The 57,671-nt window shown below is 74.7% G+C and carries 50 protein-coding genes; 42 read left to right on the top strand and 8 right to left on the bottom strand.

Annotated features, from left to right (window positions below; genetic code table 11):
- Positions 1-97: 97 nt before the first annotated feature.
- On the top strand, positions 98-1,597 hold the full coding sequence (locus ABZ234_RS23175; protein WP_355013422.1) for a serine hydrolase domain-containing protein: 1,500 nt from the start codon (positions 98-100) through the stop codon (positions 1,595-1,597).
- Here ABZ234_RS23175 and ABZ234_RS23170 read toward each other — a convergent pair.
- Both ABZ234_RS23170 and ABZ234_RS23165 read right to left on the bottom strand, forming a co-directional pair.
- Positions 1,578-2,867 carry a DUF1015 domain-containing protein gene (locus tag ABZ234_RS23170; protein ID WP_355013421.1) on the bottom strand — a complete coding sequence of 430 codons (1,290 nt, stop codon included), beginning with the start codon at positions 2,865-2,867 and terminating at the stop codon, positions 1,578-1,580. The two genes, ABZ234_RS23175 and ABZ234_RS23170, sit on opposite strands and share 20 nt — an antisense overlap.
- 52 nt (positions 2,868-2,919) lie before the next feature.
- Complete coding sequence (locus tag ABZ234_RS23165; protein WP_355013420.1) at positions 2,920-3,270, bottom strand: SCP2 sterol-binding domain-containing protein; 351 nt, start codon at positions 3,268-3,270, stop codon at positions 2,920-2,922.
- Between the two features lie 195 nt (positions 3,271-3,465).
- Here ABZ234_RS23165 and ABZ234_RS23160 point away from each other — a divergent pair, with 195 nt between their 5' ends.
- The 14 genes from ABZ234_RS23160 to ABZ234_RS23095 all read left to right on the top strand — a co-directional run bounded on the left by ABZ234_RS23160 (position 3,466) and on the right by ABZ234_RS23095 (position 20,316).
- Complete coding sequence (locus ABZ234_RS23160; RefSeq protein ID WP_355013419.1) at positions 3,466-4,197, top strand: membrane fusogenic activity family protein; 732 nt, start codon at positions 3,466-3,468, stop codon at positions 4,195-4,197.
- Positions 4,198-4,227: 30 nt separating this feature from the next.
- A complete protein-coding gene (locus ABZ234_RS23155; RefSeq protein WP_267948969.1) occupies positions 4,228-4,407 on the top strand; it encodes a hypothetical protein in 180 nt (59 codons plus the stop codon).
- Between the two features lie 21 nt (positions 4,408-4,428).
- Positions 4,429-5,229, top strand: a complete 801-nt coding sequence (locus tag ABZ234_RS23150) for a TlyA family RNA methyltransferase (protein ID WP_355013418.1) — start codon at positions 4,429-4,431, stop codon at positions 5,227-5,229.
- Between the two features lie 111 nt (positions 5,230-5,340).
- Positions 5,341-6,267, top strand: a complete 927-nt coding sequence (locus ABZ234_RS23145) for an NAD kinase (protein ID WP_355013417.1) — start codon at positions 5,341-5,343, stop codon at positions 6,265-6,267.
- Positions 6,268-6,342: 75 nt separating this feature from the next.
- Positions 6,343-8,052: a DNA repair protein RecN gene (gene recN, locus ABZ234_RS23140; protein WP_344184672.1), complete on the top strand. Its 1,710-nt coding sequence runs from the start codon at positions 6,343-6,345 to the stop codon at positions 8,050-8,052.
- Between the two features lie 207 nt (positions 8,053-8,259).
- A complete protein-coding gene (steA, locus tag ABZ234_RS23135) occupies positions 8,260-9,432 on the top strand; it encodes a putative cytokinetic ring protein SteA (RefSeq protein ID WP_355013431.1) in 1,173 nt (390 codons plus the stop codon).
- Positions 9,429-10,532 (top strand): copper transporter, encoded by a 1,104-nt coding sequence (locus tag ABZ234_RS23130; protein WP_355013416.1) that lies wholly within the window; start codon positions 9,429-9,431, stop codon positions 10,530-10,532. The genes steA and ABZ234_RS23130 overlap by 4 nt, the downstream gene beginning before the upstream one ends.
- An 86-nt stretch (positions 10,533-10,618) precedes the next feature.
- Positions 10,619-11,599 (top strand): hypothetical protein, encoded by a 981-nt coding sequence (locus ABZ234_RS23125; protein ID WP_355013430.1) that lies wholly within the window; start codon positions 10,619-10,621, stop codon positions 11,597-11,599.
- A gap of 10 nt (positions 11,600-11,609) precedes the next feature.
- Positions 11,610-13,232, top strand: coding sequence for a lipid II flippase MurJ (locus ABZ234_RS23120; protein ID WP_355013429.1), 1,623 nt, complete (start codon positions 11,610-11,612; stop codon positions 13,230-13,232).
- Positions 13,229-14,311 (top strand): glycosyltransferase family 4 protein, encoded by a 1,083-nt coding sequence (locus tag ABZ234_RS23115; protein ID WP_267948974.1) that lies wholly within the window; start codon positions 13,229-13,231, stop codon positions 14,309-14,311. The genes ABZ234_RS23120 and ABZ234_RS23115 overlap by 4 nt, the downstream gene beginning before the upstream one ends.
- Positions 14,312-14,686: 375 nt before the next feature.
- Positions 14,687-15,706, top strand: coding sequence for a TerC family protein (locus ABZ234_RS23110; RefSeq protein WP_344186040.1), 1,020 nt, complete (start codon positions 14,687-14,689; stop codon positions 15,704-15,706).
- Between the two features lie 322 nt (positions 15,707-16,028).
- Positions 16,029-18,863, top strand: a complete 2,835-nt coding sequence (gene uvrA / locus ABZ234_RS23105) for an excinuclease ABC subunit UvrA (protein ID WP_344186041.1) — start codon at positions 16,029-16,031, stop codon at positions 18,861-18,863.
- 231 nt (positions 18,864-19,094) lie between these two features.
- Entirely contained in the window at positions 19,095-19,796 is a 702-nt protein-coding gene (locus ABZ234_RS23100) for an RDD family protein (RefSeq protein ID WP_355013415.1), read from the top strand.
- Between the two features lie 133 nt (positions 19,797-19,929).
- Positions 19,930-20,316, top strand: a complete 387-nt coding sequence (locus ABZ234_RS23095) for a Rieske (2Fe-2S) protein (protein ID WP_267948978.1) — start codon at positions 19,930-19,932, stop codon at positions 20,314-20,316.
- Positions 20,317-20,409: 93 nt separating this feature from the next.
- Here the strand turns inward: ABZ234_RS23095 and ABZ234_RS23090 are convergent, their stop codons facing one another.
- Entirely contained in the window at positions 20,410-21,543 is a 1,134-nt protein-coding gene (locus tag ABZ234_RS23090; protein WP_355013414.1) for a mechanosensitive ion channel domain-containing protein, read from the bottom strand.
- Positions 21,544-21,774: 231 nt separating this feature from the next.
- Here ABZ234_RS23090 and uvrC point away from each other — a divergent pair, with 231 nt between their 5' ends.
- The 10 genes from uvrC (at position 21,775) to ABZ234_RS23040 (ending at position 32,044) form a co-directional block, all read left to right on the top strand.
- Positions 21,775-23,802: an excinuclease ABC subunit UvrC gene (uvrC, locus tag ABZ234_RS23085; protein ID WP_355013413.1), complete on the top strand. Its 2,028-nt coding sequence runs from the start codon at positions 21,775-21,777 to the stop codon at positions 23,800-23,802.
- Positions 23,799-24,683: an RNase adapter RapZ gene (rapZ, locus tag ABZ234_RS23080; RefSeq protein ID WP_267948981.1), complete on the top strand. Its 885-nt coding sequence runs from the start codon at positions 23,799-23,801 to the stop codon at positions 24,681-24,683. The genes uvrC and rapZ overlap by 4 nt, the downstream gene beginning before the upstream one ends.
- 286 nt (positions 24,684-24,969) lie before the next feature.
- Entirely contained in the window at positions 24,970-25,944 is a 975-nt protein-coding gene (yvcK, locus tag ABZ234_RS23075) for a uridine diphosphate-N-acetylglucosamine-binding protein YvcK (RefSeq protein WP_355013412.1), read from the top strand.
- A gap of 36 nt (positions 25,945-25,980) precedes the next feature.
- Complete coding sequence (locus ABZ234_RS23070) at positions 25,981-26,373, top strand: DUF488 family protein (RefSeq protein ID WP_355013411.1); 393 nt, start codon at positions 25,981-25,983, stop codon at positions 26,371-26,373.
- Positions 26,374-26,574: 201 nt separating this feature from the next.
- Entirely contained in the window at positions 26,575-27,555 is a 981-nt protein-coding gene (gene whiA, locus ABZ234_RS23065; RefSeq protein ID WP_267948984.1) for a DNA-binding protein WhiA, read from the top strand.
- A 331-nt stretch (positions 27,556-27,886) separates the two neighbouring features.
- Entirely contained in the window at positions 27,887-28,891 is a 1,005-nt protein-coding gene (gene gap / locus ABZ234_RS23060; protein WP_267948985.1) for a type I glyceraldehyde-3-phosphate dehydrogenase, read from the top strand.
- A 136-nt stretch (positions 28,892-29,027) separates the two neighbouring features.
- A complete protein-coding gene (locus ABZ234_RS23055) occupies positions 29,028-30,212 on the top strand; it encodes a phosphoglycerate kinase (RefSeq protein ID WP_267948986.1) in 1,185 nt (394 codons plus the stop codon).
- Positions 30,213-30,284: 72 nt separating this feature from the next.
- Positions 30,285-31,061, top strand: coding sequence for a triose-phosphate isomerase (tpiA, locus tag ABZ234_RS23050; RefSeq protein WP_355013410.1), 777 nt, complete (start codon positions 30,285-30,287; stop codon positions 31,059-31,061).
- 290 nt (positions 31,062-31,351) lie between these two features.
- Entirely contained in the window at positions 31,352-31,588 is a 237-nt protein-coding gene (gene secG, locus ABZ234_RS23045; RefSeq protein WP_267948988.1) for a preprotein translocase subunit SecG, read from the top strand.
- An 81-nt stretch (positions 31,589-31,669) separates the two neighbouring features.
- Positions 31,670-32,044, top strand: coding sequence for an RNA polymerase-binding protein RbpA (locus tag ABZ234_RS23040; protein ID WP_267948989.1), 375 nt, complete (start codon positions 31,670-31,672; stop codon positions 32,042-32,044).
- A gap of 374 nt (positions 32,045-32,418) precedes the next feature.
- On the opposite strand, the gene ABZ234_RS23035 is transcribed toward ABZ234_RS23040, so the two are convergent.
- Positions 32,419-32,676: a hypothetical protein gene (locus tag ABZ234_RS23035; protein WP_267948990.1), complete on the bottom strand. Its 258-nt coding sequence runs from the start codon at positions 32,674-32,676 to the stop codon at positions 32,419-32,421.
- A 133-nt stretch (positions 32,677-32,809) separates the two neighbouring features.
- Here ABZ234_RS23035 and ABZ234_RS23030 point away from each other — a divergent pair, with 133 nt between their 5' ends.
- Positions 32,810-33,490, top strand: a complete 681-nt coding sequence (locus ABZ234_RS23030; RefSeq protein WP_267948991.1) for a hypothetical protein — start codon at positions 32,810-32,812, stop codon at positions 33,488-33,490.
- On the opposite strand, the gene ABZ234_RS23025 is transcribed toward ABZ234_RS23030, so the two are convergent.
- Positions 33,482-34,243, bottom strand: a complete 762-nt coding sequence (locus ABZ234_RS23025) for an IclR family transcriptional regulator (protein WP_355013409.1) — start codon at positions 34,241-34,243, stop codon at positions 33,482-33,484. The genes ABZ234_RS23030 and ABZ234_RS23025 overlap by 9 nt on opposite strands.
- Before the next feature lie 288 nt (positions 34,244-34,531).
- Here ABZ234_RS23025 and ABZ234_RS23020 point away from each other — a divergent pair, with 288 nt between their 5' ends.
- The 7 genes from ABZ234_RS23020 to ABZ234_RS22990 all read left to right on the top strand — a co-directional run bounded on the left by ABZ234_RS23020 (position 34,532) and on the right by ABZ234_RS22990 (position 43,900).
- Complete coding sequence (locus ABZ234_RS23020) at positions 34,532-35,287, top strand: TioE family transcriptional regulator (protein WP_355013408.1); 756 nt, start codon at positions 34,532-34,534, stop codon at positions 35,285-35,287.
- Between the two features lie 139 nt (positions 35,288-35,426).
- On the top strand, positions 35,427-36,974 hold the full coding sequence (hutH, locus tag ABZ234_RS23015) for a histidine ammonia-lyase (RefSeq protein ID WP_355013407.1): 1,548 nt from the start codon (positions 35,427-35,429) through the stop codon (positions 36,972-36,974).
- Positions 36,975-37,030: 56 nt separating this feature from the next.
- Complete coding sequence (gene hutU, locus ABZ234_RS23010; protein ID WP_267948995.1) at positions 37,031-38,689, top strand: urocanate hydratase; 1,659 nt, start codon at positions 37,031-37,033, stop codon at positions 38,687-38,689.
- A complete protein-coding gene (locus ABZ234_RS23005) occupies positions 38,686-39,927 on the top strand; it encodes an allantoate amidohydrolase (protein WP_355013406.1) in 1,242 nt (413 codons plus the stop codon). Before hutU ends, ABZ234_RS23005 begins: the two co-directional genes overlap by 4 nt.
- Before the next feature lie 68 nt (positions 39,928-39,995).
- On the top strand, positions 39,996-41,399 hold the full coding sequence (locus ABZ234_RS23000; RefSeq protein WP_355013405.1) for a formimidoylglutamate deiminase: 1,404 nt from the start codon (positions 39,996-39,998) through the stop codon (positions 41,397-41,399).
- Positions 41,399-42,604, top strand: coding sequence for an imidazolonepropionase (gene hutI / locus ABZ234_RS22995; protein ID WP_355013404.1), 1,206 nt, complete (start codon positions 41,399-41,401; stop codon positions 42,602-42,604). Before ABZ234_RS23000 ends, hutI begins: the two co-directional genes overlap by 1 nt.
- A gap of 198 nt (positions 42,605-42,802) precedes the next feature.
- Complete coding sequence (locus ABZ234_RS22990) at positions 42,803-43,900, top strand: GNAT family N-acetyltransferase (RefSeq protein WP_355013403.1); 1,098 nt, start codon at positions 42,803-42,805, stop codon at positions 43,898-43,900.
- Positions 43,901-44,070: 170 nt separating this feature from the next.
- On the opposite strand, the gene ABZ234_RS22985 is transcribed toward ABZ234_RS22990, so the two are convergent.
- Positions 44,071-44,346 carry a hypothetical protein gene (locus tag ABZ234_RS22985; protein ID WP_267949000.1) on the bottom strand — a complete coding sequence of 92 codons (276 nt, stop codon included), beginning with the start codon at positions 44,344-44,346 and terminating at the stop codon, positions 44,071-44,073.
- A 529-nt stretch (positions 44,347-44,875) separates the two neighbouring features.
- On the opposite strand from ABZ234_RS22985, the gene ABZ234_RS22980 reads away from it, so the two are divergent.
- Positions 44,876-45,307, top strand: a complete 432-nt coding sequence (locus tag ABZ234_RS22980; protein ID WP_355013402.1) for a DUF485 domain-containing protein — start codon at positions 44,876-44,878, stop codon at positions 45,305-45,307.
- Positions 45,307-47,100, top strand: coding sequence for a cation acetate symporter (locus ABZ234_RS22975; protein WP_355013401.1), 1,794 nt, complete (start codon positions 45,307-45,309; stop codon positions 47,098-47,100). The genes ABZ234_RS22980 and ABZ234_RS22975 overlap by 1 nt, the downstream gene beginning before the upstream one ends.
- Positions 47,101-47,112: 12 nt before the next feature.
- Here ABZ234_RS22975 and ABZ234_RS22970 read toward each other — a convergent pair whose 3' ends face one another.
- The gene (locus tag ABZ234_RS22970; RefSeq protein WP_355013400.1) at positions 47,113-48,138 is read right to left on the bottom strand and encodes a hypothetical protein; all 1,026 of its coding nucleotides are present in this window, start codon (positions 48,136-48,138) and stop codon (positions 47,113-47,115) included.
- 195 nt (positions 48,139-48,333) lie between these two features.
- On the opposite strand from ABZ234_RS22970, the gene ABZ234_RS22965 reads away from it, so the two are divergent.
- Positions 48,334-48,993, top strand: coding sequence for a DUF1697 domain-containing protein (locus ABZ234_RS22965; RefSeq protein WP_355013399.1), 660 nt, complete (start codon positions 48,334-48,336; stop codon positions 48,991-48,993).
- A complete protein-coding gene (cas6, locus tag ABZ234_RS22960; RefSeq protein WP_344183241.1) occupies positions 48,953-49,912 on the top strand; it encodes a CRISPR system precrRNA processing endoribonuclease RAMP protein Cas6 in 960 nt (319 codons plus the stop codon). Before ABZ234_RS22965 ends, cas6 begins: the two co-directional genes overlap by 41 nt.
- Positions 49,913-50,175: 263 nt before the next feature.
- Here the strand turns inward: cas6 and ABZ234_RS22955 are convergent, their stop codons facing one another.
- On the bottom strand, positions 50,176-50,355 hold the full coding sequence (locus tag ABZ234_RS22955) for a hypothetical protein (RefSeq protein WP_344183239.1): 180 nt from the start codon (positions 50,353-50,355) through the stop codon (positions 50,176-50,178).
- A 430-nt stretch (positions 50,356-50,785) separates the two neighbouring features.
- Between ABZ234_RS22955 and ABZ234_RS22950 the strand changes: the two genes are divergently transcribed.
- The 5 genes from ABZ234_RS22950 to ABZ234_RS22930 all read left to right on the top strand — a co-directional run.
- Positions 50,786-52,618, top strand: a complete 1,833-nt coding sequence (locus tag ABZ234_RS22950) for a hypothetical protein (RefSeq protein ID WP_355013428.1) — start codon at positions 50,786-50,788, stop codon at positions 52,616-52,618.
- The gene (locus tag ABZ234_RS22945; RefSeq protein ID WP_355013398.1) at positions 52,615-53,295 is read left to right on the top strand and encodes a hypothetical protein; all 681 of its coding nucleotides are present in this window, start codon (positions 52,615-52,617) and stop codon (positions 53,293-53,295) included. The genes ABZ234_RS22950 and ABZ234_RS22945 overlap by 4 nt, the downstream gene beginning before the upstream one ends.
- An 82-nt stretch (positions 53,296-53,377) precedes the next feature.
- Positions 53,378-55,318 carry a hypothetical protein gene (locus tag ABZ234_RS22940; protein WP_355013397.1) on the top strand — a complete coding sequence of 647 codons (1,941 nt, stop codon included), beginning with the start codon at positions 53,378-53,380 and terminating at the stop codon, positions 55,316-55,318.
- Positions 55,315-56,949 (top strand): RAMP superfamily CRISPR-associated protein, encoded by a 1,635-nt coding sequence (locus tag ABZ234_RS22935; protein ID WP_355013396.1) that lies wholly within the window; start codon positions 55,315-55,317, stop codon positions 56,947-56,949. Before ABZ234_RS22940 ends, ABZ234_RS22935 begins: the two co-directional genes overlap by 4 nt.
- Positions 56,950-57,007: 58 nt before the next feature.
- A partial coding sequence (locus ABZ234_RS22930) for a formate dehydrogenase accessory sulfurtransferase FdhD (RefSeq protein WP_355013395.1) occupies positions 57,008-57,671 on the top strand: 664 nt, incomplete at its 3' end.

Raw genomic sequence — 57,671 nt, 5'->3', positions numbered from 1 at the left:
AGGGGGCCGGCCCCACCGGGCGGGGGCGGAGAACCCCAGGCCGGTACTGCGGTCGGCTCCGTGGCGCCGGAGGCGCGCCGGCGAACACCATGGACCCATGTTCAGACTTCCCGCGGCGCTGCTCGCCGCCTCCGTCCTCCTCCTCGCCGGGAATCCGGCCGCCGCGGACACGGCGGACCCCGGGGGAGGGGGGCTGACCCCCGGCGCCGTGGACGCCTACCTGGACGACTACCTGGCGTCCTCGCCGCTGCCCGGCGCCGCGGTTGCCGTCACCCGGGGCGCCGACGTGGTCCACGTCGCGGGGTACGGCACCGACTCCGGGGGCCGGCCGATCACTGCCGACACCCCGATGGGCGTGGCTTCCGTCAGCAAGGCGTTCACCGCCCTGGCGGTCATGCAGCTCGTGGAGGAGGGGGAGGTCGGGCTCGACGACCGTGTGGCCGAGCGGCTGCCCGGGTTCACCCTCGCCGACCCGCGCGGCGCGGAGATCACCGTCCGCCAGCTGCTCACCCACACCTCCGGGATGTCCGACACCGCCTTCCGCGAGAAGAGCGAACCCGCCCCCGACGCCCTCTCCGGCGCGGTCGCCCGGCTGGCGGGCGCCGGTCTGGCCGCGGAGCCGGGCACGGAGATGCACTACCACAACCCCAACTACCACGTGGCGGCACGCCTGGTGGAGGCCGTCAGCGGCCTGCCCTTCGGCGAGTTCCTCGAGCAGCGCACGTTCGCGCCCCTGGGCATGGACGACACGGTCACCGTCGACACCGTCGGAGAGGTCTTCGAGGCCGGGGTGGCCAGGGGGCACGTCGGTGTCCTGGGGAACGCCGTCCCCGCCGTCGAACCCGCGAGCTACGTCAACGGCGCCGGGGGCATGGTCACCACCGCCGCGGACATGGCCCGGTGGCTCGTCGCGCAGAACAGCGGGGGCCGGGGCGCGGACGGCGCGCGCATCCTCTCGGAGGAGGGCGTCGCCGCCACCCACGCCCCGCTGGGGGGAGGCACCGGAGGGGAGCGCAAGGCGCTGGGCTGGGACGTCGGAGAGACACCCGCCGGTGCGCCGATGCTCTCGCACGGCGGCATCCAGTTCACCTACACCGCCCACCAGGCGCTCCTGCCGGAGAGCGGCCACGGGATCGCGGTGATGGCCAACACCGGACTGGGCGTCGCCGACGCCTCGGCGCTGCTCCACGGACTGGTCGCCCTGGCCGACGGTGGCGAGCCGACGCCCCCCGCCGGACCGTTCCTGCTGGCGGTGGACGCGGTCCTGGCGGGCCTGGCCGTGTCGGCGTGCTTCCTGGCCGTCCGGGGCGTGCGCGGAGCCGGGAGGTGGGCCGCCGCGGCGAGGGAGCGGGCCCGGTGGCGCACCGCGCTCCGGCTGGTACCGGGCCTCGCCGTGGTCTGCGCCGCGGTGGTCCCGCACCGGCTGGTGGCGCTGCTCGCCCAGGGCCGGGACCTCACATGGCTCCAGAGCCTCTACACCGCGCCCACGGCCGTGGTGCTCCTGGTGACCGCCGCGCTGGCCTTCGCCGCGGTGTACGCGGCGCGGGCGGCCGCGCTGGCCCGCCCGCGCCGGACGCTCAGTCCAGAACCCTCATGACCAGCCCGGTGCGCGGCTTGGGGCCGAACGAGGTGGACTTGCGCGGGGTCAGCTCGCCGCGGTCGGCCACCGCGTACACCTGGCCCACGCCCAGCGCGGGCACGACGACGGCGGTCCCCTTCTCGTGGTGGGCGGCGGCGACCGCCTCGGCGGGGTCGTCGTGCACCATCCGCACCAGGTCCTCCGGGAACTCCCACAGCGGCATGAGCACCTCGTGCAGGACCGCGGTGGGAAGGCGGCGCCACGCGGGGGACCGCTCCGGCATGGCCCGCTCCAGCACACCCTCGTCGAAGCCGTGCGCCAGGTGGGCGTCCCCGTCGGGCGACACCAGCAGCAGGACGGGGGACTCCGACCCGGCCCGGGCCGCCACCCCGGCCAGGACCTCCGGCGAGGCCGTGCCGAGCGGTTCCACGGTGGCCGCCTCCCGGGCCTTCCGGACCGCCGTGTCGGTGTCCAGGCCGGGCAGCACACGGTGGATGGCCCCCAGGCGGGGAGGGTGGGTGTCGCTGTCGACCAGCAGGGCCAGCCCGTAGCCCCATCCCGGGTCGGGGTACTCCCGGTGGAGGCGGCGGTAGGCGGCGTAGCGGTGGTGCCCGTCGGCGATCAGCGCGGAGCGGCCGGCCAGGTCGACTGCCACACGCCGAAGCTCACCGGGGTCGGTGAGGGCCCAGAGGCGGTGCTCGGAGCCGTCGCGGGTGCGTGCGGACACCAGCGGGGCCAGCGCCGCCGCGGCCTCGGTCGCGGCGGTCGCGGCCCCGCCGCCGCCCCGGTAGACCAGGAAGATCGGTTCGAGGTTGGCCCGGGCCAGGCCCATGAGGGCGAACCGGTCGCGCACCGGCGGGTCGGCCACGTCCTCGTGCGGGCGCACCGCCGACCCGGCGCCGTCCTCGGGCAGCCGCAGGTTGCCCACCAGGCCGCGCTGGCGCCGGCCGTCCGCCGTGACCTGCTCGTACACGTACAGGGCGGGTTCGCCGTCCAGGGCGAGGACCCCGTCGCCGATCCAGCTGTGCAGGAGGTCGGCGGCGGCGCGGTAGCGGTGCGGCACGGCGCTGTCCGGGTCCTGCCTGCCCAGTTCGTAGGGCAGGGTGACGCGGGCCGCGTTGTGGGGGTCGGACCGCTGGAGCTTCCGCGCCTCCTCGGCGTCGGGGATGTCGTAGGGCGGCGTCAGGAGTCGTGCGAGGTCGAAGTCCCCGTCGATGAACCGGTCCACGTCCGGGTCCGCGTAGCGCAGACCGCGGAAGGGGGCCAGTTCGAGAGCGTGGCGTGGCATCCCAGCAACGTACCCGCCGTGCGGGGGCCGTCGTGTCCGCCCGCGCGCCGGCTCAGAGGAGGCGCCGCAAGCGCAGGAGGTCGCCGACGCTCGCGTCCACCCTGACCCTGCGGCCCAGGAGGGCGCGGGCGGCGTCCAGGCGGTCCTCGGACAGGGCCACCAGGTCGTCGCTGTCGACGGTGACCCGCACCTGCGGTTCCGGGGCCGCGCGGTCGGCGGGCCGGTGGGTGAGGCCGGTCAGGCCCCCGACCGTCAGGCGCATGTCGAAGGCGGTCCCCAGGTCCGGGACCACCACGCTGACGGAGCGCTCGCGGATGTGCTTGCGCCGCTTCTCCTCGGGCTCGGAGAGGATGCGCCGGTTGATCTTCTCGATTCCCGCGAGACAGGCGTCGATGCTGCTCATGGCGACATCATGCCCTACCGCGGTGTGCCGGGAATCCTTCTGGGTCCACCGTGACGAATGGGATGACCTGCCGCGAACGCGTGTCAACGGCGGCCCCGCAGGGGTAGCGTGGGAAGCACCCCCCGCTGCGCAGTGGCCCCTGCTTCCCGGGCCCTTCCCCATTCTCCCGCGGTCCCATCAAGGAGCACCTGAATCATGGTCGTCGACGCGGTACGCACCTATCTCGATGCCGCCAATGGCCTCACCGAACTCTCGCGCAAGCAGGCCGTCGCCGCCGCCAAGACCCTGCTGCGGGCGAACGGCGCCGGAGGCCCCGCCCTCCCCGGGGCGGGAGAGGGCGACACCCCGCCTCCGCGGGTGGGGCAGAGCATCCAGGCGCTGGCGGGCGAGCTCATCGAGACCAGCCAGGCGAACAGGTCGGCCCTCGCCGACCTGGTCCGCGCGGAGGTCGGGCGCCAGCTGGAGCGGATGGACGTGGTCCCGCGCGGTGAGCACGAGCGGCTGGTGCGCCGGGTCGCCGAGCTGGAGCGGCGGCTGGCCGCCCGCCACGCGGTGGAGAGGGCCCTGGCCCCCGAGGCGGCGGGGGCGGCCTCCCCGGTGGCTCCGGCCACCGGTCCCGCCGGACAGGACGCGGACGCGGTCGCCGCCCGCGGACCCGCCGCCCCGCCGGAGACGCGAGGGGCTGCCGGAGGCGGGGCCCCGGAGGTCCGGGAGGTGCCCGGAGGCGAGGCTCCCGAGGGTTCCTCCGACGCCGCGGCCGACGACCGGGACGGGGCCGGGGACCCCGCCGGGGAGGGGGAGGAGGCCGCGCCCGCGGAGGCCGGAGCGGCCGGGACCAAGGCCAGAACCCGGGCCCCTGCCAAGACGGCGCGGGCGCGCTCCACCGCCAAGCGCACCCCCAAGGGCAAGGGCCCCGCGAAGAAGTAGAGTCGGTCGAACGCGATCACCGGGAGAACCATGGACCCCAAGGAACAGGCCGAGGCCGTGGCCGAGCAGACCCTCAGCGGCACCCGGGAGCGCCTGGAATCACTGGGCTCCCGACCCACGTCCGAGCACGTCGCGGTCTTCGACGCCCTGCACCGGGAGCTGTCCGGTGTGCTCGGGGCGCTCGACCAGAACGCGAACACCCCCCGATAACTCTCGGTATCGTAGGTGACCATGGCAAAACGTACTCGGCTCGACGCGGAACTGGTCCGCCGCGGGCACGCACGCTCCCGGGGCCACGCCGCCGAGATCATCGACGGCGGGTTCGTCAAGGTGGCCGGGGTCGTGGCCTCCAAGGCCGCGACCCAGGTGGGCCAGGACCAGCCCATCGTGGTCAGGGCCCCCTCCGACGAACCCCCGTACGTCTCCCGGGGCGCCCACAAGCTCATCGGCGCCCTCGACGCCTTCGCCCTGGACGTCACCGACCGCCGCGCGCTGGACGCCGGCGCCTCCACCGGCGGCTTCACCGACGTGCTGCTCCGCCGTATGGCGGCCCACGTCACAGCGGTCGACGTCGGCTACGGGCAGCTCGCCTGGTCGTTGCGCAGCAACGACCGGGTGCGGGTGATGGAGCGGGTCAACGTCCGCGAGCTCACCCCGGAGCAGATCGGTGAACCGCGCCCGGACCTGGTCGTCGGCGACCTGTCGTTCATCTCCCTGAAACTGGTCCTGGGCCCGCTGAAGGACTGCGTGGCGGCCGGCGCGGACTTCGTGCTCATGGTCAAGCCGCAGTTCGAGGTCGGCAGGAACAAGGTCGGCGCGGGGGGAGTGGTCCGCGAGCCCGCGCTGCGCGCCGAGGCGGTCTCCGACGTCGCCGCCCACGCCCTCTCCCTGGGTCTGGGCGTCGTCGGCGTGACCGCGAGCCCGCTCCCCGGGCCCTCCGGAAACGTCGAGTACTTCCTGTGGCTGCGGGCGGGGGCCCCGGCCCTGGACCCGGCCGACCTGGCCCGGGCCGTCGAGGAGGGGCCGAGCTGACGGGCATGGCACCGTGTCTCAGGTGTCCGGTAACGTGACCCGGCCGGGTCAGCGAAGCTCCCGGCCAGTACTCGGGCTCCCCTGTCGGGGAGCGAACGTAAGGGGACGGCGATGACCAGCGGACGCAGTGTTCTCCTGCTGGCCCACACCGGTCGGCCCGCGGCGGTGCGCAGCGCGCAACTGGTCCACGAGAGCCTCAGCCGCGCCGGCCTGACCGTGCGCATGCTCAAGGCCGAGGTCGAGGAGCTGGCCGCGGTGGGCTGTGTGCTCTCCCCGATCGAGGCCGTCGAATCCGCGGACGCGGCCGAGGGGGTGGAGCTGGTCATGGTCCTGGGCGGCGACGGCACCCTGTTGCGGGCCGCCGAGATGGCCCGCCCCGCCGGGGCGCCGCTCCTCGGGGTGAACCTGGGCCACGTGGGCTTCCTCGCCGAGGCCGAGCGCGAGGACCTGGGCGCCACCGTGCGCAGCGTCGTCAACCGCGACTACGACGTCGAGGAGCGCATGACCCTGGAGGTCGCGGTCTTCAACGGGGGGCGCAACAACGGGACCCCGTCGGTGCGCTCATGGGCGCTCAACGACGCCACGCTGGAGAAGGGTGAGTCCCGGCGCATCCTGGAGGCCGTCCTGGAGATCGACGGCCGCCCGCTCTCCCGCTGGGCCTGCGACGGGGTGGTGTGCGCCACCCCGACGGGGTCCACGGCGCACGCCTTCTCCGCGGGCGGGCCGGTGGTGTGGCCCGACGTGGAGGCCCTCCTGGTCGTGCCGCTCAGCGCGCACGCCCTGTTCGCCCGGCCCCTGGTCGTGGGGCCGCACGCCACCATCGCCTTCGAGGTGCTTCCGGACACGGCGCCGGGGGTGCTCTGGTGTGATGGACGGCGTATGGTCGAATTGCCCGCGGGGGCACGAATCGAGATCACCCGTGCCGATACGCCGGTCCGGCTGGCCCGGTTGCACCGGGCCCCGTTCACCGACCGCCTGGTGGCCAAGTTCGGCCTTCCGGTCGCGGGTTGGCGCGGGCGGGTCGAGCACGGTCACTGAACGCGGAGTGCGTTCCGGCGCGGCGTTCGCACGAGCGCGCGCGATGAAGTGGAGCCAACCACAGGAGAGGGATCGGTGCTCGAAGAAGTCCGTATCCAGGGACTCGGGGTCATTGACGACGCCGTTTTGGAGTTGTCACCGGGGCTGACCGTCGTCACGGGTGAGACCGGCGCGGGAAAGACCATGGTCGTCACCGGGCTCGGGCTGCTCTTCGGCGGGCGGGCCGACCCCCAGCGCGTACGGCCCGGCGCCGACCGGGCGGTGGTGGAGGGGCGGCTGACCGTCCCCGCCGGCGGCCGTGTGGCCGACCGCGTGCTGGAGGCGGGGGGCGACATCGACGACGACGTCCTCATCCTCACCCGGGCGGTGTCCGCGGAGGGCCGGTCGCGCGCCACGATGGGCGGGCGCTCGGCCCCCGTCAGCCTGCTCGCCTACCTCGCCGACGACCTGGTGGCGGTCCACGGGCAGTCGGACCAGCAGCGGCTCCTGCGCGCCGACCGGCAGCGCTCCTCACTGGACCGCTTCGCCGGCGAGCAGCTGGCGAAGGCCGCCAAGCAGTACACCCTGGCCTACCGCCGCCACCGGGAGGTGACCGCGGAGCTCGAGGAGCTGGTCGAGCGGGCGCGCGAGCGCGCCCAGGAGGCCGACATGCTCCGCTTCGGGGTGGAGGAGATCGCCGCGGCCGAGCCCCTGCCCGGCGAGGACGCCGAACTCCTGGCAGAGGAGACGCGCCTGGCGCACGCCGACGGCCTGCGCATGGCGGCGACCACCGCCCACGAGGCCCTGGCGGGGGACCCCGCCTCCGACGTGGAGGTCGACGTGGCCGCGCTGCTCTCCGCGGCCCGCCAGGCGGTGGCCTCCGTCCGCGAGCACGACGCGGAGCTGGCCGCCATCGGCGACCGGCTGGACGAGGCGTCCTACATCCTCACCGACGCGGCCACCGAGCTGGCGTCCTACGCCGAGTCCGTGGACGCCGACCCCGGCCGCCTGGCCCAGGTGCAGGAGCGCCGCGCGCTCCTGACCTCCCTGTCCCGCAAGTACGGCGGGACCACGGACGAGGTTCTGGGCTGGGCCTCGGAGGCGGCCAAGCGGCTGGCGGACCTGGACAACGACGACGAGCGCATCGAGGCCCTGCGCGCCGAGGCCGCCGAGCTGTACGAGGGGCTGGACCGGTGCGCCGCGGAGCTGACGCGCGTCCGCACCGAGGCGGCCGACCGCTTCGGCGCGGCCGTCACCGAGGAGCTGACCGCCCTGGCCATGCCGCACGCCCGCGTGAGCGTGCGGATCACCACGGGCGAGGAGTTCGGCCCGTACGGACGCGACGAGGTCGAGGTCCTGCTGGCCCCGCACCCCAGTTCACCGCCGCTGGCGCTCAACAAGGGCGCCTCCGGCGGTGAGCTCTCCCGGGTGATGCTGGCCATCGAGGTGGTGTTCGCGGGGGCCGACCCGGTGCCGACGTTCGTCTTCGACGAGGTCGACGCGGGGGTGGGCGGCAAGGCCGCGGTGGAGATCGGCCGCCGCCTGGCCAAGCTCGCGCAGCGCTCCCAGGTCATCGTCGTCACCCACCTCCCGCAGGTCGCGGCGTTCGCGGACGCGCACCTGGTGGTGGAGAAGTCGACCGAGGGCCTGGTCACGGAGAGCGGAGTGGTGCGGTTGGACCGCGCGGGCCGGGTCCGCGAGCTGTCGCGGATGCTCGCCGGCCTGGAGGACTCCGAGCTGGGCCGAGCCCACGCCGAGGAGCTGCTCACCAACGCCGCTCCGGAGCGCGCCTACCCCGCCGCCTGAGCGGGAGCCCCGGGACCCGCGGGGCGGATGTGTGAGACGGACCCGTTCCCGGGTAGGGCGGTGGCAGGCCGCCGTCGACGTCCCCGTTGGGGTGGTGACGGCGGTCCTGCCCGAACACGCCGATCTCCCAGGTGTTATGACTTACCGTAGTCGCGTTCTGACAGTATGCCAGCGATGAAGGTAACGGATGCGCTCAGCGCCACAGTCATGCGGTTCCGCCGCTCCCGGGCGGACGCTCCCACAGGGCTGGTCGCGCCCGTCCGCTCGGACCGCCGCACCAAGAACCTGACCAAACGCCTCCGCCCCGGCGACATCGCCGTCATCGACCACGTCGACCTGGACCGGGTCAGCGCCGAGGCGCTGGTCGGCTGCGGGGTCTCGGCGGTGCTCAACGTCGCCAAGAGCATCAGCGGCCGCTATCCCAACCAGGGGCCGGAGATGATCGTCACGGCGGGCATCCCCCTCGTCGACGACGTCGACCCCGAGGTCTTCACCCGGGTCCGCGACGGCGAGCGGCTCCGGCTGGAGGGCGCCACCCTGTACCGCGGCGACGAGGCGCTCGCCCGCGGGACCCTCCAGGACACGGGGACCGTCAGCGCCGCCATGGCCGAGGCCCGCGCCGGGCTCGCCACGCAGCTGGAGGCGTTCGCGGCCAACACCATGGCCTACCTCCAGCACGAGCGGGACCTGCTCCTGGACGGCATCGGCATCCCCGACATCGAGACCGACATGGAGGGGCGCCACGTCCTCATCGTGGTCCGCGGCTACCACTACCGCGAGGACATCGCCGCCCTGCGCCCCTACATCCGCGAGTTCAGACCCGTCATCATCGCCGTGGACGGCGGCGCGGACGCGGTCATGGAGGGCGGCTACCGGCCCGACATCATCGTCGGCGACTTCGACTCGGTGTCGGACCAGGCCCTGGCGAGCGGCGCCGAACTCGTCGTGCACGCCTACCGGGACGGCCGGGCCCCCGGCCTCCCACGGCTCACCGACCTCGGCTACGACGCGGTGGTCTTCCCGGCGACCGGCACCAGCGAGGACGTGGCGATGATGCTGGCCGACGGTTCGGGCGCCGCCCTCATCGTGGCGGTGGGCACGCACGCCACCCTGGAGGAGTTCCTCGACAAGGGCCGTTCGGGCATGGCCAGCACCTTCCTGACCAGGCTCAGGGTGGGCGGGAAGCTCGTCGACGCCAAGGGCGTCAGCCGCCTGTACCGCTCGCGCATCTCGCCCTGGGCGCTGCTCGGGCTGGTCGCCGCCTGTCTGCTCACCATCGTGGTCGCCGCCTACAGCTCACCGGCGGGACAGGTCTACCTCACCTTTCTCGCGGCGCGCTGGGACGTGTTCTCCTACTGGCTGACGGGACTGCTGACGTGATCGATTTCCGCTACCACCTGGTGTCCATAGTCGCGGTGTTCCTCGCACTCACCGTGGGGCTGGTCCTGGGGACCACCATGCTCCAGGACCCCCTGCTGAACACACTCCAGTCCGAGACCGCGGACCTGCGCGGCCAGAGCGAGGACCTGCGCTCCGAGCGCGACGTCGCGGACAAGGTCAACGCCGGAGCCGACGAGATGGCCGAGGCCGTGTCCTCGGACATGCTCGACGGCCGCCTCACAGGCCTGGGCGTGGTCGTGGTGACGGCCCCGGGGGCGAACCCCGAGGTGGCCGACGGGCTCGCCGCGCGGGTCGAGGAGGCGGGCGGCGAGGTCGTCGGCCGGGTCGCGGTCACCGACGCCCTCGTGGACGCGGGCAACGCCACCTTCGTCGACGAGCTGTCGATCCAGGTCTCCCAGGACCCCGACGGCCTGACCGGAGGACCCTACGACAAGGCGGGCACGGAGCTCGGGCGCGCCCTGGCTTCCGTCGGCGGGGCGGGGTCCGGCGACGGGGACGCGGAGGGCGCCGGACGGGCGACGGAGGACCCGCGGGACGCGGAGGAGACCCCCGGAGGGGGTGGCTCCCACGACGCCGAGGCCGTCCTGGACGCCTTCTCCGAGGGCGGTCTGGTCCAGGTCGAGGGCGATCCGGCCGTGTCCGCCGACGCCCTGGTCGTCCTCGCGCCGGCGGCGGGGTCCTCCGACGGGGCCGACCGGGAGGCCGTCAACGCGGTGCTCACCACCGTCACCACCGCCCTGCACCGTGAGGTCGGCGCCGCCGTCCTCGCCGGCGACGTGCCGTCCTCCCGCGGTGACGGGATGCTCGCCCAGGCCCGTGCGGCCGAGCCGGAGTTCGCCACCGCGGACGTGACCGGGCGCCCCATGGGCGACATCATCGCCGTTCTGGCCCTGGCCGAGAACCTGGAGGGGGGCGCCGGGGCGTACGGGATCGGTGAGGGGGTCCGGGGGTTCCTGCCCGACCCGCTGCCCGCCGCCCGCGAGGCGGACGACGCGGCGTCCGGCGCCGCGGAGGAGGCGGCGACCGGCGGGAGGGGCGGCGCCGACGAGTCCCGCCGCACCGTCAGGGAGGGGGAGTGACACCCGTGCCCTCCCACGCCGTGCGCACGGCCGCGGTCGCGCCTGTCGGCGGCGGGCGCCGTCCCGTCCCGCGGCCCCTCCGCTCCCTGGCACAGGGCCTGGCGGGCGCCGTGGTCGGCGCGGCCGCCGCCCGGGCCGCCTACGCCGTGCTCACCCTGCCCGAACGCGCCTGCGCCCCTGCCGGGACGGGGGCGCAGGGCGCGACCGGCACGGCTCCCGGCGACCCCCGGGCGGAGGGCTCCGCGGGGGCGCCCGGGGCGGACGTCCCCTCCGCCTGGCTGCGCCGCAACTTCCGGGGCCGCGTCGTCACCCTCCAGGAGGGACCGGCCCTGGCCTCGGGGGTGTGCGCCGCCAGCCTCCTCGTCCCCGGGCCGGCGCCGCGGGTGCGCGCCGCGTCCGCGCTCGCCGCGGCGGGGGCCGCCGCGTTCGGGGCCTACGACGACCTCTCGGGCAACGGCCAGGCCCGCGGCCTGCGCGGACACCTGGCCGCGCTCGCGCGCGGAGAGGTCACCACCGGCCTGGTCAAGATGGTCGGCATCGGCGCCACCGGGGTCGCCGCCGCCTCCCTGCTGCGCCGCGGGCCGGTGGACACCCTGGTGGACGGCGCACTCATCGCGGCCGGCGCCAACCTGGTCAACCTGTTCGACCTGCGCCCCGGCCGCGCCGCCAAGTTCGCCCTCCTCGCCGCGGCGCCGGCCCTGGCCTCGCCCGCGGCGCCCCTGCTCGGCCCGGTGGTGGGCGCCTGTTCCGCGCTGCTCCCCGACGAGCTGGCCGAGCGCTCCATGCTGGGCGACGCGGGGGCCAACGCCCTGGGCGCGGCCCTCGGGGCCGCCGCCGTCGCGCAGGCGCCGCGCCCGGTGCGCCTGGCGCTGTTCGGCGCGGTGGCCGCCCTGACCCTGGCCAGCGAGGTGACCAGTTTCTCCCGTGTCATCGACCGCGTCCCGGCCCTGCGCCGCCTCGACCAGTGGGGCAGGAGCCCCGTCCGCAGGACGGCCGCCGGAGGGGCGGAGGACGACGGGCGTGCCGGTGCTCCGGGCGAAGGGCGCCCGGTGGGGAGGTGCGCGTGAGGTGTCCGCGGTGTCCCGCGCCGTCCACGGCGTGACGAGCGGTGTCGGCGCGGCGGCGGTGCTCATCGCGGTGGCCACCGTGGGGGCGCGCCTGGCGGGGTTCGGCCGCACGGTGGTCTTCTCGCAGACCGTCGGCGACACCTGCCTGGGCACCGCGTACGTCACCGCGAACCAGATCCCCGCCGTCCTGTTCGAGATCGTCATCGGCGGGGCGCTCACGGCCGTGGTCGTCCCCGTCATGGCCTCGGCCGCCGCCCGCGGCGACCACGACCAGGTGCGCCGCACCGCGTCCGCGCTCATCACCTGGGTGCTGCTCCTGTCCGTCCCGCTGTCCGTCCTGCTCGCCCTCGCGGCGCCCCCGGTGATGGCGCTGATGCTCGGAGCCGGAGCCGGCTGCGACGGGGAGGCGCTGCTCGCCCTGTCCTCCCGCATGCTCGTGGTCTTCGCACCCCAGATCGTCTTCTACGGGCTGGCCTCGGTCCTGTACGGCGTCCTCCAGGCACACCGCAGGTTCCTGGCGCCCGCACTGGCGCCGCTGCTGTCCAGCCTCGTGGTGATCGCCGCCTGCCTGGCCTTCGTGCCGCTGGGCGGCGGCCACCGCCAGGACGTCGCGGGCCTGCCGGTCGCGGCGGAGCTCACCCTGTCGCTCGGCACCACCGCGGGGGCGGCGGCCCTGTTCCTGACGGTGCTCGGCCCCGCCGCGCGGCTGAGGACGGGGCCCCGGCCGCGCCTGACGTTCCCCGCCGGGGTGGGGGAGCGGGTGCGCTCCCTGGCGGCGGCGTCACTGCTGCCGCTGGTGGCCATGCAGGTGTGCCTCCTGCTGTCGGTGGCGCTGGCCAACTGGGGCGGGGGCGCGGGGGCGGCCGTGCTCTACACCTACGCGTGGGCCCTGTTCACCCTCCCGTACGGGGTGATCGCGGTCCCCATCGCGACGAGCGCCTTCACCGCCCTCGCCGTGGCCCACGCCGAACACGACCGGGAGGGGTTCGCCGCGCTCGCCGCCGGAGGCGCCCGCGCCTGTGTGGTGGCCACAGCCGGGGTGGGCACCGCGCTGGCGGCCGCCGCCGCCCCGGTGGCCGGGGTCTTCGCCCAGCAGGATCCGCAGACCCTCGAGCGCGCCCTGCTGGCCTACGCTCCGGGTGTGGTGGGCTTCGGCCTGGTCGCCCTGCTCAGCCGCGCCCTGTACGCGTCCCACCACGGACGTTCCGCCGCCGCGGCCCAGGTGGTGGGATGGCTCGTGGTGACGGTGTGCGCCGCGGTTCTGGTGTGGCTGCTCCCCCCGGGATGGTCGATCGCCGGACTGGGCGCGGCCAGCACGGTCGGCCTGACCCTGGCCGCCGTACTGCTCTGCGCGGGCGTGGCGCGCGCGCACGGCCGCGGCGCCCTGGCGGGTGTGGCGCGCTCGGTGCTGGCCGCCGCCCTCGGCGGCGGCGCCGGATGGGTGGCGGGCCGTGCGGTCGCCGGGCTCCTGCCCGCCGACGGGGTGTGGCAGTCGGCGGGGGCGGCCGCCTCGGCGGGCGCCGCGGGGCTGGTGGTCTACGCGGCGGTCGCGGCCCTGGCGGACCGCGCCGCCGTGCGGGCCGTCGCCGACCGGGCCAGGACCGTACTCGAACGCAGGAGGGGGAAGCGGTGAACGGCAGGATCGCGCTGGTCGTCGGTACCAGCACAGGAGGCGTCGGCCGCCACGTCCGCTCACTGGGCGCGGGACTGCGCGCCCGCGGGTACCGGGTGGCGGTGCTCGGCCCGGCCGAGGCCGAGCAGGAGTTCGGGTTCACCTCGGAGGGCCTGCGCTTCTCCCCGGTGCCCATCGGCCCCGCGCCCTCGGCGGGGGACCCCGGCGCGGTGCTGCTCCTGCGCTCGCTGACGCGCGGCGCGGACGTGGTCCACGCGCACGGGATGCGCGCCGGGGCCCTCTGCGCGCTGGCGGGCGCCCGGCCGCTGGTGGTGACGGCGCACAACGCGCCGCCGCCGGTCGGGGGCCTCCTGGCCCTGGCCTACCCCCTCCTGGAGCGGATCGTGGCCCACCGCGCGGACGCGGTGCTGGGGGTGTCCGGCGACCTGGTGCGGCGGATGCGCGCGCTCGGGGCGCGGGAGGCCCGCCTCGCGGTGGTGGCCGCGCCGGAGACGGGGACGCCGCTGAACGGGCGCGAGGCCACGCGCGCCGACCTGGCGGTCCTTCCCGAGCGTCCCCTGCTGCTGACCATCGGCCGGCTCGCGGAACAGAAGGGGCTGCACATGCTCCTGGACGCGGCGCCCTCCATCGCCGACCGCAGCCCGGAGCCGGTGATCGCGATCGCCGGGGACGGCCCCCTCTGGGGCCGCCTGCACGACACGGCGGCCGAGATGGACGCCGACGTGCGCATGCTCGGCCACCGCTCGGACGTGGCCGACCTCCTCGCCGCCGCGGACGTGTTCTGTCTCACCAGCCGGTGGGAGGGGCCGTCGCTGGTGATCATGGAGGCGTTGCGGGCGGGGCTCCCCGTGGTCTCCACCCGGGTCGGGGGGATCCCCGACCTGTACGCGGGGACGGTGCTGATGGTGCCGCCGGGGGACACGGAGGCGTTCGCGGCAGCGGTGGGGCGGGTCCTGGACGACCCCGTGCTGGCCGCGGACCTGCGGACCCGTGCACGGGAGACCGCGCGGACGCTGCCGAGCGAGGAGGACGCGGTGGAGGCCGCCGCCGCCGTCTACAAGTCGGTGCTCCGCCGCTGATCCGCGGGGCGCCGGGGGCGGGGGCGGTGCGCGGCAGGATTCCCCGGGCCGGGGGACGGGGACCCCTACCCGGGGGCCTGACCCATGTGTCCCGGAGGAGCGATGAATACCACCGCCGCCGCCTCTTCCCGGGAGAGGCCGGAGATGCCATCCTGATCCGTGGGTCCGAAGGTGTGTCACGGAGTGCGCACGACCGGTACCCTTGGTTTCACGTGAGGGGAGTATCCCTGTCGCGGCGGTGTCGTCATCACGGAGTACAGAGTCGTTCTCCCGGTGCCGTCGGTTCACGTCCTCAGGACGTGAGCGGGAGAGACCTCCGGTAGTTCGACGTGCGTGCACACTGCTCGCGCGCACCAACCGGAGGAGAATCCGTCTGTGGACGTTCCCATGTGGGTGTGGGCTGCGACGATCGGTGGAATGATCGCCATCCTGGTGATCGACCTGGCCATCGTCGACCACCCCTGGAGCAAGAACAAGGGTCCCCAGGAGTTCGGGATCAAGCAGGCCGCCTGGTGGGCGGCCTTCTACATCGGCATCGCCATCCTCTTCGGTCTCGGGGTCTGGTACTTCGGCGGCGGTTCGGCCGGCGCGGAGTACTTCGCGGGCTTCGTCACCGAGAAGAGCCTGAGCATCGACAACCTCTTCGTGTTCTACCTCATCCTGAGCTCCTTCGCGGTGCCCAGGAAGTACCAGCACGAGGTCCTGCTCGTCGGCATCGTCATCGCGATCGTCATGCGCGGCATCTTCATCGCCCTCGGCGCCCAGGTGATCAACGCCTGGAGCGAGGTGTTCTACCTCTTCGGCGCCTTCCTGATCTACACCGGTTACAAGATCGTCCGTGACCACATGAAGGGCGACGAGGAGGAGAAGGACTTCACGCAGACCCCCGTGGTCCGCCTGGTCAAGCGCTTCTGGCCGGTCAGCAGCGACTACCACGGCGCCAAGCTGACCGTGAAGCTCGACGGCAAGCGCCATGTCACCCCGATGCTCCTGGTCATCCTCGCGATCGGCGTCATCGACCTGGTCTTCGCGGTCGACTCCATCCCGGCGATCTTCGGCCTGACCCAGGACACCTACATCGTCTTCACCGCCAACGCCTTCGCCCTGCTGGGCCTGCGCCAGCTGTACTTCCTGCTGGCCGGCCTGATGGACCGCCTGGCCTACATCAGCTGGGGCCTGTCGGCGATCATGGTCTTCATCGGCGTGAAGATGATCTTCCACGCGCTGCACGAGAACGGCATCCACATCATCGACATCGGCATCGGCACCTCGCTGACCGTGATCCTCGGCATCATGACGATCACCATCGTCGGAAGCCTCGTCAAGTCCAGGATCGACGAGCGCAACAAGCCCGCCGTCGAGGAGGAGAAGGACGTTCCGGTCGACAGGTCCTGATCTCGGGCGGGCGGCCCGCGGACATCCTGCGGAACGGCCTTTTTCGAACAGCTGTTCGTCTATAGTGGTGGTGTCCTGGCGCGCGAGCGCCAGGGCGCCACCACTTCTCCGTAGTGGAAGAAACCGACGTCGGCGATCGTTAGTCTTGACGGACGGGGAAGGCCGGAGGCCTCCCCGTATCCCCTCACCGGCCCGATTCCGAGGCCGAGGCGGTCGCCTGAGGCCGTTCGCCCGCCACGCCGCGAAGCCACACACGGGTCGCCCGCCGTCATCGGACGCGGTCCGCGCCCCGGTGCGCCTATGCCGAAGGATGTCTCACTCGATGGTCGAACAACTGGTAGTCCGGGGAGCCCGAGAGCACAACCTCAAGGACGTCTCGCTGGACCTGCCGCGTGACTCCATGATCGTGTTCACCGGCCTGTCGGGGTCGGGGAAGTCGTCGCTGGCCTTCGACACGATCTTCGCCGAGGGGCAGCGCCGCTACGTCGAGTCCCTCTCGGCCTACGCGCGCCAGTTCCTCGGCCAGATGGACAAGCCGGACGTGGACTTCATCGAGGGACTGTCCCCGGCGGTGTCCATCGACCAGAAGTCCACCAGCCGCAACCCGCGCTCCACCGTCGGCACCATCACCGAGGTGTACGACTACCTGCGCCTGCTGTGGGCCCGCATCGGCGTGCCGCACTGTCCGGAGTGCCGCCGGGAGATCGCGCGGCAGACGCCGCAGCAGATCGTGGACCGTGTCCTGGAGATGACCGAGGGCACCCGCTTCCAGGTGCTGGCCCCGGTCGTGCGCGGACGCAAGGGCGAGTACACCGAGCTCTTCAAGGACCTGCAGTCCAAGGGCTACACCCGGGCGATCGTGGACGGCGAGGCAGTGCGCCTGGACGAGGCGCCCAAGCTGGGCCGCTACGACAAGCACGACATCGCCGTGGTCGTGGACCGGCTCTCCGTCAAGGAGAGCGCCCGGGGCCGGCTCAACGACTCCGTCGAGACCGCGCTCAAGCTCGCCGGCGGCACCATCGTCCTGGACTTCGTGGACCTGGACGCCGACGACGCCGAGCGGGAGAAGGTGTTCTCCGAGCACCTCTACTGCCCCTACGACGACCTCTCCTTCGAGCAGCTCGAACCCCGCTCCTTCTCCTTCAACGCCCCCTACGGCGCGTGCCCCGACTGCTCGGGCCTGGGCACCCGCATGGAGGTCGACGCCGAGCTGCTGGTCCCGGACCCGGAGAAGACGCTGGCCGAGGGCGCCATCGGCCCCTGGTCGGGCGGGCCCAACAGCGGCTACTGGGAGCGCATCCTGACCGCGGTCGGCGAGGCCGTCGGGTTCGACCTGGACACCCCCTGGGAGAGGCTGCCGCGCCGCGCGCGCAAGGCGCTCCTGGAGGGGCACGACACCCAGGTCCACGTCACCTACCGCAACAGGTACGGGCGCAACCGCTCCTACTACACCGAGTTCGAGGGCGTCATCCCCTGGGTGAAGCGCCGCCACTCCGAGACCGAGAGCGACTACGGTCGCGAGCGGCTGGAGGGGTACATGCGCACCGTGCCCTGCCCCACCTGCGAGGGGACCCGCCTCAAGCCGGTCGTGCTGGCCGTGACGGTGGGCGGCCGGTCCATCGCCGAGGTCGCGCAGATGTCGCTCACCGACAGCGCCGCCTTCCTCGCCGGGCTCACGCTCTCCGACCGCGACGCGGTCATCGCGGCCCAGGTCCTCAAGGAGATCAACGCCCGCCTCGGCTTCCTGCTCGACGTCGGCCTCGACTACCTGAGCCTGGCCCGTTCCTCCGGGTCGCTCTCCGGCGGCGAGGCCCAGCGGATCAGGCTCGCCACGCAGATCGGCTCCGGTCTGGTGGGAGTGCTGTACGTGCTCGACGAGCCGTCCATCGGCCTGCACCAGCGCGACAACGCCCGCCTCCTGGAGACCCTCCAGCGGCTGCGCGACATCGGCAACACGCTGATCGTGGTCGAGCACGACGAGGACACCATCCGCGCCGCCGACTGGGTGGTGGACATCGGCCCCGGCGCGGGCGAGCACGGCGGACACGTCGTGGTGTCCGGCATCGTGGACGAACTCCTCACCTCCGAGACGTCGCTGACCGGCGAGTACCTGTCCGGCCGGCGCGTCATCGCGCTCCCCGAGGGGCGGCGCCCCCTCACGAAGGGGCACGAGCTGGTGGTGAAGGGCGCCCGGGAGAACAACCTCCACGGGATCGATGTCGCGTTCCCGCTGGGCGTGTTCACGGCCGTCACGGGCGTGTCCGGTTCGGGCAAGTCCACCCTGGTCAACGAGATCCTGTACAAGGCGCTGGCCAAGGAGCTCAACGGGGCGCGCGACGTGCCCGGCCGGCACGTGCGGGTCAACGGCATGAACAAGGTCGACAAGGTCGTGCACGTCGACCAGAGCCCGATCGGGCGCACCCCGCGCTCCAACCCGGCCACGTACTCCGGGGTCTTCGACCACATCCGCAAGCTGTTCGCGCAGACCACCGACGCCAAGACGCGCGGCTACCAGCCCGGCCGGTTCTCCTTCAACGTCAAGGGCGGCCGCTGCGAGGCCTGCGCCGGCGACGGCACGCTCAAGATCGAGATGCAGTTCCTGCCCGACGTCTACGTGCCCTGCGAGGTCTGCCACGGCGCCCGGTACAACCGGGAGACCCTCCAGGTCCACTACAAGGGCAAGAGCATCTCCGAGGTGCTCGAGATGCCCATCTCCGAGGCGCTGGAGTTCTTCGAGCCGATCAACGCCATCCGCCGCCACCTCCAGACCCTGGACGACGTCGGCCTGGGGTACGTCCGGCTCGGGCAGCCCGCCACCACCCTCTCGGGCGGTGAGGCCCAGCGCGTCAAGCTCGCGGCGGAGCTCCAGCGGCGCTCCACCGGCCGGACGGTGTACGTGCTGGACGAGCCGACCACGGGCCTGCACTTCGAGGACATCCGCAAGCTGCTGGGCGTGCTCAACCGGCTGGCGGACACCGGCAACACGGTGATCGTCATCGAGCACAACCTCGACGTCATCAAGACCGCGGACCACGTCATCGACATGGGACCCGAGGGCGGTTCGGGCGGCGGCACGGTGATCGCGGAGGGCACCCCGGAGGAGGTCGCGGCGGTCGCCGAGTCCTACACCGGGCGGTTCCTCGCCAAGCTGCTCTAGCGGTCCGGGGCCGAACGGGCCCGCCCCCGCCGGGTTCGGCGGGGGCGGGCCACTCGCCGTCCCGGGCCGGGGCCGGGACGGGACGCCCGGCGCCGGGCGGGCCCCGGAAGGGGCCGGCCACAGCGGATCGACCCGTTCACGACGGGTGCCGCCGGGTGGGTACAGTCGGGCGTGTCCGTGCGCCACCCTGCCCCGGGCAGCCCCTCGACAGCCAGGAGGTCGGCCACCGCCATGAACGCTCCCCCGCCCGGACCCGAACACGGAGTGCGGCCGGAGGGCCGCCAGGAACCGCCCCACGACCGGGCGTACGGGCACGCCCCCGCGGACCCGGCCGAGACCACCGTGCCCGGCGGCGGGCACGCGGCCCCCTCCGCCCCTCCCGGGCCCGAGCGGCTGTACCCGCTGGCGGGCTGGCGGACCCGGGTCCTGGCCAGGCTCATCGACCTCGTCCTGGTCGCCCTGCCCGCGCTGCTCGTCGGACTCGTCGTGACGCTGGCCTGGGTCGGAGTCCAGCAGGTCTCCAACGGGTCGACGCAGGGCATCGAGGACAGGTACCCGGTCTTCCTGTCGGTGGTCTGGTTCGCGTTCTACACCGGCTACGAGACCTTCGCCCTCGCCCGCCGGCACCAGACCCTGGGCAAGCGCAGGCTGGGGCTGAAGGTGGCGCCGGTGGAGGGCACCGGCAGCCTGGGCGCCGTGCGCATCACCGCCCTGGTCGTGCGCGCCGCGCTGCTGGCGCTGCCCTTCCTGTTCGTGTACCTGCTGTTCTTCGCCCTCGGCTGGCTCTGGTGGCTGCTGGTCGCCGTCATGGCGGTGCTCACCGGCGGCATGGCCGCCTGGAACAGGCCCAACCGGCAGGGCCTGCACGACAGGATCGCGGGGACCGTGGTGCTCGACGTCGCCGACCCGCAGGCGCACCCCCCGGCCCCGTAGCCCCGGCCGGAGGAGTTTCCCGAGGGGCCCCGGCGCAGGGCACCCCTCCATGCCTACTACATTGTGTAGTGATATTTCCGCGCAGGTGAGGGAGCGTTCGGTCGTGGCCGGTAAGAGGACGTGCGGGTGCGGGGTGAGCAGGCGGAGCCTGCTCGGAACGGCGGGCGCGGCGGCGGCCGTCACGGCCGTGAGCGCCTGCGGCGGGGAACCGCCCCGTCCGCAGGACGTCCGGCGCGGCCAGGTGGTCGGCCAGACCACCGACGTCCCCGAGGGGGCGGGCGCGGTCTTCCACCACAGCAAGCTGGTGGTGACCCAGCCGGAGAAGGACGACTACCGGGCGTTCAGCGCCTCCTGCACGCACGGGGGCTGCACCGTCCAGGAGGTCGACGACGTCATCCGGTGCCTGTGCCACGGGAGCGAGTTCGACATCTCGACGGGCGAGGTGGTCACCGGTCCGGCGCAGGAGCCGCTGGAGGGGTTCACAGTCACGATCGACGGCGAGGACATCATCCTGGACTGACCAGGAGCGGCCCGGGGCCCGGCCCCGGGAGGATCGGTCCCGCACGCACGACGGCGCCCGGGGCGCGGGGCCCCGGGCGCCGTTCGCGTCGGATCAGCTCTCCCCGGGGTCTCCTCCGGGAGGGCCGGTGACGCCGTTCGGCTCCCGGCGGCGGAACGCCGAGGTGGGGAACTGCGTGGCGTACGAGGCGTCGTCGTCCCCCGAGACGAACTCGGTGCGGCTGCGCGGCAGCGACTCGGGGTAGTGCGCGACCAGCCACCCGATCAGGTGCTCGCGGATCTCGCAGGCGATGTCCCACTGGGCCCCGGTGTCGGCGGCGGTCGCTACCACCCGCACGATCACCTCGCCCGTCTGGGTGACGTCGACGACCTGGCACGACCAGCTGCGCCCGTCCCAGTTGGAGCTGGAGGTGATCAGGCGGCCGGCCTCCTCGCGCAGCTCCGCGATCGGGACCTCCCAGTCCAGGGGGAGCATGACCTTCGCGGTGATCGCCGTGCCCTGCTTGGTCCAGTTCTCGAAGCTGGTCGTGGTGAAGTTCGCGACCGGCACGACCAGGCGGCGCTCGTCCCAGATCTTGATGGTGACGTTGACCAGGCTCAGCTCCTCGACGCGCCCCCACTCGCCCTCGACCACGACCACGTCGCCGATGCGCAGCGCGTCGCTGAAGGCCAGCTGGAGCCCGGCGAACAGGTTGCTCAGGGTCGACTGGGCCGCGACACCGGCGACGATGCCGATGATGCCCGCGGAGGCCAGCAGCCCGGCGCCGAGCGCCCGCACGGAGTCGAACGTGAACAGTATCGACGCGATGGCCAGGACCACGATGATCGACGTGATGACCCGGCGCAGCAGCCGCACCTGGGTCTGGAGGCGCCGGGCCTTGCGGTCGGCGTCGCCGTTGGCGACCGACAGCCGGGCGAGGACCATGTCGGTGACGGCGTGCGCCAGGCTGATGCCCAGCGCCGTCAGCGACCCGATCATGAGGATCTGCATCGCGTGCTCGATGACCTGGTACGTGCTCCAGGGCACGTCCTGCCGCTCGGGCAGCGCGAGGTTGGCGCCGACCACCGCGGCCGCCGTGTAGCCGGAGACGCGCGTGCGCGCGACCACGTAGTCCGCGACGCGCCAGGCCTTGGCCAGCTTGTTCTTGAGCACCCATCTGATGGCGAACACCAGCAGCAGAGCGAGCGTGACGGCGATGCCGATCGCGATCCATTGGGAGGGGTCCACGACGAGGGTCCTCCTTGTCGTTCATGTCCGGAAGTTCGTCTGTACCCGCCCAACCTAGACCATGCAGATGCGCAATCGTGACGTTTGCATGACCATGGGGTGCGCCCGCACGCGAGGGCCCCTCCGCCACCGGGGCGCCGCAGCCCCCGGCGGCCGGCGTGAGCCCCGCCACGGCGGCCCCGGGCGGGCCGCGAGTGGCCGTCTGTCCCTCCGACCTACCAGAATGGGGCCATGGCTGTGACTCCTCACCTGCGTCCCGCACCCGGATCCATTCCGACCTCGCCGGGCGTCTACCGGTTCAGGGACGCGTCGGGGCAGGTCATCTACGTCGGCAAGGCCAAGAGCCTCCGGTCCCGCCTCTCCTCCTACTTCCGGGACTTCGCGGGGCTGCACCCGCGCACCCAGCAGATGGTCTCCACCGCGGCCGACGTCGACTGGACGATCGTCGGGACCGAGGTCGAGGCGCTCCAGCTGGAGTACTCCTGGATCAAGCAGTACAACCCCCGGTTCAACGTCAAGTACCGCGACGACAAGAGCTACCCCTACCTGGCGGTGACCCTCAACGAGGAGTTCCCCCGCGTCCAGGTCATGCGCGGCGCCAAGCGCAAGGGGGTGCGCTACTTCGGCCCCTACTCCCACGCCTGGGCCATCCGCGAGACGGTCGACCTGCTGCTGCGGGTCTTCCCGGTGCGCACCTGCTCGGCGGGGGTGTTCCGCGGCGCGCGCAACAGCGGCCGCCCGTGCCTGCTCGGCTACATCGGCAAGTGCGTCGCGCCGTGCGTGGGAAAGGCCACCCCGGAGGAGCACCGCGAGCTCGCCGACGACTTCTGCTCCTTCCTGGCCGGGGACACCGGGCGGTTCATCCGCGAGCTGGAGGCGCGGATGAGGGAGGCCGCCGGGGAGATGGAGTACGAGCGCGCCGCGCGCATCCGCGACGACATCGAGGCCCTGCGCGCCGCCCTGGAGAAGCAGGCCGTCGTCCTGCCCGACTCCACCGACTGCGACGTCATCGCCATGGCCGACGACCCGCTGGAGGCGGCGGCGCAGATCTTCCACGTGCGCGGCGGCCGTATCCGCGGACAGCGCGGCTACGTGGTGGACAAGGTCACCGACGCCGGCCCCGCCGAGCTCATGCGGACGTTCCTGGGCCAGCTCTACGGGGCGGCCGAGGGCACGGACGAGAGCGCGGGCACCGGCACCGCCGTGCCGCGCGAGGTCCTGGTCTCGCACGAGCCCGCCGACCCCGAGGCCCTGGCCGCCTGGCTCTCCGGGCACCGGGGCTCCGCCGTCGACCTGCGGGTGCCGCAGAGGGGGGACAAGAAGTCCCTCATGGAGACGGTCGAGAAGAACGCCAGGGAGGCGCTCGCCCGGCACAAGACCCACCGGGCGGGGGACCTGAGCACGCGCAGCCGCGCCCTCAACGAGATCCAGGAGGCACTCGACCTCGCCGAGGCCCCGCTGCGCATCGAGTGCTACGACATCTCCAACCTCCAGGGGGAGCACGTGGTCGCCTCCATGGTGGTGTTCGAGGACGGGCTGGCGCGCAAGTCGGAGTACCGCCGCTTCTCCATCCGCGGCAGCGGGGAGGGCGACCGCGAGCAGCACGACGTCGCCGCCATGTACGAGGTCGTCAGGCGGCGGTTCCGCCGCTACCTGGAGGAGAGCTCCAGGAGCGGCGAGGTCGCCCGGATGGGAGAGACCGGCGCCCCCGGTGGTCACCGGACCGACGACGAACCGTCACCCGGGAAGTTCGCCTACCCGCCTAACCTGGTGGTGGTGGACGGAGCCAGGCCCCAGGCCGAGGCGGCGCGCCGCGCGCTGGACGAGCTCGGCATCGAGGACGTCGCCGTCTGCGGCCTGGCCAAGCGCCTGGAGGAGGTGTGGCTGCCCGGCGACGAGGACCCGGTGATCCTGCCGCGCACCGGGGAGGGCCTGTACCTGCTCCAGCGGCTGCGCGACGAGGCGCACCGCTTCGCCATCGCCTACCACCGGCAGAAGCGGGCCAAGGCCCTGACCGGCAGCAGCCTGGACGAGCTCCCCGGGCTGGGCCCGGCGCGAAGGTCCGCCCTGATCAAGGAGTTCGGCTCGGTGAAGAGACTTGCCTCGGCCTCGGCCGAGGAGATCGCGAACGTGCCCGGCATCGGCCCCAAGCTGGCCGAGACCGTGCACGCGCACCTGTCCGGCGGCCCCGCCGGACGGGGCGGGGAGGGTGACGGGGCCTCAGCAGGAGACACCACTGACGGGGAAGGAGACACATGACGGTCGAACTGGGCGGGGAGCTACCGCCCGAGGTGGTCATCGTCACCGGGATGTCCGGTGCGGGCCGCAGCACGGCGGCCAGGGCCCTGGAGGACCTGGACTGGTTCGTGGTGGACAACCTGCCACCGGGCCTTCTGCCCACGATGATCGAGCTGGCCGGCCGCACGCACGGGGCGGTCCCCCGGGTCGCGGTGGTCGTGGACGTGCGCTCACTGGCCTTCACCGAGGACCTGCTGTCCACGGTGGAGGAGCTGCGCAAGCGCGACATCGTCGCACGGGTGCTCTACCTGGAGGCGGGGGACGACGCCCTGGTCCGCCGCTTCGAGGGGGTGCGCAGGCCGCACCCGCTCCAGGGAGACGGCCGTCTGACCGACGGCATCGCGCGCGAGCGCGAGACGCTGCTCGCCGTCCGCGGCGAGGCGGACCTGGTCATCGACACCTCTCAGCTCAACGTGCACCAGCTCAAGGCACGGGTGATCGGCTTCTTCGGGGAGAGCGACGAGTCCCGGCCGCGCGCCAACGTGGTCTCCTTCGGCTTCAAGCACGGGCTCCCCGTCGACGCCGACCTCGTCCTCGACTGCCGTTTCCTCCCCAACCCCCACTGGGTGCCGGAGCTCAGGCCCATGAACGGCCGCGACGCGCCGGTGAGCGACTACGTGCTGTCCCAGGACGGGGCCAAGGAGATGCTGGAGGCGTACTCGGAGGTCCTCAGGCTGACCATCGCCGGATACCAGCGCGAGGGCAAGCACTACATGACCCTCGCGGTGGGCTGTACCGGCGGCAAGCACCGGAGCGTGGCCATGGCCGAGCAGTTCGCCGACCGGCTGCGCGGACAGGGGGTCGACGTGCACGTCGTGCACCGCGACGTGGGCCGGGAGTAGGGGAGGGGACGCGCGCGGGGGCGTCCGGCCGGCCGTCCCCCGCGCCGACGGGGGACACCGGCACTGCCGAACCGGGCCGGTCGCGCGCCCGGGGGAGGCAGGGCGGGTCAACCGAATCGCCAAGAGGGGCGTCTTCCCCTAGATTGGCCCGGTCACCGCTGGTGCCGTTCCCCGCGCGGACGGGGCGCCGGCGGACCGGGGGCGTGTGCCGACCTGCTGCCCGCCGTCCTCGGCGGCACGGTCCGGCGCGTCCGCTGCAGTCGGGACGAGGGGGCAGGCCACAGCCATGGCGAGAAGCACCGGGCCGGACGGGGACGGGCCGCGCCCACCCCGGGTGGTCGCGCTGGGCGGGGGGCACGGGCTGCACGCCTCCCTCTCCGCGCTGCGAAGGGTGACCACCGACGTGACGGCGGTCGTCACGGTCGCCGACGACGGTGGTTCCAGCGGTCGGCTCCGGCAGGAGCTGGGGGTCCTCCCGCCCGGTGACCTGCGCATGGCGCTCGCCGCCCTGTGCGGGGACGACGAGTGGGGCCACACCTGGAGCCAGGTGCTCCAGCACCGGTTCAGCTCGGAGGGCGAGCTGCACGGCCACGCCGTCGGCAACCTGCTCATCGTGGCCCTGTGGGAACTCCTGGGCGACTCCGTCGCCGGGCTGGACTGGGTCGGGCAGCTGCTCGGCGCCCACGGCAGGGTCCTGCCGATGTCCTCGGTCCCGCTGGAGATCGCCGCCGAGGTCTCGGGCGTGGACCCGGAGCGGCCCGACGAGCTGACGACGGTGCGCGGGCAGGTGGCGTGCGCCAGCACCAGCGGCCGGGTGCGCTCCGTCTCCCTGATCCCCGAGGCCCCGCCCGCGAGCCCGCAGGCCGTCAAGGCGGTGCGCGAGGCCGACTGGATCGTGTTCGGCCCCGGGTCCTGGTTCACGAGCGTGCTCCCGCACCTGCTGGTCCCCGATCTGGCCCACGCGCTGGTCACCACCCGGGCCCGGCGGCTGGTGACCCTCAACCTGTCCCCGCAGAGGGGCGAGACCGACGACTTCCGGCCAGAGACCTACCTGGAGGTCCTGCGCGAGCACGCCCCCAAGCTGGGGGTGGACGTGGTGCTGGCCGACCGCGGCACCGTCGACGACGCGGCGCCGCTGCGGGCGGTCACGCGTGAGCTGGGCGGACGCCTGGAACTGGACGACCTGTCGCGCTCCGACGGCAGCCCCCGCCACGACGCCGAGCTGCTGGCGGCGGCCTTCGAGCGGATCCTGGTCGACTGACGTTCCTCCGGCCGCCGTCCGGGGAAGACCGGCCTCATGGCCGATCGGAACGTGTACCTGGAGCGCGTCTACGACGAGGTGCGGGACCGGGGCGGCGGGAAACCTCCGGGAGCCCGCTTCCTCGTGGACCGGCTGTGGCCGCGCGGGGTGAGCAAGGCCTCCATGGAGGGCGTCCGCTGGGTCGGGGAGGCGGCTCCGAGCAGTGAGCTGCGCGCCTGGTTCGGCCACGACCCGGAGCGCTTCCGCGAGTTCGCCGAGCGCTACCGGGCGGAGCTGGACTCGCGCCCCGACGCGCTGTCGCCGATCCTCGACGCCGCCCGCCGGGGGCCGGTCACCCTCCTGTACGCCGCGAAGGACGGGGAGCACAACCACGCCGTCGTCCTGCGCGACCGCCTGGAGGAGCTCCTATCGGGGGCGGGGGGCAATTGACCCCACACCGACACGAAGGCCGACAGCGCCCCGGCGGGGAGGGAGGGCGCGGGGGCGACACGCCGTCCGGGGGTCGGCACCGAGCGTCCCGTAACGTAGTCTGCCTCGGAGAAAGTCCCCGGCGGCCAGCCCGCGGGGACGCATCCCCGGTACCGGGCGCGCGGTGCCGGTTCGGGCTGTTCCAAGGGGAGGATCGCAGCGATGGCGATGACCGGCGTGGTGAAGGATGAGTTGAGCCGTCTGGCCATTCTCAAGCCATGCTGCCGCAAGGCGGAGGTGTCCACCATCCTGCGTTTCACCGGGGGACTGCACCTGGTGGGCGGGCGGATCGTGATCGAGGCCGAGCTCGACACCGGTGCGGCCGCGCGGCGTCTGCGCAAGGACATCTCGGAGGTGTTCGGACACGAGTCCGAGGTGGTCGTGCTCTCCCCGAGCGGGCTGCGCAAGGGCAACCGGTACGTGGTGCGGGTGATCAAGGACGGAGAGTCCCTGGCCCGGCAGACGGGCCTGGTGGACAACAACGGCCGCCCGGTGCGGGGCCTGCCCCGGCACGTGGTGGCGGGAGGGGCCTGCGACTCCGAGTCGGCGTGGCGGGGCGCGTTCATCGCGCACGGCTCCCTGACCGAGCCGGGCAGGTCGATGTCCCTGGAGGTCACCTGCCCCGGGCCGGAGGCCGCGCTGGCGCTGGTCGGCGCCGCACGCCGACTCAAGGTGCACGCCAAGGCGCGGGAGGTGCGCGGCGTCGACCGCGTGGTGGTCCGCGACGGCGACTCCATCGGCGCCCTCCTGACCCTGCTGGGCGCGCACCAGAGCGTGCTGGCGTGGGAGGAGCGCCGGATGAGGCGGGAGGTGCGGGCGACCGCGAACCGCCTGGCCAACTTCGACGACGCCAACCTGCGGCGCAGCGCGCGTGCGGCGGTCGCGGCCGGGGCGCGCGTGGAGCGGGCCCTGGAGATCCTGGGGGACGAGGCGCCCAAGCACCTCGTCGCGGCGGGCCAGCTGCGCCTGGCCCACAAGCAGGCGTCGCTGGAGGAGCTGGGCCAGCTGTCCGTCCCGCCGCTGACCAAGGACGCCATCGCCGGCCGCATCCGCAGGCTCCTCGCGATGGCCGACAAGCGGGCGAGCGACCTGGGCATCGAGGGGACCGAGGCCAACCTCACTCCGGACATGCTCGTCCCCTGAGCCCCGGGAGGGCAGGGGAGGGGCGGCAACAGGGCCGCAATACGGATGTTCGGCTTTGTTAACTGGGAAAACTCCCGGATAACTTCCGAAAATGGTATAGACCTCTTAGCTTTGCGATGTCAGGATGGTCGCGAACCCGCGAGGGGTGGCGGGTCGCTGGACGCGGGGTCGGAACGGCTCCCCGTCGACATTCCGCTAGGCTCTTTGTGAACACCTGTTACGCGTTCACGCTGTTCAACACGGTTGGGTCGGGCTGTACCAGTCCGGTTTCCCCGGGAGTGTGCGAACGCGCGGGTGAAACTGATGTGCGACATATGAGGAGATTGGTTCCGTGACCATCCGTGTAGGCGTCAACGGCTTCGGTCGGATCGGCCGCAACTTCTGGCGAGCGGTCGCCGCCGGCGGCAGCGACATCGAAATCGTCGCGGTCAACGACCTCACCGACACCAAGACGCTCGCGCACCTGCTCAAGTACGACACCGTGCTCGGCACCCTCGACGGCGACGTCGAGGTCGGTGACGACTTCATCCGCGTCGGCGACAAGAACATCAAGGTCCTCGCCGAGCGCGACCCGGCCCAGCTGCCCTGGTCCGACCTCGGCGTGGACGTCGTCATCGAGTCCACCGGCCGCTTCACCAAGGCCGAGGACGCCAAGAAGCACATCGCCGCGGGCGCCAAGAAGGTCATCATCTCCGCGCCCGCCAAGGGCGAGGACCTGACCGTCGTGATGGGCGTCAACGACGACAAGTACGACCCCGCGAGCCACCACGTCATCTCCAACGCCTCCTGCACCACCAACTGCGTGGCGCCCATGGCGAAGGTGCTCCTGGACAGCTTCGGCATCGTCCAGGGCCTGATGACCACGGTGCACGCGTACACCAACGACCAGGTCATCCTGGACTTCCCGCACTCGGACCTGCGTCGTGCCCGCGCGGCCGCGCAGAACATCATCCCGACGACCACCGGCGCCGCCAAGGCCACCGCCCTGGTCATCCCCGAGCTCGCGGGCAAGCTCGACGGCATGGCCATGCGCGTCCCCGTCCCGGACGGCTCCGCCACCGACCTGGTCGTCACCCTGGAGCGCCCGGCCACCAAGGACGAGGTCAACGCCGCGTTCAAGGCCGCGGCCGAGGGCCCGCTCAAGGACGTCCTGGTCTACACCGAGGACGAGATCGTCTCGTCCGACATCGTCGGCACCCCGCCCTCCTGCACCTTCGACTCGAAGATGACGATGGTCGCGGGCAACCAGGTCAAGATCCTCGGCTGGTACGACAACGAGTGGGGTTACTCCAACCGCCTCGCCGACCTGGCCAAGCTGGTCGGCTCCAGCCTGTAACGCCTCGGCCCCCTGGCCACCGGCGCGTGAGACGGCACCCCTTCGCCCGCAGTGCGCGCGGAGGGGTGCCGTCGTGAGCACCCCCCGGCCGTACCGTCCGGGACAGAGCAGACCACACCCCAACGAGGAGACCAGCATGCGGACGATCGACGACCTCGACGTCTCCGGCAAGCGCGTGTTCGTCCGGGCCGACCTGAACGTGCCCCTGGACGGAGAACGCATCACCGACGACGGTCGCATCCGCGCGGCCCTGCCGACCATCGTCAAGCTCCGTGAGCGCGGCGCCCGCGTCATCGTCGCCGCGCACCTGGGCCGCCCCAAGGGCGCCCCGGACCCCCGCTACTCCCTGCGGCCCGTCGCCGCCCGGCTGGGCGAGCTGCTGGGCGCCGAGGTGGCCTTCGCCGCCGACACCGCGGGCGAGTCCGCCCGGGCGACCGCCGCCTCCCTCGGGGACGGCCAGGTCGCGCTGCTGGAGAACGTGCGCTTCGAGCCCGGGGAGACCAGCAAGGACGACGCGGAGCGGGGCGAGCTCGCCGACCGCTTCGCCGAGCTCGCCGAGCTGTACGTCGGCGACGCCTTCGGCGCCGTGCACCGCAAGCACGCCAGCGTCTACGACCTCCCCGGCAAGCTCCCGCACGCCGTCGGCGGGCTCGTCCTGACCGAGGTCGAGGTCCTGCGCACTCTCACCGCCGACCCCCGGCGCCCCTACGCGGTGGTCCTGGGCGGCTCCAAGGTCTCCGACAAGCTCGGCGTCATCGACAACCTGCTGGGCACCGCGGACCGCATCCTCATCGGCGGCGGCATGGTGTTCACGTTCCTCAAGGCCAAGGGCTACGAGGTCGGCTCCAGCCTGCTGGAGGCCGACCAGCTCGACACCGTGCGCGGCTACCTGGAGCGCGCCGAGCGCGAGGGCGTGGAGATCGTCCTGCCCGTCGACGTCGTCGCGGCCGAGAAGTTCGCCGCCGACGCCCCGCACGCCCCGGTCGACGTCGAGGCCATCCCGGCCGACCGGATGGGCCTGGACATCGGCCCGAGGAGCCAGGAGCTCTTCGCCGGGAAGCTGGCCGACGCCAGGACCGTGTTCTGGAACGGCCCGATGGGCGTCTTCGAGATGGAGCCGTACGCGGGAGGCACCCGTGCCCTGGCCCGGGCCCTGGTCGACTCGGACGCGTTCACCGTGGTCGGCGGCGGGGACTCCGCCGCGGCAGTGCGCGCGCTGGGCTTCGACGAGGAGGCCTTCGGCCACATCTCCACCGGCGGGGGCGCCAGCCTGGAGTACCTGGAGGGCAAGGACCTGCCGGGCATCGACGCCCTCCGGTAGGACCGCGCCCCCGGAAGGCCGACGCACACGGTCGGCCACCGACCCGATCCCTCCCAGACAGGAAGTACGAACATGGCCAAGCGCCTGCCGCTCATCGCGGGCAACTGGAAGATGAACAACAACCACCTGGAGGCCATCGCGCTCGTCCAGAAGCTGGCGTTCGGACTGAACGACAAGGACTACGACAACGCCGAGGTCGTCGTCCTGCCGCCGTTCACCGACCTGCGCAGCGTCCAGACGCTGGTCGACGGCGACAAGCTCAAGATCGGCTACGGCGCACAGGACATCTCCGCGCAGGACAAGGGCGCCTACACCGGTGAGATCTCCGGCGCCATGCTCGCCAAGCTCGACTGCTCCTACGTGCTGGTGGGCCACTCCGAGCGCCGCGAGTACCACAACGAGGACGACGCCCTGGTCAACGCCAAGGTGAAGGCGGCCTACAGGCACGGCATCGTGCCGATCCTGTGCGTCGGGGAGGGCCTGGAGGTCCGCAAGGCGGGACAGCAGGTCGAGCACGTCCTGGCCCAGCTGGACGGCGCCCTCAAGGAGGTCACGGCCGAGCAGGCCGAGCGGATCGTGGTCGCCTACGAGCCCGTGTGGGCCATCGGGACCGGAGAGGTCGCCACCCCCGGGGACGCCCAGGAGGTGTGCGCGGCGATCCGCGCCCGCCTGGCCGAGCTCTACTCGCCCGAGGTCGCGGGCGCGGTGCGCGTGCTCTACGGCGGCTCGGTCAAGGGCGACAACGCCCCCGGCATCATGGCCGAGGACGACGTCGACGGCGCCCTGGTCGGCGGCGCGTGCCTCAAGGCGGACGAGTTCGTCAAGGTGATCCGCTTCGGCGAGAAGTAGTCCCCGGGCGTCTCGTCCCGTCCCGCCCGTCACCCTTCGATGTCGAACGGTGACGGGCGGAGTGCCCGACAGGTCCGCCGGTCGGGCTAGACTTCGCTGTGGGGTTCTCCGTGCCTCGCGGTTTCCCCACCCGTGCCGCCAAGGCACGGTAAAATCCGAAATTGTCCCCGGTCTCCTCCTTCCCCTTCTCCGTACAGGCCCGGTGCCGCGGCGCCGCCGCCGGTACGGGCGGGAAATGGGGGATCGAGGTTTCCATCCCCCCGCTGCGGGGTCGAGCTACGGGTGAGCGTGTGATCCTCGGTCTGTCCATCTTCGTGATGCTTCTCAGCGTGCTGTTGGTCCTCCTGGTGCTCATGCACAAGGGCAAGGGCGGCGGCCTCTCCGACATGTTCGGCGGTGGCGTCACGTCCTCGCTCGGCGGATCCTCGGTGGTCGAACGCAACCTGGACCGGATGACCATCGTCATCGCGGTGGCGTGGATCCTCTCGATCGTCGTTCTCGGCCTGCTGATCAACCGGGGCATGTGACCCGCGAGCCGCGGGGCGCCCCCAGTCCACAGTCAAGCTCGCCCGATCATCCGGTGGGCCAGTTCGCTGAAGGAGTTTTTCGTGGGTAGTGGCAGTGCCATCCGTGGCAGCCGTGTCGGAGCCGGCCCCATGGGCGAGGCGGAGCGGGGCGAGGCAGCCCCGCGCGTGCGGGTTCCGTTCTACTGCGCGAACCTGCACGAGGTCGTGCCCAGTTTCGCGAGCGAAGCTCTGGTTCCCGACGAGTGGGACTGCCCGCGCTGCGGCTTCCCCGCGGGCAAGGACAAGGCGAACCCCCCCTCCCCGCCGCGCACCGAGCCCTACAAGACCCACCTGGCGTACGTGAAGGAGCGCCGCAGCGAGGAGGAGGGCAAGCTCATCCTGAACGAGGCCCTCGCCAAGCTGCGTGCCGACCGCGCCGCGGTCGAGGCCCACATGAGGGCCGCCGCACAGAACTAGGCCGGGGTCCCCAAGACCTCGCGGAAGGGGTCCGTCGCCGTCGCGACGGGCCCCTTCCCGCGTTCGCGGCCGCCGCGGCGCTCGTGGCCGGCCCTTCCCGCCCGGAAGGCCTCCGCCGTCACGGCGCGTGTGCGGTTGAAATCGGAGAGTGGCGAAATTCGGGCCAGGTTGACTGAAAACCCTCCTTAGACATGAAGAAGGGAACAACTCTCTCATTCTCGGGACTGATGTGGCTGGTGGGACATAGGGTGATCGCCACGCACACCCCCGAAGCCCCTTGAGGAGATGGTGTCGATGTCAGCGTGTCCTACCGGTGGGGACCACGACTGGATTCTCGGCGACGACCGCAAGTTCCAGTGCGCCAAGTGCGGGGCTCAGAGCGCCCGGCGGTTCTGAGCCCCGGGACCGGGCTGCACGGTTCCGCGTCCGGCGAGCTCGCCCTTCTCCACGGCACGCCAGGTCACCGGCTCTCCCAGGGTCTCGGCCACCCCCTTGGCCCAGCGCTCCAGGGGAGCGAACTGCTCCGGCCCCTCCGGAAGCACGGTGCGGCCCTGGTAGGGCATGCCGTCGAGGACGATGACCTCGCCGTTGAGCCGCAGCTCGGTCTCGTACTCGTTCGCGTTGGGCCTCATGGACCGGACTCTAGTGGGCTGCCGCCCCGGCCGCCCGGACTTTGGCGGGATTGGCCGGGCGCGGCCACCGCCGGGCCCGTTCCAGGGGGTTCCGCCGCACGGAGCACCCGAAAGAGTTGGAAGAATGGGGGGTATGGCCTCCCCCGAAAACGCGGACGTGCCCCCTGCGGTGCGGGGCATCCCCTCGGACCTGACCCAGCCCCCCGGCGGTGTCTCGCACCTGCGCCGGTACGTCAGCCTGCGCGGCCCCAACACGCGGATGTGGATGACCGCCGCGTACTTCTCGGGCGCCCTCACCCTGGGCTTCCTGGTCGTCCTGGGCTCCATGGTCTGGCACGTGCTGCGCGAGGAGTCCACCGTCGGATCGGTCTCGCTGTGGGCGGTGGCGGGCCTGACCATGCTCTTCGTCGGGCCGGGGAGCAACCTCCTCCTGGTGCGGGGACTGCCCCAGCGCATCACCCGCCAGGGCATCAGCGCCGACAGCGACGGCGTCACGGTCCTCCAGGAGCGCAAGTGGTGGTTCCCGGGAGAGGGGACGTTCATCGCGTGGCCCGAGATCCGCCGCGTCCGCGAGGTGCACACGGGCGGGCGCCGGCTGACGTACTTCATCGAGTTCGTGCTCGACACCCACCGCACCGGGACCGAACTGCCGAGCTGGGCGGAGACCGCCGAGAGCCTCGGGCTGGACCCGGTGGACGCGCCCACGCAGTTCTACGTGCAGGTGCCCAAGGAGCACAAGGAGAGGATCCTGCGGATGGTGGAGCGCACCGCGCCGCTGCCCTCGGTCGTGGAGCGGACACCGCCGCTACGGTGAGGCGCGCCCGTCCAGCCGCCGGGTCAGCTCCGCGGCGGCGTCGCGCGCCCTCCCGGCGAGCGCCTGCGGGGTCACCGGTCGCGCGCTCGGGACCGTCAGGCTGATCGCCGCGGCGGGGTGGCCGTTGTGGTCCGAGGCCGCCGCCGCCACCGACACGAACCCCTCGGTGACCTGGCCGTCCTCGATGGACCAGCCCTGGCGCCGCTCCTCCTCCAGGAGCCGCCGCAGCTCCCCGGGGGTGGTCGGCCCGCGCCCGGTGCGGTCGGTGAACGCCGCCGCGTCGGGGTACAGGGCACGCACCTGGGCGCGGGGCAGGCGCGCCAGCATCGCCCGCCCCGACGCGGTCAGGTGCGCGGGCAGGCGCACCCCCACCCCGGTGATCAGCGGCGCGGCGTGCGGCGGCTGCTCCTTGAGCAGGTACAGGGTGTCGGCCCCGTGCAGCACGCCCAGGTGGGCGGTCGCGCCGGTGCTCTCGGTGAGCTGGTGCAGCAGGGGGCGGGCCAGCCGTTCCACGCCGTCGTGGCGCAGATAGGCGGAGCCGATCTCGAACGCCGCCACGCCGAGGCCCCAGCGGCGCTCCTCCGGAAGGTGGGTCACGAACCCCTCCTCCGCCATGGCCTCCAGCAGCTGGTAGACGCTGGAGCGGGGGAGGCCGAGCCCGGCGGCGATGGCCGAGGCGGACACCGGACCGGGGCGCGCCGCCAGGAACCGGAGCAGCCGCAGGGCCCGTGTCGCGGCCGGAACGAGGCTCATGCGTCGATTGTCCCACGCCCCGCCGTCCCCGGCAGGGGCCGAACGGCCCCGGCCCGCCCGCCCCCGATCCACCCCGGGCGGCGCGGACCCGGGTACCGCCGGCCGGGCGCGGACGGCGGCCGCGGACGGCGTACCGGCCGTCCCGGTTCTCCGCCGGAGGTGCGGGACACGGAGGGGAAACCCCTGCGCCCGGTCCCGGCGCCTTCGCCCTATCCTTGAAAGAACCGTTGAGGCCTCGGCCGACTCCGCCGAACAGGCCTCCGGAAAAGTCTCCAACCAGGGAACACGATGCGACCATCCGACCTCGCGCACGAGCACGGTATCTCGACCCAGGCGGTACGCAACTACGAGCGGGACGGGTTCCTGCCGCCCGCCGAGCGGACCCCCAGCGGCTACCGGATCTACACCGAGGCGCACGCGGCGGCCCTCCGCGCCTACCTCGCCCTGGTCCCGGCCCACGGGTACCCGTCCGCGGGCAGGATCATGCGGGCGCTCCACGGCGGCCGGACCGAGGACGCCCTGGAGGCCATCGACCGGGGCCACCTCCAGCTGCTCCGCGACCGGGAGACCCTCGCCGCGGTGCGGGAGGCGGTCGGACACCTGACGGGGCGGGCCGATGTCGCTCCCGAGCCGCCGGCGGACACCGGGACCCGCACCGTCGGCGCGCTCGCGCGCCGCCTGGGCGTCACCCCGGCGACCCTGCGCAACTGGGAGGCCGCCGGCATCCTCGCCCCCGGGCGGGACCCCTCCACCGGATACCGCGTGTTCGGCCCGCACGACGTCCGCGACGCAGAGCTGGCCCACCTCCTCCGGCGCGGGGGCCACCCCCTGGGGCACATCGCCGCGGTGGTCGAGCGGATCCGGACGGCAGGGGGCGCCGACACCCTGGCCGGCGCCCTGGAGGACTGGCAGGGCAGGCTGACCGCGCGGGGCGCGGCCATGCTCCACGCGGCCGCCCTGCTCAGCCGGGTCCTGGACGTGCGGGCCCGGGCCGCACGGGGCCGGGCCGAGTCGGGCCGGACCGCGGGGGCGCCGCCCGGCTGAGGACCGGACGCCCCGGAACCGCGCCCGTCCGCCCCGGCCGCGGTCGGCGGAGGGCGCCCGCGCCCGTGCGTCTGAGATGTCAGACGGAACCGCCGTGTCAGCGCTTCACCCGGGGCCGTCCGGGCGGTCCAATGGGGGCATGTCCACAGCAGTTCCTCCCGTCGTCGTCGGCGGCGCCCCGCTCACCCCGGCCCAGGTCCTCGACGTCGCGCGCCACGGCGCCCGCGTCACCCTCTCCGAGGAGTCCCGCAAGGCCGTCCGGCACGGCCGGGAACGGGTCGAGGCCCTCGCCCGGGGCAAGGTCCCCGCCTACGGGGTCAGCACGGGCTTCGGCGCGCTCGCCACCCGCCACATCGCCCCCGACCTGCGCGCCCGGCTCCAGCGCTCGCTCATCCGCTCGCACGCGGCGGGCACCGGGCCCGAGGTCGAGCGCGAGGTCACACGCGCCCTCATGCTCCTGCGCCTGCGCACCCTGGCCTCCGGCAGCACCGGCGTCGAGGCCGCCACCGTCGAGACCCTCGCCGCCCTGCTCAACGCCGGGATCACGCCTGTCGTCCACGAGTACGGCAGCCTCGGCTGCTCCGGCGACCTGGCGCCGCTGTCGCACGTGGCGCTCGCGCTCATGGGCGAGGGCGACGTGCGCGACGCGGCCGGTGAGGCCAAGCCCGCCTCCATCGCGCTGCGCGAGGCCGGGATCCGCCCGGTGGAGCTGGGCGCCAAGGAGGGCCTGGCCCTCATCAACGGCACCGACGGCATGCTCGGCATGCTCGTGCTGGCCTGCACGGACCTGGAGCGGTTGCTCAAGGTCGCCGACATCACCGCCGCGATGAGCGTCGAGGCGCTGCTGGGCACCGACAGGGTGTTCGCCGACGAGCTCCAGCGGCTGCGCCCGCACCCGGGGCAGGCCGCCTCCGCCGCCAACCTGCGCGCCCTGCTGGCCGACTCCCCGATCGTCGCCTCCCACCGCGGTCCCGACTGCAACCGCGTCCAGGACGCCTACTCCCTGCGCTGCGCCCCCCAGGTCGCGGGAGCGGCGCGCGACACCCTCGCCCACGCCCTCCTCGTGGCCGGGCGCGAACTCGACAGCGTCATCGACAACCCGGTCGTGCTCGACGACGGGCGGATCGAGTCCAACGGCAACTTCCACGGGGCGCCCGTCGCCTACGTCCTCGACTTCCTCGCCATCGCGGTCGCCGACACCGCGTCCATCGCGGAGCGCCGCACCGACCGCATGCTCGACGTGTCCCGCTCCCACGGGCTGCCCGCCTTCCTCGCCGACGACCCCGGCGTGGACTCCGGGCACATGATCGCCCAGTACACGCAGGCCGCCATCGTCTCCGAACTGAAGCGCCTGGCCGTCCCCGCCAGCGTCGACTCCATCCCCAGCTCGGCCATGCAGGAGGACCACGTGTCCATGGGCTGGTCGGCCGCCCGCAAACTGCGCCGCGCCGTGGACGGCCTGACCAGCGTGCTCGCGGTGGAACTGCTCACCGCCGCCCGCGCCCTGGACCTGCGGTCGCCGCTGCGGCCCGGCCCGGCCACCGGCGCCGTCCTGCGCGCCGTCAGGGAGAGGGTCGACGGCCCCGGCCCCGACCGCCACCTGGCCCCCGAGATCGCCGCCGTCGCGGCCATGGTCGCCGACGGATCCGTGGTCGGGGCGGCCGAGACCGTCACCGCGCTCGCCTGACCCCGGCGCGGCCCGGCACCGGGCCGCGCCGGCCCACCACGAACGAGGAGCCCCGCATGAGCACCCCGCGTACCGTCCGAGCCGCGCGCGGCACCGCACTGTCCGCCAAGGGCTGGCCGCAGGAGGCCGCCCTGCGCATGTTCCACAACAACCTCGACCCCGAGGTCGCCGAGCACCCCGAGGAGCTGGTGGTCTACGGCGGTACCGGCAAGGCGGCGCGGGACTGGCGCAGCTTCGACCGCATCACCGCCTCCCTGCGCGACCTGGAGGGGGACGAGACGCTGCTCGTGCAGTCCGGTCGGCCGGTCGGCATCATGCGCACCCACGAGTGGGCCCCGCGCGTGCTGATCGCCAACAGCAACCTCGTGGGGGACTGGGCGAACTGGCCCGAGTTCCGCCGCCTGGAGGCCCGGGGCCTCACCATGTACGGGCAGATGACCGCCGGGTCGTGGATCTACATCGGTACCCAGGGCATCCTCCAGGGCACCTACGAGACCTTCGCCGCCGTCGCCGCCAAGAGGTTCGGCGGAACGCTCGCCGGGACCATCACCCTCACCGCGGGCCTCGGCGGCATGGGGGGAGCGCAGCCGCTCGCCGTCACCATGAACGACGGCGTGGCCGTCGTGGTCGAGTGCGACGGCAGCCGCATCGACCGCCGCATCGAGCACCGCTACCTCGACGTGCGCGCCGACGGCCTCGACCACGCCCTCGACCTCGCCGTGAAGGCGCGGGACGAGCGTCGGCCCCTGTCGATCGGCGTGCTCGGCAACGCAGCCGAGGTGTTCCCCGAACTCCTGCGCCGCGGCGCCCCGGTCGACGTCGTCACCGACCAGACCTCGGCCCACGACCCGCTCGCCTACCTGCCCGCGGGCGTCTCCGTCGAGGACTGGAAGGACCTGGCCCGGGCCGAGCCCGAGGAGTTCACCCTCCGGGCGCGCGAGTCCATGGCGGCGCACGTGGAGGCCATGGTCGGCTTCCTCGACGCGGGCGCCGAGGTGTTCGACTACGGCAACTCCATCCGCGACGAGGCGCGCGAGGGCGGGTTCACCCGGGCGTTCGACTTCCCCGGGTTCGTGCCGGCCTACATCCGCCCGCTCTTCTGCGAGGGCCGCGGGCCGTTCCGCTGGGCCGCGCTGTCCGGGGACCCCGCCGACATCGCGCGCACCGACCGCGCCGTCCTCGACCTGTTCCCCGAGAACGAGCACCTGGCCCGGTGGATCCGCCTGGCGGGGGAGCGGGTGGCGTTCCAGGGGCTCCCCGCCCGCATCTGCTGGCTGGGCCAGGGCGAGCGCGCCGCGGCCGGGCTGAGGTTCAACGAACTGGTCGCCTCCGGCGAGATCTCGGCGCCGCTGGCCATCGGCCGCGACCACCTGGACACGGGCTCCGTGGCCTCCCCCTACCGCGAGACCGAGGGCATGAGGGACGGCTCCGACGCCATCGCCGACTGGCCGCTGCTCAACGCGCTCGTCAACACCTCCTCCGGCGCCTCCTGGGTGTCCGTCCACCACGGCGGCGGCGTGGGCATGGGCCGCTCCCTCCACGCCGGCCAGGTCAGCGTCGCGGACGGCACGGACCTGGCCGCCGCCAAGCTGGAGCGGGTGCTCACCAACGACCCCGCCACGGGCGTCATCCGCCACGTGGACGCCGGGTACCCCGAGGCCGAGCGCGTCGCCGAGGCGCACGGCGTCCGCGTCCCCATGAAGGAGGGCGAGTGAGCTTCGACCGCCTGTGGGCCGACCTGGAGCCCGTGGGACGCGACGCCGGGAGCGGCGGCTACCGCCGCTACACCTGGGCGGGCGCCGACACCGAAGCCCGCGCCTGGTTCACGGAGGCCGCGACCGCGCGCGGGCTCGACGTGCGCGCCGACCGCAACGGCAACCTGTGGGCCTGGTGGGGCGCCCCCGGACCGGGGGCGGTGGCCACCGGGTCCCACCTGGACTCGGTACCCGACGGAGGGGCCTTCGACGGTCCGCTCGGTGTCGCCTCGGCCCTGGCCGCCGTGGACGAGCTGCGCGGGCGCGGGGTCGCGCCCGCCCGTCCGCTCGCCGTCACGGTGTTCGCGGAGGAGGAGGGCGGCCGGTTCGGCGTCCCGTGCCTGGGCAGCAGGCTGAGCGCGGGAGAGGTCTCCCCCGAACGCGCGCGCGGACTCACCGACGCCTCCGGGGTCACCTGGGGGCAGGCGATGGAGGCCGCCGGGCACGACCCGGCGGCAATGGGCGCCGACCCCGGGGCCCTCGCCGACCTGGACGTGTTCGTGGAGCTGCACGTGGAGCAGGGACGCGCACTGGAGGACACCGCGCACCCGGTGGGCGTGGCCTCCTCGATCTGGCCGCACGGCCGCTGGCGGATGGACTTCACCGGACGCGCCGACCACGCCGGGACCACCCGGCTCGACGACCGCAGCGACCCCATGCTGCCCTTCGCGCACGCGATCCTGGCCGCGCGCGCCCAGGCGGAGCGGCACGGCGCCCGCGCCACGGTCGCCAGGGCCCTGATCGACCCCAACGGCACCAACGCCGTCCCGTCCCGGGTCAGCGCCTGGCTGGACGCCCGCGCCGCCGACGCCGCGTCCCTGGAGGCGGTCGTCGACGGGGTCCGCGAGGCCGCGGCGGGCGCCGCACGAGACCACGGCGTGGGCTACGCGATGGACGCCGAGTCCCTCACACCCCTGGTGGAGTTCTCGCACGGCCTCCGCGACCGCCTGGCCGCCGTGGTCGGGGCGGGGGCCCCGGACCCGCGCGTGCCGCTGCTGCCCACGGGCGCCGGACACGACGCGGGCGTGCTCGCCGCCCACGTGCCCACCGCCATGCTGTACGTGCGCAACCCGACCGGGGTGTCCCACTCCCCGCAGGAGTACGCCCGTCCCGAGGACTGCCACGCCGGGGTGCTCGCCCTGGCCGACGTCCTCCAGGACCTCCTCGCCCGCCCCGTCCGCCGGGGCGGCGCCCGGTGACCGGCGCTCCGGGGGCGGCCCCGGGCGGGCCGCCGCGAGCGGGGGGCGCCGCCGGAACCGCTCCGGACATGCCGGGGGGCCGGACCGCGGGGGCCCGGGCCCCCGCGGCCGGGGGCGGGCCCGCGCCGCGCCGCGTGTGGTGCGAGTGGGCCTGGACCGGCGCCGGGGACGGGAGCCCCGAGTACGGCGTGCTCGTCGAGACCGCCGGGGGCCGCATCACCGCAGTGAGCCCGGGAGCCGTCGCGCCCGCCGGGGCCGAGACCCTCACCGGCCTCACCCTGCCGGGCCTGGCCAACGCGCACTCGCACGCCTTCCACCGGGCCCTGCGCGGACGCACCCACACCGGCGGCGGGTCGTTCTGGACCTGGCGCGAGGCCATGTACCGCGTCGCGGACCGGCTCGACCCGGACAACTACCTGCGGCTGGCCAGGGCCGCCTACGCGGAGATGGCCCTGGCGGGCGTCACCTGCGTGGGCGAGTTCCACTACCTCCACCACGCCCCCGGCGGGACCCGCTACGCCGACCCCAACGCCATGGGCGCGGCCCTGGTGCGGGCGGCGGCCGAGGCCGGGCTCCGCATCACCCTGCTGGACGTGTGCTACCTGTCCGGCGGCCTGGACCCCGGCGGAGCGCACCGGCCGCTGGAGGGGGCCCAGCGGCGCTTCGGCGACGGCGACGCCGCACGGTGGGCCGACCGGGCGGCCGGGTTCGCCCCCGTGGGGGACCACGCGCTGGCGGGCGCCGCCGTCCACTCGGTACGGGCCGTCCCCGCCGCGCAGCTGCCCGACGTCGTCGCCTACGCCGCCGACCGCGACGCGCCCCTGCACGCCCACCTCTCCGAACAGCCGGCCGAGAACGCGGCCTGCCTGGCCGCCTACGGCCGCACCCCGGCACGGGTGCTCGACGACGCGGGCGCGCTCACGCCGCGCACCAGCCTCGTGCACGCCACCCACCTCACCGACGACGACGTCGGCGCCGTCCGGCTCTCCGGCGCCACCGTGTGCCTGTGCCCCACCACCGAGCGGGACCTGGCCGACGGCCTGCCCCGCACCGGCGACCTGCTGCCCGCCCCGATCACCCTGGGCACGGACCAGCACGCCCAGCTCGACCTGTTCGAGGAGGCCCGGGCGGTCGAGCTCCACGAGCGCCTGCGCACCCACAGGCGCGGCACCCTGGGAACCGGCGCGCTCCTGCGCGCCGCCACCGCCCACGGGCACGCCTCCCTCGGCTGGGAGGACGCGGGCGCGCTGCGGGCCGGGGCGCGCGCCGACCTGGTCAACATCCCCCTGGACGGCGTCCGGCTGGCCGGGGCCGACCCCGCGCGCGCCGCCGACGCCGTCGTCTTCGCGGCCTCCGCGGCCGACGTGCGCCACGTGATGGCCGACGGCCGCTGGACCGTCCGCGACGGCGTCCACACGCTCGTGCCCGACACCGCGCACGAACTCGACACGGTGATCAAGGAGATCCACTGATGGCCGACGTGCCCGAGAGCATCCTCATCGACGACATCGCCACCCTGGTCACCAACGACCCCTCCCGGGGCCGTGGCGCCGTGGGCGAGATCCGGGACGCCGCCCTGGTGGTGCAGGGCGGCAGGGTGGCCTGGGCGGGCCCGCGCTCCCAGGCGCCGGACGCCGACGCGAGGGTCGACGCGGCCGGGCGCTGCGTCCTCCCGGGGTTCGTGGACAGCCACTCCCACATCGTGTTCGCGGGGAACCGCAGCCGCGAGTTCGCCGCGCGCATGAGCGGGCAGCCGTACTCGGCGGGCGGCATCCGCACCACCGTCGCCGCCACCCGCGAGGCCTCCGACGCCGACCTGCTCGCGGGGGCGCGGCGCCTCGTGGGCGAGGCCCGAGCCCAGGGCACGACCACCCTGGAGGTCAAGTCCGGCTACGGGCTCACCACGCGCGACGAGGAGCGCTGCCTGGCCGTCGCCGCCCGGGTCACCGACGAGGTGACCTTCCTCGGCGCGCACGTGGTCGCCCCCGAGTACGCCGACGACCCCGAGGGCTACCTGGACCTGGTCACCGGCCCCATGATGGACGCCTGCGCGCCCCACGCGAGGTGGGTCGACGTCTTCTGCGAGCGCGGCGCCTTCGACGAGGCCGCCTCCCGCCGCGTCCTCACCGCCGGGAGGGAGCGCGGCCTGCTGCCCAGGGTGCACGGCAACCAGCTGGGCGAGGGGCCGGGCGTGCGCCTGGCCGTCGAACTCGGCGCCGCCTCCGTGGACCACTGCACCCACCTGTCCTCCGCCGACGTGGAGGCCCTGGCCGAGGCCGGCGGACGCCCCGAGCCCACGGTCGCCACCCTGCTCCCGGGCGTGGACTTCTCCACCCGCCAGCCCTACCCGGACGCACGCGCCCTCATCGACGCGGGGGCGGTCGTCGCCCTGGCCAGCGACTGCAACCCCGGCTCCTGCTTCACCTCCAGCCTGGCCTTCTGCATCGCCGTCGCGGTCCGCGACATGGGCATGACCCCGGACGAGGCGGTGTGGGCCGCGACGGCGGGCGGTGCGCGGGCCCTGCGCCGCACCGACGTCGGCCACCTCGCCCCGGGCGCGCGCGCCGACCTCACCCTGCTCGACGCGCCCGACCACGTCCACCTGGCCTACCGCCCCGGGGTCCCGCAGGTCGCGGCGGTCTGGAAGGACGGGGAGCTGGTCGCCGGACGGCCCTGACCCGGGGCCGCCCGGCCGGACGACGGAGTATGACGCGGGGAGGTCCGGGGCCCGTGAAAAGCCGTCCGAACTCAACGGGCGGCTAACGTCCGCGAAACCTGGGCCGCCCACCCTGGTTCCACGTCGGTGCGCGTCCCGCCGCCGCGGAACAGCGTCGTTCCGGGGCGGCGGGTGCACCTTCTCCCAGGGAGGGCCGCAGTGAGCCTTTGGCGGATCAGGACGGCTGTCGAGGACCGGCCGGGCGGGCTCGCCGGGGTCGTCGGCGCCCTCGCGCGATGCGGCGGGGACATCGTCGGACTCTCCATCCACACGGACGTGTCCGGGGTGGTCGACGAGTTCGTCGTCGACATCCCCGGCGACCACGCCGTCGCCGTCCGGGCGCTCGGCGAGCACTGCCCCACCGGCACGGTCACGGCCGTCCCCGCCCAGAGGCGCGAGGTCGGGGACGACGTCACCCGGGCGCTGCTGCTCACCGCGAGGCTGCGGTCGCACCCCAACCGGCTCCCCGACGCCCTGGCCGAACTCCTGTCGGCGGACGGGGCCCACTGGACCAACCTGACCCGTGTCGAGGAGGCCGCCGATCCGGCGGGCACCGCCATGCTGGTGCCCGTCGGACCGCTCCGCGGCGTCCTCGTCCGGCGGCGGTCGCACGCCTTCACCTGGACGGAGTCGAGCCGGGCCGAGGCGCTGGTGCGCTCGGTGATGCCCTCGACCGGGCCGGTGCCCACCGACCGGACCGTCCGTACCGCCGGGGGCGAGGAGCTGTCCCTGCGCCAGGTGCGCGAGGCCGACGCGCCCGCGCTGAGCGGCCTCCACCGGCGCTGCTCGGCGGAGACCGTGCGCAGCCGCTACTTCGCGGGGATGGCGGAGCTGAGCCCGTACATGCTGAGGGTGTTCTGCGACCCCGGGCGCGGGCTCACCCTGGCGGTGCGCCCCCGGGGCGGGAAGGACCCGGTGGCCCTGGGCCACCTGATGTACACCCTCGACCCGGGGGTCGGCGAGATCGCCTTCCTGGTGGAGGACGCCTGGCAGGGGCGCGGGGTGGGCACCGCCCTGGCCCGCGAGCTGACCGTGATCGCCGCGGACTGGGGCCTGGCCGAGGTGCGGGCGGAGACCGCGCTGGCCAACGCGGGGATGATGCGGATCATGCGGCGCCTGGGCGCCTCCGTGCGGGGCCATGGGGAGGGCGGCCCGTACGTGCAGGCCAGGGTCCCGGTCGCCGAGGCGCTGCAGGGGGGACCGGGCGGGGCCGCGCGGCACGGCGGCAGGCTCGCCCGGCTGATGGGGCAGGGCTGAGCGGTCCGGCGGGCGCCGGCCGCGCGCGGCCCGCGGCGGGACGCGTGTCCGCGGGGCCGCGAGGACGCGGGGGCGGCGACCACCGGGGGTGTCGCCGCCCCCGCTCGCGGTTGACGCGATGAGGTGTCTCCTGGGGCACGGGAGGACCGTTCCCCGGAGGTCTCCTGCTGCTACTCGCTGTCGCTGTCCGCGGCGTCGTCGCCGTTCCCGGAATCCTCGGTGGAGGCGGGGGAGGACTTCTTGGTGACGCGGCGCTTCTTCACCGGACGCGAGTAGTCGACGAGGGGCTCCAGGCGGGCTTCGTGCTCCTTGAAGCACTCGCCGCAGGCGTCGACCTCACGGACGGCGCCGTCCCAGGCGAACTGGATGACCTCACTCGCCTCGACCTTCTCCTCGCGGACGGCGTGGGGATCGCAGTACTTGCGCGTGAAGACCTCGGTGACCACGGCGGGGATTTCCCTTCGGTATCGCGTGAATGTGCGGACCCCTTAATCATACACCTGTACGAACGCGGAAACCGGCTGAACGCCGGGGTTCCGTCATGGGTTCGGGGTCGCCCCGAAGCCTAGCGAAGACCGGCGACATATGCGCCAACGTGTGGTGCGAGTGCCCCCGGTGACCAGCGGGTCCGCGTGGTGCGGGAGGGGCTGTGATCCCGGTCGCGCGGGGCCGGGGGCGGTCCGGGCGCCGCCGCCGCGACCCGGGAAATGGCGCCGGGGCGATATGGGGCCGGGTGATCGACTTCTCTCTTCTTCGTCCGATTTCTCGTGTCGGCGCGCCGGAATTCCGGGAAGTGGATGTGCGAATTCGGTGAACGCGGAGTGGTGCGCGTGGCTAGTGTGTTGCCGATCCGGAGCGGGCCGCCCAGCGGGCGGAGCCGTCCCGGAAAACCGGTGGGGGGAGCACGCGCAGTGCGCACCGGCGAATGGCGGGTCCCGCGGGGAGCGGGCGCGGTCGAGGAACGGGGGGAGCGTCGTGGTCGAGTACATGGAGGGCGCGTACCGGGGACGTGTCGGGGACCGGGGGGAGGACTTCGGCGACCGTGAGGGCAGGTCGGAGGCGGACCGGCGCCGTGCGCGCGCGGAAGCGGCGCACGCGTGCGAGCGCATGTCGGTCGATCCGGGCTTCGTGAAACTCCGAAGGGGATTCACGCTCCAGGCGGTCCTGCTGGTGTCGTCATTCCTTCTCGGTTACCTGTCCTATCTGCTCCTGTCCGCGTACGCGCGCGATTTCATGAGCATCGAGATCGTGGATTCGGTCAACGTGGCACTGGTCATGGGAATCGGTCAGTTCCTTCTCACGTTCGTGCTCGCCTGGGCGTTCAGCCGTTTCTCCGACCGCTCCCTCGACCCGCTGGCGCAGGAGATCCGCGACCGGGCCCGCGCCGACGCCGCGGCGGTGCGCTGATGCCCGCCGCGGCCGACCCCTCCGCGGGAGCCGCGGTCGGCGCCGTCACGGGGGACGGCGCCGTCCGCGCACAGGCCCTCGCCGACGGCGCCGCGGTCGTGCCGGGGGGCGTGCTGGAGGGCCAGTTCGGCATCGCCCACGCGTGGACGATCGGCCTGTGCGCCCTCTTCGTCCTGGTCACCCTCGCCGTCGCCGTCCGCGCCAGGCGCACCACCCGGGGCGCGGTCGACTTCTACGCGGGCGGGCGCGGGTTCTCCAGCACGCAGAACGGGCTGGCCCTGACCGGCGACTACCTGTCGGCCGCGTCCTTCCTGGGCATCGCCGGGATGATCGCCCTCCAGGGCTACGACGGGTTCCTGTACTCCATCGGCTTCCTGGTGGCCTGGCTCCTGGTGCTGCCCATGGCCCAGCTGATGCGCAACACCGGCCGCTTCACCATGGCCGACCTGCCCGCCTTCCGCATGCGCCGGATGCGGGTGCGCCTGGCCTGCGCCGTCTCCACCGTCACCGTGTGCGTGTTCTACCTCGTCGCCCAGATGGTCGGCGCGGGGGCCCTGGTCGCCGTCCTGCTCGGACTGCACGACGGCGGGACCTTCCTGGGGATGGACGCCGGGCAGGCGCGCACCGGGGCGATCGTGCTCGTCGGAGTGCTCATGATCGCCTACGTCGTGTACGGGGGGATGAAGGCCGCCACCTGGCTCCAGATCATCAAGGCGGTCGCCCTGCTGGGCGCCACCGGCCTGCTCACGGCCCTCGTGCTCGCCCTGTTCTCCTTCGACCCGCGCGCCCTTCTCGGCGGGGCGGCCGAGGCCAGCGGGCACGGGCAGGCGTTCCTCGAACCCGGTCTGCGCCTCGGGGTGGAGGTGCCGGGCGACCCGGCCCGGACCCTGTTCAACAAACTCGACCTGATCAGCCTCGGACTCGCGCTGGTGCTCGGCACCGTCGCGCTGCCGCACATCCTCATCCGCTTCTACACCGTCCCCGACGGCCGCTCCGCGCGGGCCTCCGTGCACCGCACCATCGTCATGGTCGGCGTCTTCTACCTCATGACGCTCGCGCTGGGGTTCGGCGCCGCCGCCCTCGTGGGCACCGACCGCATCCTCGCCCTCGACCCGTCCGGCAACACCGCCGTGCCGATGCTCGCCGAGGAGGTGGGACGGCTGACCGCGGGCCCCGTCGGCGCCGCCGTGCTCCTCGCCCTGATCTCCGCCGTGGCGCTGGCCACCATCCTCGCCGTCATCGCGAGCCTCACCCTCGCCTCCTCGTCCTCCATCGCGCACGACCTGTTCGGCCACGTCCTCATGTGGGGGAGGCCCAAGGAGACGCAGGAGGTGGGGGTGGCGCGCCTCTCCGCCTGCCTGGTCGGCGGGGTCGCCATCGTGCTCGCCGTCCAGGCCCAGGACCAGAACGTGGCCTTCCTGGTGGGGCTGGCCTTCGCGATCGCGGCCGCCGCCAACCTCCCGGTCATCGTGCTCACCCTGTTCTGGCGGCGCTTCAACACCCGGGGCGTGGAGTGGGGGGTCTACGGCGGACTGTCGGCCACACTGCTGCTCATGCTCCTGTCCCCGGTCATGTCCGGCAGGACCGACCCGGTGACCGGCGAGAACCTCTCCGTGCTGCCCGCGGGGATCGACGTCCAGGTCTTCCCCATGGAGAACCCGGCCCTGGTCGCGGTGCCGATCGGCTTCGCGTGCGCGATTGTGGGCAGCCTGCTCTCGGCCGAACGCAACACCGCCAGGTTCACCGAACTCCGCGTGCGCTCCCTGACCGGCTGGGGCGCCGACCAGGGCTGAGCGGCCCGCGGGTCAGCGGGAGCCTCCCCGGGGGCCCGCGGTGGCCAGGGCCGCGGCCAGGTCGTGCAGCAGCTCCGGCAGGCGGGGCGCGTTGCGCGCGATCCGGTCCCAGGCGAGGGCCGTCCGGTCGAGCCGCTGCCGGGTGGTCGGCTCGCCCGTCCCCAGCCTGGCGGCGCGCCTTTCCGCCCGTCGGAACGAGGAGACGGCCGCCCACACGGCCGCCGACACCACCGGGCGGAAGACCCCCTTGCCGCGCACGTCCAGCACCGCCTCCACCGACCAGCGGCCGTCCGCCCCGGCGGTCGGCGCCAGCCAGGCGTCGACCTCGGCGACGGCGTGGCGTGCGCGCAGGCGGGCCGGACGGCCGCCGCCCCGGCCGGAGACCGCCGAGTACCAGTCACCGGTGGAGAACCGGAACTCTCCCGACGCGGACCGCAGCCAGGCGCCCCTCCCCGGCAGCTTCACCTCGGCGGCCCAGGTCAGCAGGCCCGCGGGCGCGTCGTGGGTGACGGTCCCCCAGGTGACCGGCGGTTCGGTTCCGCCGACCGCGTCGGGCATGCTGAAGTCCACGGAGGAGGTGCCCGTCTCGTCCCAGGCGGTGACGGTCAGCCCGGTACCGCTCCACCCCTTCTCCTCGTCGTCGGCGGGTTCGACGGGCACGCCCTCGGGGGAGAGCTCGGCCACGAGGTAGTGGCTCCGGGGCGCGAGGTGCCGCCCGGTCTGCAGCTGGAGGGCGAGCTCCGCGGCGGTCACCTCCAGTTCGTCGGCCTCCGCCTCCGTCCGGGGGGAGCCCTCGCGCAACCGCGCGGCGGCGTCGCGCCGCTCCTCGCGCAGCTCCTCGGCCGACTCCCGGTCGACCAGCCCCAGCTCGTCCGCCCGCGCCACCAGGCGCTCCCACGACTCCGGGTCGGGGGGGAGCAGCCATCCCCGGCCGTCGAACCGGCAGCCCCGGGCGACCTCGTGCAGGGCGGAGACGATCCGCCCGACCACCTCCCGGTCCACTGCGGTGATGTCGAAGGTGTGGCTCAGGCGGGGCACGGCGTCTCCGGTGTCGTGGGCGGTCGGCGGGGCGCGTCGCGTACGCCTGCCAGCGTACGCACCCGGAGCGCCCGCCGGGGCACGGGAGGCGCCGGCCGGTCCGCCGGGGCGGCGCGCGGTTCGCCCTCCCCGGACCACGGGAGGCGGACGGGACCGCGCTTGCGGCGGCGCACCGGCGGCGGCAGGCTGGACACCATGACCGAGTACGTCGCACTGCTGCGCGGGATCAACGTCGGCGGCCACCGCCGCATCGCCATGGCCGACCTGCGCGCCCTGCTGGAGGACCTCGGATACACCGGCGTCGCCACCTACGCGCAGAGCGGGAACGCCGTCTTCGGGGGAGGGGACACCGATCCCGCGGAGGTGGCCGAGACGGTGCGGAACGGCATCAGGGACGTGCTCGGGCACGACGTCCCCACGGTGGTGCGGACCGCGGCCGGGATGCGCGCCGCGGTGGAGGCGAACCCGTTCGACGTCCCCGACCCCTCCGGGTTCCTCGTCCTCTTCTGCGCCGGCGCGGTGGACGCGGACGCGCTGAACGGGATCGACCCCTCCCGCCACCCCGGGGAGCGCATGGCGCTGGTGGGCGACCAGGTCTACACCTGGCACGAGGACGGGATCAGGTCCGCCGTACTGCCGGACCTCGTGGTCCGGCACGTCGACGGGACGGTCACGAGCCGCAACTGGCGGACCGTGCTGCGCCTGGTGGAGATGGTCGGGGACCGGGAGCGGGCCCGCCTCGCGACTGTCCGAGAGAAGTCCTCGGTGAACCGAGGACGGCGCGAACCGGACGCCGTCACGACCACGCGAAGGGGTGGTGCCCGTGCCGAGACGGTGGACCGTGATCCTGCGTGACCTGTCGGACACGGCGCGGCCGATCCGGCCCGAGGACTGCCACGGCCTCCTCAACCGGTGGTGGCCGCAGCCCCCGGAGGAGCACGCGGCGGCCAAGCGGTGGTCCATGAACGGGTGGCCTCGCCCCCTGGGCGACCGCCTGTACCACTGGACCCTGACCTGGCTCGACGACGAGGTGCCGCCCTCCCTGGACCCGGAGGACCTGGTCGGCGACCCGCAGCGGATCGGCGACCACCTGCTGGTGCCCCTCTCGGTGACGCGCACGCACGAGCGCACCTACGCCCAGATGCTCGTCGAGCCGCGGGGCCCGTCGGCGGTGCGCGCCGCCGAGGTGCGCAGCCGGACGCCCGTCGTCATGACCACCCGCGACGCCACGGGCGAGCGCATACCGCACATCTGGCCCAGCCCGCGGCGGCTCTTCGGAGCCGTGCACCGCTCGGGCGGCGGGATCGTCGGAGGCAGCGGGGCCGTCGGCGCCGTGGCGCGGTTCGCGCCGCCCGCCCTCGCCGAGAACTGGCTCGAACTCGTCCTGGGCGGCATGGCCCAGGTGCGCCGCACGCCCCTGCCCGGGGAGGAGGTGCGGCTGGCGGAGCACCACCACGCCGAGAACCGCACCGTCCTGGGCTGGCACGGCGGCTTCAGGCTGGAGATGGCCGGCGGCGACCGGCGCCACGCCGACGCCTTCGCCACGCTCCTCGAACTCCTCGAACTCGCCGGTGTCGGCAAGTACACCGCCCAGGGCTTCGGCTCCGTGCGCGTGGACACGGTCACCTGCGGCCGGCCGTTCGCGGAGGCGCCCGTGTCCCGCGCGCGCAGGATGCCGAACCGGGTGGCCCGGCGCACCCCCCAGCGGGTGGGGGACGCCCACGTCCGCGCCGTCGCCGAGGCCGAGGAGTTCGGCGGCACGCTGTTCGACTGACCCCCAGACCGCCGGTTCCCGCCCGAGGACGGCGGGCGGGGACCGGTGCCCGACCAGGTCCGGCCGCGCCGGCTCCCACCCCGTGGACGGGGGTGGGAGCCGGCGCCCCCTCCCCGCCGTGTCCCCGGCGTTCGCGTGCGCCGGCGCCCCTTCCCCCGTGCCCCTGCCGGTCGCGTGTGCCGGAGGCCGCTCCCGCAGGCGCCGGGGCCGCTGCCCGGCCGGGCAGCGGCACGGTCCGCGGCGCCGCCCGGCCCCGCGCCGACTCAGGCGTGCGGGGCCCCTCCCTCCGGCGCCGTCCGCCCGGTGTCCCGGTCCCGGAGCGCGCGGGCCAGCCCCCGCAGGTGCGGCACGAGCTCGCGGGGGACGAGCTCGGGCGCGTCCGCGGGAGGGGCGTGCGGGTCGCGGCCGCGCAGGGCGATCGTCTCGGACGTGTGCGGTGCCATGGGGAGACCTCCGTGCCGGGGAAGGGCGGTGCACCCAGCTCTCTCGGACAGAGCCCCGGTCCCGGGCGGGCCGACGGCCCCCGGAGGGGCGGTCCCCGGGCCCGTCCCCACCACGCGGCCGAGGCCCGGCGTCGACGGCCCCCGGAGGGGCGGTCCCCGGGCCCGTCCCCACCACGCGGCCGAGGCCCGGCGTCGACCGCCCCCGGAGGGGCGGCCCCCGGGCCCGGGTGGTATCCGTGGTCTCCCACGGCCGGAAGGCGGGCACCGTCCGAGAGGAGTCCCCGGGAGGCGGCCCCGCGCGGCCCGTGCCCTCCCCCCGCGCCCTTCCCCGCACCCGCCGACGAGGAGACCCGACACGGTGACCCCCGTTCCCGCACCGCACAGCCCGCCCGGCGCCGCCCCGGACGCCGGGGGGCCGCCGCCCAGCGGTGTGGTGGTCGGCGTCGACCTGCGCGGCATCCAGGCCTACGTGTACAGCGGGCGCCGCATCCTGGACGCGGTGGGACGGGCGGCGCTCGTCGCCGAGCTGACCGACACCTCCGACGCCGAGCACGGCATCGCCGACCTGGTTCCCCCCGGCTGCGTGGTCCTGCGCGACGCGGGAGGGGCGCTCACGGCGGCCTTCCCGGACGCCGCGGCCGCGCGCCGGTTCACGGCCCGCTACACGCGGCGGCTGCGCGACCGCGCGGGCGACCTGACCCCCGTGGTCGCGCACGTCCCCTACGGCGCGGCGGAGGCCGCGGGCCCGGGGGCGCCGGCGGACGGCGGGCCGGGCGCCGCGGCGGCCCCCGCGCCCGTCGCCGGGGTCGACGCGGCCCTGGCGGTCCTCCCGCAGCGGCTGCGGGAGGCCAGACGGCACATGTCGGCGCTGCACACACCGGCCCACGGGTACGGCATCACCGCGGTCTGCTCCGTCAGCGGCGGCCCGGCCGAGACGGTGGACAGCAGCCGGGCCCAGGACGACCACCCCGACGTGCACGAGCGGGTGACCGCTGACGTCGCCAGGGCCCGCGGGATCGGCCGCCGCTGGCACCGCGCCCACAGCGCGGACTGGCTGACCGGAGCCGCCACCGCCACCGGCGCGCCCGCGCTCGCGCTCCCGATGGAGGTCGACCGGCTCGGCCGCGACCACGGCGAGGTCAGCAGGATCGCGGTGGTCCACATCGACGTCAACGGGCTCGGGATCATCCTGGGCTCCTACCGCGAGCGCGCGGGGGACCCCCGCGTGCCCGGTTCCGGGGCGATGGCCCAGCGCCTCCTGTCCGGACGCATCGCCGGCCTCACCGAGGGACTGGCCCGGGTCCTGGTGCGCGCGGTGGCCGCCACGGTGCGGGCCGAGCCCGGTCGGGCCCCCGTCATCCCGGGCGCCGGCGCCGCCCGGCCCGTCACCCTCCACCACGTCCCGCCCGGCCCCGTCCGGATACCGGTGCGCCCCATCGTGGTCGCCGGGGACGACCTCACCGTCCTGTGCGACGCCCGCCTGGCCCTGAGCCTGGCCCGCTACGCGCTCGACTGGCTCGACGCCGACCCGGAGCGGATCGGCGACCCCCGCGACCCCCGGGTGGCGCTGCACCGCGCGCTCGCCGGGGCCCACGGCGGACCGGCGGGCGCGGGCCGGACCGTGCGCCGTCCCGACGGGGGCGGGCACACCACCTTCGTGCCCACGGTCGGGGTGGGGATCGCGGTCCAGCCGGTCGGCGCGCCCCTCTCCCTGGGCTACGACCTGTGCGAGGCGATGTGCCGCAGGGCCAAGGAGCACAGGGTCGCGCTCGCCGAGGCCGACCCCGGGGCGCCGGACGAGCACGCCGTCGCCTGGACGACGCGGTTCGACGGCGTCGACCGGGTCCTGCGCCGCCTCGACGGCGCCCGCCTGGCGCCCGTCCCCCGCACCGGGCTGCCGTTGACCGGGACCGGGTTCGCCCGCTTCCTCGACCGGTACCTGTCGGCGTCCGCCCCCGGCAGCCTGCTCGCGGAGGGGGACGCCCGGCGGCGGAGCTGGCTGGTCTCGTCCCTCGTGCCCCTGCTGGAGTCGGGCGCCGACCCCGGCCCCGAGCTCGCCCGCCGCGCCCGTGTGACCGGCGGCCCCGTCGGACTCCCCCGGGAGTGGACACCCGGCGCGCTGCTCGACGCGGTCGAGGTGATGGACCTGTACCTGGACCCCGGGCTGGCGGCGGCGCTCGAGCCCCACCGGCCCCGGCCGCGGGGGCGGGCGGGTTCCGGCGGCCCGCACCCCCCGGCTCCGCCGGGGGGTGCGCGGACGTGAGCCCGCCGGACCGCATCGTCGTGCGTCTGGCCTCCCCCGCCCTGTTCGTCGGCGCGAGCGCGGACGGGACGGGCGCGGACACGGACGTGGTCACCGACGAGCACGGTCTGCCCTACCTGCCCCGCCACCGCCTCGCGGCCAGGCTGCGCGCGGGGGCGGCCGACGCGCTGGCGGCGGCCCCGGAGCTGGCCGCCGCGTGCGACGAGGTGTTCGGCCGGAGGCGCTCCCACGGCGCGGACCGGATGCTGCGGGTGGGCCACGCCGTCCTGGGAGAGGACGTCCGCTCGGCGGTCGCGCGCGCCCTGGCCGGCCGGGACGAACCCCTGCGCTCCGCCCTGCGCCGGGCGGTCACGGACGCGTACACCGCCCTGGAGTCGGGGACCGCCGTCGGACCGGACGGGGCCCCGGAGCCGGGGAGGCTGCGCACGAACCGGGTACTCCTGCCGGGGCCGACCCTGTCCGCGACGCTGACCTGGGCGACCGCCCCCGGAGAGGCGCACTGGCGGCTGCTGGCCCGGGCCTGCCTGGCCACCACCCGGATCGGGCTGAGGACCACGCGCGGACGGGGCCGGGTGGACGTGCGCCTGGCCGGGGCGGACGGGGACCCGCACGCGGTCACGCTCCGCCTGGCCGCGCCGGTGAGGAAGGGGCCGGACCGGGAAGGGGTACGTGTGTGAACACCGGCCCTCTCCAGGACGCGTCCCGAGGCCGGCGCCCCGCCCCCGCGGCGGGCACCGCGCCGCCCGCGGGGGTGGGTGCGTGAACCCGCTCCCCGCCACCGGTTACCTGCCGCTGCGCTACGTGCTCACCGACACCCTGGCGGTGCGCACCTCCCTCGACCCGCTGCGGATCGACTCGGAGCACTCCATCGGCGGGCGCGCCCAGCGCGGCATGCTCGCCGCCGCGCTCCGGCGCGCCGGCCGCGAGCGCGAGCTGCTCGACTGGGTCGCCCGCGGCGACCGGATCCGCTTCGCCCCCGCCTACCCGCGCCTCGAACCGGGGGCCGACCCGGGCCTCCCCGCGGACTCCGCGCCGGCGCGGGCGCTCGTGGCCTACCCGGCCCCCGCCCACCTCTACACACCGGGCAAGAACGGCGACACCACCGTCGACGTCTTCGCGGGAACCGACCCCGCCACCCCCTACCGGGCCGTTCGCGGCCACGTCACCCTCGACCGCTCCCTGCGCGCCGCCGTGCGCACCACCGCCGAGCAGTACCTCGGACGGTCCCGCACGGGCGACCGGTCCCAGGGGGTCCCCTTCTTCGCGACCACCGTCGACCCCGGCCAGGTCTTCGAGGCCCGCTGGCAGCTGCTCGCCGCCGACAGCGGCTCCCTCCGCGACCTCGCCGAGCGCGTCGCCGAGGTCCTCGACGAGGCGGACGGCACCCTCACCCTCGGCTCCGGCGGGACCCGGGCCCACGGCGGCGTCAGCGTGGCCCCCGCGGACCCGCACCGGCTGCTGTCGCCCGACCGGGTCGCACACCCGCACACGCGCCACTGGCCCCCCGGCGCCCCCCTCGACCTCCTGCTGCTCTCCCCGGCCCTGCTGGTCGGCGAGGAGGGCCAGTCCAGCCCGCGGGCGCTGGTGCCCGCCGTGCTCGACCTCCTCGCCCGCCGCCTCCCCGGCTCCGGCGCCAGGGTGCTCGCCCACCACGTGGAGGCCGGGCTGCTCGGCGCCTACCACCGGGGCTACCGGGGGCCGATGGCGCAGCGGTGGGCGGCCGTGCCGGGTGCGGTGGTGCGCCTGCGGCTCGACGGCGGCCTGACCGCCGACCAGGCCCGCGACCTGGAGGCCCACCCGCTGGGCGAACGGGTGGTGGACGGCCACGGCCAGTTCACGCTCCTCCCGGTCCCGCCGGGCGGGCCCCGACCCCTCGCGCCGACCGCCGTCCCGCTCGCGGCGGCCCCGTCCGCGGGCCGGCCCCCCGCGCGCGTCCCGCCCCCGCCGGCGCCCACCGGGGCAGTTCCTGCGGCTCCTGCGGTCCCGGAGGTTCCTGAGGTCCTTGAGGCCCCGGCGGTTTCTGCGGTCCCGGCGGTCTCGGCGGTCCCTGCGGTCCCGACCGCCACGGGCGGGGAGGGCGGGCTCGAGGAGCTCTACGACGAACTCCTGTGGAACGCCGCCTCCCGTCCGGTCCGCGACCACGCACGCTCCCTCGCCCGGGACTCCGCCCGGGGGCTCGCCCCCCTCACCCCCAGCCTGCTCGGACGCCTCCGCGAGGTCGTGGGCCACCCCCACCGCACGCCCGAGGACGCGCTGACCGCCCTGGGCCGCACCGTCTCCGGCCGTGCGCGCGGCCGGGCCGACCGGGCGGGCACGCACAAGGCCCTGCACGACCGCGCCGTCCGCGCCCTCGCCGGGGCCCGGCTGTCCCGGCCAGGCCGGCCCGGTCCCGTCTCCGTGCAGTCCTGGCTCGGAGCCCTGGCCGACGGTGGCGCGGCCGCCGAGTGGTGGCGCGACAACAGGCCCGAGCCCCCGGACAGCCCCGCCTACTCCCGGGCGCTCGCCGCCGTCGACCTCTCCCTCACCGACGGCCTGCCGCCCCGCGACCACCCCAGCGGGCTCTCCTCCCGTGCCCGCGTGTGGGAGCGCCGGGCCGCTCCCCGCCTGGCACTGCTCCTCGCCTCCTCCTGGCTGTCCGAGGCCGGAGTGGTCCTGCGGGCCGCCCAGGAGGGCCGCCACGATCCTGGGGGAGGCGGTTGAGCACCCGCCCCGCCCGCCCCGGGCCGCTCTGGGAGATCGCCGTCCGGCTGTGCCTGCTCTCCGACACCCACATCGGCGCGGCCCGGGCGGTGCCCCGCCACGCCGCGGAGGGCGACGTCGACCTGCGCGTGGACCGCGACCCCCGCACGGGCGTGCCCCGGCTGCGCGCGACCACCCTGGCGGGCCTGCTGCGCCACGAACTCGCGGCCCGCACCGAGGACCCCCGCAAGGTGAGCCGGCTCTTCGGGGCGCCGGAGTCCGGTCCCCCGCCCGGCGGGGAGCCGGACGCGCCCGCGGCGAGCGCCCTGGACGTCGACGACGCCGCCGCCGAGCTGCCCGAGGGCACGACCGTCGCCGTCCGTGTCGGCACCCGCGTGGACCCGGCCTCCGGTACCGTCCGCCCGGGGCGCATGTGGCAGTGGGAGGTGCTGCCGGCGGGCACCGTGTTCACCGCCCACATGCGGCTGCGCGTGCCCGCCCCCGCCGACGAGGAGCTCCTGCTCGACCTGCTGGTCCTGGCCGCCGACGGGTTCTCCGGGGAGGGCCCCGGCATCCGCGTCGGGGGGCGCACCGGACGCGGCCACGGCGCCGTCCGCGCCACGCACTGGACCGCGGAGCGGCACGACCTCACCGACGAGCGCGCCTGGTTCGCCTACCACGCCCGGTCCTGGGCCGACCGCTGGGAGCGCGGGGCCGCGGCGCTCGCGGACGCCCCCGCCGAGCTGTCCACCGCGCTGGCCGCGCGGCTGCGCGCCCACGGGCGGGCGGCGGCGGCAGCCCGTCGGGAGGCACGCCCCGCCCGCCCCGACCGGCGCCACCGCGCCGAACTGCGCCTGACTCTGGCCGTGGCCGAGCAGCCCGAGCCCGCCGGACCGCCGCCGCGCAGCCCCCGCCCCGGCCTGATCATGGTCGGCGACGTGCCCGCTCCCGAAAGGCTCGGGACCGTGGACCGGGCACACCGCCACCGCCCGTTCGTGTCCGACGCCGACAAGGCCTCTGTCCGCCTCGCGCCGGTGCTCGGGGACACCGCCCTGTTCGCCCTGTTCAAGAGGATCGGGGGCAGGCTGGTCCGGGACGCCGCCGAGCACCTCGGCGCGGAGGGGGCCCGGTGGCAGGAATGGCACGCCCACTGGTGGGGGGCGGACACAGGGCCCGGGGGCGCGCGCCCGCGCCCCTCGCGGGTGCGCCTGAGGACAGCCCCCCATCTCAGGGGCGGCGCGCACCTGACCGCCACCCGCCTGACCGTGGACTCCCTGTTCGGCGACGCGGTGGAAGGGCGGGTGTTCACGAGCGACCTGCACTGCGGCGGCAGCGGCGAGGTGGTCCTGGACGTCCGCGACCCCGACGACGCGGTGCGCGGCCTGCTCGTGCTCGTCGTGCGAGAACTGGCGACGGTCCCCTTCGACACCCTCGGGGCCGGAGCGGGGAGCGGGAACGGGCGCCTGACCGCGACGCGGGCCGCCCTCACCACCTGGACCGGTGACGGCGGGCCGCCGCACCGGGTGGACCTGCTCACGGCGCTCTTCGCCCCGGGCAGCGCGGAGGCGGCCACCGCACGCGGGTGGGTGTCGGCCCTGAGGACCCGGCTCGCGCCGGGGGGCGGGACGGCGCGGGTCGGCGGGGAGCGGTGAGGCCGCCGCGGGCCGGGGCACGGGGCGGGGACGGACGACGGGACGGAAGGGAGCACAGGTGGACCACACACCCCCGAGGCCGGAGGGGCTGGCCGTCCGGCGGCTGGACGGCGGACAGGTCGAGGGCGTCCTCGACGACATCTTCACGCGCGGCGTCCGCTGCCGCCTCCTGGACACCGGGACCGACGGGATCCCCGGAGCGCCGGGGGCCCCGCAGTGGCTGCTCGCCGAACTCGGCGACGGACGGATCACCGGCGCGTGCCCGGGCGGGCGCTGGCGCCGGTCGGACCACCCGTCCACCGCCGACCTGTCGGCCCCCGCGCTGAGGCCCGCGACCGACCGGTGGCGCGTCCTGGAGGTCCTGGTGTTCGGCCCCCGCGCCCAGATCAGGTTCGGGGAGGGGGCGGAGGACGGGTGGATCAGCGCGGACGACCCCGCCCCGCTCCCGGAGTGGCTGCGCCCGCGCGACCGCTCGTTCCTCCTCCAGGGGTGGAACGGCCGGGCGCACAGCCGCACCCTCGGCGGGGACGTGCCCTTCTCGGCGACGAGCGAGCCCTCCGGCACCCGGGCCGCCCTGCCGGTGGGGTGGACCGACTTCACCGGCCGCGCCCGCCCGCGTCCGGGCGGGCAGAAGGCCTGGATGGCCGGCGTCCCGATGATGGCGGCCGTCTCCGCGCCCTCGTCCCTGGCCGTCGACCTGGCCGAGGAGGCTGGCATCACGC

Source organism: Nocardiopsis sp. NPDC006198, from assembly GCF_040613895.1.
Taxonomy (GTDB): domain Bacteria; phylum Actinomycetota; class Actinomycetes; order Streptosporangiales; family Streptosporangiaceae; genus Nocardiopsis; species Nocardiopsis tropica.
Note: the sequence above shows the minus strand (reverse complement) of the source record. Positions and strands in the feature narration are given on the sequence as shown.

What these genes read in the sequence shown, in the direction of transcription:
- ABZ234_RS23175 (WP_355013422.1), top strand. Translation starts at nt 98, where the DNA reads ATGTTCAGACTTCCCGCGGCGCTGCTCGCCGCCTCCGTCCTCCTCCTC.
- ABZ234_RS23000 (WP_355013405.1), top strand. Translation starts at nt 39,996, where the DNA reads ATGCCGGGGGGCCGGACCGCGGGGGCCCGGGCCCCCGCGGCCGGGGGC.
- ABZ234_RS22965 (WP_355013399.1), top strand. Translation starts at nt 48,334, where the DNA reads ATGACCGAGTACGTCGCACTGCTGCGCGGGATCAACGTCGGCGGCCAC.
- ABZ234_RS23030 (WP_267948991.1), top strand. Translation starts at nt 32,810, where the DNA reads ATGGCCTCCCCCGAAAACGCGGACGTGCCCCCTGCGGTGCGGGGCATC.
- hutU (WP_267948995.1), top strand. Translation starts at nt 37,031, where the DNA reads ATGAGCACCCCGCGTACCGTCCGAGCCGCGCGCGGCACCGCACTGTCC.
- ABZ234_RS23155 (WP_267948969.1), top strand. Translation starts at nt 4,228, where the DNA reads ATGGACCCCAAGGAACAGGCCGAGGCCGTGGCCGAGCAGACCCTCAGC.
- hutI (WP_355013404.1), top strand. Translation starts at nt 41,399, where the DNA reads ATGGCCGACGTGCCCGAGAGCATCCTCATCGACGACATCGCCACCCTG.
- tpiA (WP_355013410.1), top strand. Translation starts at nt 30,285, where the DNA reads ATGGCCAAGCGCCTGCCGCTCATCGCGGGCAACTGGAAGATGAACAAC.
- steA (WP_355013431.1), top strand. Translation starts at nt 8,260, where the DNA reads ATGCGGTTCCGCCGCTCCCGGGCGGACGCTCCCACAGGGCTGGTCGCG.
- ABZ234_RS23150 (WP_355013418.1), top strand. Translation starts at nt 4,429, where the DNA reads ATGGCAAAACGTACTCGGCTCGACGCGGAACTGGTCCGCCGCGGGCAC.
- ABZ234_RS23165 (WP_355013420.1), bottom strand. Translation starts at nt 3,270, where the DNA reads ATGAGCAGCATCGACGCCTGTCTCGCGGGAATCGAGAAGATCAACCGG.
- ABZ234_RS22975 (WP_355013401.1), top strand. Translation starts at nt 45,307, where the DNA reads ATGCCCGCCGCGGCCGACCCCTCCGCGGGAGCCGCGGTCGGCGCCGTC.
- ABZ234_RS23020 (WP_355013408.1), top strand. Translation starts at nt 34,532, where the DNA reads ATGCGACCATCCGACCTCGCGCACGAGCACGGTATCTCGACCCAGGCG.
- ABZ234_RS22955 (WP_344183239.1), bottom strand. Translation starts at nt 50,355, where the DNA reads ATGGCACCGCACACGTCCGAGACGATCGCCCTGCGCGGCCGCGACCCG.
- ABZ234_RS23145 (WP_355013417.1), top strand. Translation starts at nt 5,341, where the DNA reads ATGACCAGCGGACGCAGTGTTCTCCTGCTGGCCCACACCGGTCGGCCC.
- ABZ234_RS23035 (WP_267948990.1), bottom strand. Translation starts at nt 32,676, where the DNA reads ATGAGGCCCAACGCGAACGAGTACGAGACCGAGCTGCGGCTCAACGGC.
- rapZ (WP_267948981.1), top strand. Translation starts at nt 23,799, where the DNA reads ATGACGGTCGAACTGGGCGGGGAGCTACCGCCCGAGGTGGTCATCGTC.
- ABZ234_RS23170 (WP_355013421.1), bottom strand. Translation starts at nt 2,867, where the DNA reads ATGCCACGCCACGCTCTCGAACTGGCCCCCTTCCGCGGTCTGCGCTAC.
- uvrA (WP_344186041.1), top strand. Translation starts at nt 16,029, where the DNA reads ATGGTCGAACAACTGGTAGTCCGGGGAGCCCGAGAGCACAACCTCAAG.
- ABZ234_RS23070 (WP_355013411.1), top strand. Translation starts at nt 25,981, where the DNA reads ATGGCCGATCGGAACGTGTACCTGGAGCGCGTCTACGACGAGGTGCGG.
- yvcK (WP_355013412.1), top strand. Translation starts at nt 24,970, where the DNA reads ATGGCGAGAAGCACCGGGCCGGACGGGGACGGGCCGCGCCCACCCCGG.
- ABZ234_RS23160 (WP_355013419.1), top strand. Translation starts at nt 3,466, where the DNA reads ATGGTCGTCGACGCGGTACGCACCTATCTCGATGCCGCCAATGGCCTC.
- hutH (WP_355013407.1), top strand. Translation starts at nt 35,427, where the DNA reads ATGTCCACAGCAGTTCCTCCCGTCGTCGTCGGCGGCGCCCCGCTCACC.
- ABZ234_RS23100 (WP_355013415.1), top strand. Translation starts at nt 19,095, where the DNA reads ATGAACGCTCCCCCGCCCGGACCCGAACACGGAGTGCGGCCGGAGGGC.
- ABZ234_RS23025 (WP_355013409.1), bottom strand. Translation starts at nt 34,243, where the DNA reads ATGAGCCTCGTTCCGGCCGCGACACGGGCCCTGCGGCTGCTCCGGTTC.
- uvrC (WP_355013413.1), top strand. Translation starts at nt 21,775, where the DNA reads ATGGCTGTGACTCCTCACCTGCGTCCCGCACCCGGATCCATTCCGACC.
- ABZ234_RS23055 (WP_267948986.1), top strand. Translation starts at nt 29,028, where the DNA reads ATGCGGACGATCGACGACCTCGACGTCTCCGGCAAGCGCGTGTTCGTC.
- whiA (WP_267948984.1), top strand. Translation starts at nt 26,575, where the DNA reads ATGGCGATGACCGGCGTGGTGAAGGATGAGTTGAGCCGTCTGGCCATT.